Origin of the sequence: Pseudoalteromonas shioyasakiensis (genome assembly GCF_001550135.1) — a bacterium.
GTDB classification, from domain to species: domain Bacteria; phylum Pseudomonadota; class Gammaproteobacteria; order Enterobacterales; family Alteromonadaceae; genus Pseudoalteromonas; species Pseudoalteromonas shioyasakiensis.
Genome location: NZ_LRUE01000013.1, coordinates 207,025 through 264,695 on the forward strand (window position 1 = coordinate 207,025; position 57,671 = coordinate 264,695).

The window sequence follows — 57,671 nt, forward strand, 5'->3', positions numbered from 1 at the left end:
GATAGCTGATAGCTGATAGCTGATAGCTGATAGCTGATAGCTGATAGCTGATAGCTGATAGTTTGCAACTTATCTCCATTTTCCTACCATTCATCGTCCCCAAATGTCAGGCTGTGTAATGTTATGTAAAGTCAGTTGAGCAAAACTTAACGTGGTGCTTGAATTACACTCATAAATAGATGTTTTTCAGGTTTTTAGAATGAATTGGCAATATAAGCCGAGTTTATTGGCTTTAAGTGTAATTTTGCTAAGTGCATGTGCGAGCCAGCCGACTCACAATGAACGAGTTGCTGAGCTTGAGACTGTACCAAGTGCATGGCAGCAACTTCCTTCTGGCGACAAGGTGCTTGCTGTTGAAGACAACTGGTTGCAGCAATTACACGACCCTCAAGTTTTTAATTTAGTGGAGCAAGCATTAGCCCATAACCAAGCAATTTTACAAGCAGGTTATGATGTGGCAATTAAAGAGCAACAGCTTATTGCTGCTGGGGCCGATTTATGGCCAAGCCTTGATTTATCAACACGAGCGAGCCGTAGCAAAGATAATCGCCCTGTTAGTTATAACAACGCTAGTTCTGCATCATTAGAATTAAGCTACGAAGTTGATTTATGGGGCAAATTGTCGGCCTCAGAACGACAAGCAAATCTTGAATACCTAGCTGAAAAAGCCACATTTGCGCAAAGTAAACAACAATTAGTTGCTGATGTAGTAGCGGGTTGGTTTGATGTTATTACGAACCACAAGTTACTTGAGCTATATAAGCAGCGTGAGCAAAACGCTGAGAAAAATTTAGATATTATTGAGTCAGGTTATCGCCAAGGTTTAAATGAAGCGCTTGATGTTTATCTTGCTCGTAATGAGCTAAATACTGAGCGCTCGAATATTGCTGCACAGCAAGCTACCTTAACTAAGTCAATTCGCGATTTAGAGCGTTTAACAGGCCAATATCCTGCTGGGGCATTATTGGTTAGTGCCGATTTGCCACTACTTGAGAACACAATTCCTTTGGGTTTACCTTCAGAGCTTATCACCCGCAAGCCAGCGTTAATGGCAAGCTGGTATCAGTTGTTAAGTACTGATGCGGGACTTGCTTACGCGCACAAACAACGTTTTCCGAGCTTAAATCTTTCAGCATCTATCAGTGATAGCACAGATAGAGTGAGTGATTTATTTTCGCCTTCAAGCTTAGCTTGGTCACTGATTGGTAGTATTTCAATGCCGCTTTTTGAAGGTGGTCGCTTAAAAGCCAATGAAGAGCAGGCAAGGCTTAGCGTTAAACGTCAGGAGCAAGCTTACCTTGCCACACTCTATGATGCATTTAATGAAGTTGAAACTGCAATAAGTCAAGAGCAAGCCTTGAAAGTGCGTTATGAGAAAACCTTAGAAGCACAAGAAAATGCAATTGCCGCAGAGCGTTTGTCTTTTGAGCAATATCAAAGTGGTTTAGTAACATACACGACAGTGCTTGATGCGCAAGATCGCTCTTTTAACGCGCAAAGCTCTGTTATCGAACTCAAAAACCAACTTATTAAAAATAGAATCAACTTACACATTGCCCTTGGCGGTGACTTTAGTGAAGCAAATAGTGAAGTAGCAGAGCAATAATCATGAATACTAAGACACGTAAAATATTAATTCCATTGGTAGTGATCGTTGTGACGGTACTGCTTGTCATGTTTATTAAAGGTAACCCGCCGCAAGCAAATCGTTTTTCTTCACCACCGAAAGCGAAAGTAAATGTGGCTGTTAAAACTCTAACACCAGAAACTTATCAAGTAATGATTGATAGTTTTGGCACCGTAAAGCCACGTACGCAAAGTATGCTAGTCGCGCAGGCTTCAGGGCAAATTATCGAAATTAGTGAGCAATTTCGTGAAGGTGGCTTTTTCGAAAAAGGCGATGTGTTGTTGCAACTAGATGATAGAGATCACCGCGCCGAAGTAAAATCAGCACAAGCGACGCTATTAACCGCTGAGCAAAGCTTACTTGAAGAGCAAGCTCGTGGTCGTCAAGCAATTACTGATTGGGAGCGCTTAGGCAAGGGTGAACAAGCAAGTAGCTTGGTACTTCGTAAACCACAATTAGCAGCAGCCGAAGCCAGTGTGTTGTCTGCGCAAGCGACACTTGAAAAAGCGAAGCTTGATTTAGAGCGTACAAAGATCACAGCTCCATACGCGGGGCGAGTTTTAAGTCGCAGCGTAGACTTAGGGCAAGTGGTGAGTAATAACATGGAACTTGCTAGCATTTATGCGATTGATCGCGTTGAAATTCGCTTACCAATCAAAAATAAAGATTTGCCGTTCATTAACTTACCAGAGCAGTTTCGTGATGGCGCTAAAAATAGCGCGGGTTCACTCGTTAAATTCAGCTCAGATCTCGTTGGCAAACAGTATTGGCAAGGTCAAGTTATACGCACCGAAGGGGCTATAGATGAAAGTGCGCAGCAGCTTTATGTGGTTGCGCAAATTAACGACCCTTATAAAGCCACGACTGTGAATCAGTATCCAATTAAAATTGGTCAGTACATCAAAGCACAAATTACTGGTAAGGCGATAGAGAATGCCATTGTGATCCCAAATAGCGCAATTTACCAAGGCACCTATGTTTACGTAGAAGAGCAGGGTGTACTGCGTCGTAAAAATATTGCACTTGCTTGGCAAAACGCTAACCAAGCCGTTGTCGCTGATGGTTTGTCTGCAGGCGATAACTTGGTGATTACACCGCTTGGTCAAGTGAGTTCTGGTACGCAAGTTACCGTTATGGGTAGCGAAGAGTATCAGGCAACCAGAGCAAAAGCTAAGCGTTCAAGCAATCAACAGCCGCTTAAAGAGCAAGGAGCGCAATAATGATTGCTTGGTTTACAAAGAATCATGTTGCAGCAAACTTATTGCTGATCAGCATATTATTAGCGGGTTTATTTAGCGTTTCGACGCAAATACCACTTGAAGTATTTCCATCGTTTGAGTCTGACCGAATTAGTGTCAGTGTATCATTGCGCGGCTCTACGCCTGAAGATGTTGAAAAAGGGGTATCAATTCGCATAGAAGAAGCGGTGCAAGATCTTGAGGGAGTTAAGCGTATCACTAGCCGCTCTTCTGAAGGCTCTTCTTCGGTAAGTATTGAAGTTGAGACTGGGTATGATCCAAGAGAGCTGTTAGCTGATATTAAAAGTCGGGTTGATGCAATTAACACCTTTCCGGTCGATGCTGAAAAACCGATTGTTTCGCTTGCTGAGTGGAAGCGCGAAGTAATCGCCGTGACTGTTTCAAGTATCTATGGTGAAAAAGAAACGCTTGAATACGCCGAGACTGTACGCGATGAGCTTCTACGTTTGCCAAGTGTAACTCAAGTTGAGTTAAGCGGAGTGCGTGATTACGAAATTGCCATTGAAGTAAGCCAAGACACTTTACGCCAATACGATTTACGCTTATCGGACATTTCTTCAGCAATTAGCAATTCAAGTACTGATGTTTCAGCTGGTAACTTAAAAACACAAGGGGGTGATGTCCTCATTCGTTCAAAAGGTCAAGCTTATCGCAAAGATGAATTTGCTAATATAGTGGTAAAAAACCAAGCTGATGGCACAATTATTCGTTTAGGTGACATTGCTCGTATTAGCGATGATTTTGAAGAAACCCCTGTTCGCACTCGTTTTAATGGTAAGCAAGCTGCATTTATTGATGTGTATCGTATTGGCCCGCAAAGTGCGATTGAAGTTGCTGATGCGGTAAAAAATTACATAACTGAGCATCAGAGCCAGCTTCCAGAAGGGTTTGAGTTAAGTTATTGGGATGATGACTCAGAAGTTGTAAAAAGCCGAATAGCAACGCTTACCAGTAACGCAATTCAGGGCGGAATTTTAGTCCTGGCACTACTCACCTTATTCTTGCGTCCAGCCATTGCATTTTGGGTATTTATTGGTATCCCAGTGTCGTTCATGGGGGCGTTTTTAATGATGCCAATATTTGGTATCACTCTTAATGTAATCAGCTTATTTGGTTTTATTTTGGTGTTAGGTATTGTTGTTGACGATGCCATAGTTACCGGAGAAAACGTCTATACCCATTTAAAAACTGCAGAAAGTGGTGAGCAAGCCGCTATTCGTGGAACGCAAGAGGTGGCAACTCCAGTCACCTTTGGTGTACTTACAACCGTTGCGGCATTTTTACCTCTCGCTTTTATTGAAGGTGCTCGAGGCGCCATTTTTGCACAAATTCCTGTCGTGGTTATTCCTGTTTTACTGTTCTCTTTGATTGAGTCTAAGTTTGTATTACCAGCACACTTAAAATACTTAAAGCTACGTCATGAAAAGGGCGAGCCATCGAGACTAGAGCGCCTTCAACAGCGTTTTGCCGATGGCTTTGAACACGCAATAATGAAGTATTACCAACCATTATTGAATCTAGCTTTAAAGAATAAAATGGCTACGGTTAGCTTATTTGTTGGGATTTTTGTAATTATTGTTACCTTGATCACAAGTGGTTGGACTAAATTTACCTTTTTCCCGCGTATTCCAAGTGAAACGGTACGTGCATCCGTAACTTTCCCTGCCGGAACACCGTTTGAAGTGACCAATAAATACGTCATTAAAATGTCAGACAAGGCAAAAGAATTACAAGATAAATACCGCGATGAAGAAGGTCAAAGTGTAATTCTAAATATTTTGGCAACCACAGGTGGCCGTGGTGGTTCGTCAAATACTGGTAGTGTTAGATTTGAGATTATGCCAGCAGAAAAGCGTGAATCAGATATAGGCTCACGAGAGCTTGCCAGCGAATGGCGTGATCTTATCGGTATTATACCAGGCGCAGAGAGTGTCACTTTCCGTGCTGAGTTTGGCCGAACATCTAGCCCGATTGATGTACAGCTAAGCGGTAGTTCAATCGACACCCTCGAAGCTGTTGCTGAAAAAGTTAAAGTGCGTTTATCGACCTATCCAACAGTGTACGAAATAGCCGATAGCATGTCAGATGGTAAAGAAGAGTTGCAAATTGAGCTGACAGAGCAGGGGTTAGCGCTTGGATTAAATCGTGTTGATGTATCGCAGCAAGTGCGTAACTCGTTCTTTGGTGCGCAGGTACAGCGCATTCAACGTGGGCGCGACGATGTGCGCGTAATGGTACGCTTACCGATTGAAGAGCGTCGCTCGGTTGCAGACTTAAAAGATATACTTATTAAAACACCAGCTGGTGGTACTGTGCCGCTTTCGCATGTGGCGACTTTAGTACCGGGGCAAAGCCCATCGTCTATTTATCGTATTGACCGCTATCGCACATTGAATGTCACAGCTGATGTTGAAAAATCAAATACCAATATGACGGTACTGCAAGCAGATTTAAAAACCTACTTAGATGAGCTCATGGTGCAATACCCAGGTGTTGATTACACACTCGAAGGTGAAGCCAAAGAGCAGCGAGAGTCATTTGGTTCACTGGCTTGGGGCCTGGTGTTTGTATTCTTTATTATTTATGCATTATTAGCGATACCGTTTAAATCATATTTGCAGCCATTAATTGTGATGAGTGTTATTCCGTTTGGCATGATAGGTGCGGTAATGGGTCACTGGGTAATGGGCATGGAGTTAACCATTATGAGCCTGCTTGGCATGTTAGCCTTGATAGGTGTGGTAGTGAATGACTCATTGGTACTGGTTGATTTTATTAATAAGAAGCGTGAAGAGGGCGGTGATTTACTGGAAACCGTTAAGCTTGCCGGTGCGGCACGTTTTCGCCCAGTAATGCTAACCAGTTTAACCACCTTTATTGGTTTAATGCCGCTGTTATTTGAAAAAGCAACGCAAGCACAATTCCTTATTCCAATGGCTGTAAGCCTTGGCTTTGGGATTATCTTCGCAACGCTTATCACCTTGCTATTAGTGCCAGTTAATTATCTATTAATGGAGCGCTTTCAAGGGTGGTTTAAGTAGGGGCGATAGGTTGAAAACATGTGTGTTGGGTAGAGTGAAATGAAACCCAACACACAGGAGCTATCAGCTTTCAGCCGTCAGCTATCAGAAAAATAAACAAGTTAGCGAGTTAGCAAGGGGAAAGGTGCGAGTTTCGAGGGACGAGATACGAGTTGTAGGAGGCGTTTTAACGTCGAAAAAATGGAGATATTAGATATCAGTCGTCAGAAGTCAGAAAAACATACAAGTTAGCGAGTTAGCGAGGGGAAAGAGTAAAGTTAGATTGTGCCCGCACATTGCTATGGCTAAACCCGATACCGTAGGCGTGAAATTTATTTCGCGCGATATTTCTTAAATAACGGGTTAGTCGAGGTCGAGCTTTAGCCCGTAGGTTGGGTAGAGCGAAGCGAAACCCAACACATAGGAAATATTAGATATTAGTCGTCAGAAGTCATATAAAAATAAGTTAGCGAGTTAGCGAGTTAGCGAGGGGAAAGAGTAAAGTTAACGAGTTTCGAGATGTAGGAGGCGTTTCAACGCCGAAAACTAAAATTACTTGTAAAAGTGAAATATAGGGAAAGTATTGATAACTTGAAACTTGAAACTTGAAACTTGAAACTTGAAACTAAATAGTACCGTAGGCTTGAAATTTATTTTGCGCGAATAAGAATAATAAGTTTTGTATAAGAGAAAAAATAAGGGAAGGTATTGATAGCTTGTAGCTTGTAGCTTGTAGCTTGTAGCTTGTAGCTTGTAGCTTGTAGCTTGTAGCTTGTAGCTTGTAGCTTGTAACTAAATAGAAATGGTGTTCCCCAAGTATGCGGTGCCCGGTGTCAGTCCTGAAACCTTGAGGTTTCAGGGCGGGGATCTGCGGTTTACCGTAGGCTTCTCGGTACATGCCGAGCTTGCACAATAGTAGACGAACAGAAACCCTAACATAAAATTTATCGGCTCAGGGACTTAACCAAGCTCCTGCACCCTAGGGAACACCTTCAGTATATAAGACAAGTTTCAATCCTTAAACCATAGAAGCAAAAAAAGCGGATCGTTCGGGTAGTTTTTCCCCACCTTTAACTGCTTATTTACTTTTCAGATTGCTTTTTGACCTCAATCATACAATTAATTGGAGTTGCGATTTATCGAGTGGTAGCATGGCGTTACTTAGCCGAACAAAGAAAAAGTTATGAGCACGTTACCTGATTACCAACAAGCCCAATTGTTATTAGAAAAGAATGAAATTTTTGTCGCACCAGCAGAAGCCCATGGTGTGATCAGTGGTTTATTAGCCTGTGGCATCAATATCGAAGCCGACGAATACTTAGGTTTATTAAGCGATGTATTCAATGATGGCTTAGCCTTCAATAAAGATTTAAAAGCATTTTTTGCTGATGTGTATTCTCAGGTTGTTGCCAGCTTTAGCGATGAAGAATTTCAATTTGACCTATTCTTACCAAGCGACGACGAAACACTGATCGATTTAGCCAATGGCTTAGTATCTTGGGTATCGGGTTTTATGCTTGGTTTTGGTTTAAAACAAAAAGATTACGGCAAGTTATCTGCTGATGTGAAAGAAGTGATCAGCGATTTTAGTGAAATTACCCGCCTAGACACCATGTTTGAAGAGACCGAAGAAGACAGCCAAGCACTGCACGAAGTGATTGAGTATGTACGTGTTTCTGCGCTGTTATGTTTTGCTGAGCTAGGTAAAGAACCAGCTGATAAAAACCCTAAGAAGACCCTTCACTAATCAAATTACAGAGGTTTAGCATGTCGTCTATTGCTATCGATAAAGCTGAATTTAAAGCCCGCCGCGAGCGCTTGCTTGCGATGATGGATAAAAATAGCGTGGCTATTATTCCTGCGGCAGGAGAAGTAACACGTAGCCGTGATACTGAATATGCATTTCGTCAAGACAGTGACTTTTTCTACCTAACAGGCTTTAACGAACCAGATGCAGTTTTAGTGCTTTGCCCGTCGAGCGATACACCAAGTACGCTTATTTGCCGTAACAAAGACAAACTAGCTGAAATTTGGCATGGCCGTAGAATTGGCTTCGAAAAAGCTAAATCTGAGTACTTATTCGACGCAACTTGCCCACTTAGTGAACTAGATGAACAATTATTAGATTTGGTGAACGGCCAGCAGATTTTATTTTATGCACAAGGCACTTACGCAAATTTCGATGCAAAGGTTTGGGACTTATTAAACACACTTCGCGGCGCACCTAAAAAAGGCTATAAAGCCCCACATACCATAAAAGATATTCGTGGTTTAGTGCATGAAATGCGTTTGTTTAAATCTCACGCAGAATTAAACATTATGCGCACAGCGTGCGAAATTAGTGCACAAGGCCATATTCGCGCTATGCAGTTTGCCAAACCAGGCGCAACTGAATACCAATTAGAAGCAGAGCTTCATCATCATTATGCAATGAATGGTGCTCGTCACCCTGCTTATGGCACGATTGTCGGCAGTGGCGACAACGCCAACATTTTGCACTACACACAAAATGATGCTGAGCTAAAAGATGGCGATTTAGTATTAATTGATTCTGGCTGTGAACTTGAAGGTTATGCGGCAGATATTACACGCACCTTCCCAATTAATGGCAAATTTAGCGAACCACAAGCGGCGCTTTACAACATTGTATTAGCAGCCCAAGAAGCAGCATTTAGCCAAGTTAAGCCGGGCGGTAGTTTATCTAAAGCAAATGAACTGGCTTCAACGGTATTAACGCAAGGGCTTATTGATTTAGGCATTTTAACCGGCGAGCTTGATGAGTTAATGGCAAACCAAGCATGCAAAGCGTTTTACATGCATGGCCTTGGCCATTGGTTAGGGTTAGACGTGCACGATGTTGGCGAATACAAGCTTGATGAAAAAGAGCGCTTATTTGAGTCGGGCATGGTGCTCACTATCGAGCCGGGTTTATATATTAGCGAAGATGCAAAAGCACCAGAGCAATATAAAGGCATCGGTATTCGTATTGAAGATAACTTACTTGTCACTGAAGATGGCCATGAAAATCTGACCATTTCGGTTCCAAAAACCATTAGTGACATTGAAGCAGTGATGCAAGCAAATAAAGGCTAGGAGCAAGCGTGGCAAAGCAGTTTGATGTTGTCATTATCGGCGGTGGAATGGCGGGAGCAAGTTGTGCTCTGGGTCTAAAACAGAGCAATAATCAGTTATCAATCGCTGTAATTGAAGCAAATGAAGTAAGCGCAGACTATCACCCAAGCTTTGATGATAGAAGCATTGCGCTGGCTCAGCAGTCTGTTCAGTACTTAAAATCAATCAATGCGTTTGATTGCCAAGCGCCATTTGCGGCAGCGATTGAAAAAGTAACTGTGTCTGACCGTGGTCATTTTGGTAAAACACATATTGATTGCCAAGAATATGGCCATGATGCCCTTGGTTATGTGGTCGTAGTGAACCCATTTGGGCGCAGCCTTCATCAGCAACTTACTCGTACTGATGTTAGTTTGTTTTGCCCTGATACGGTTGCCAAGCTTGAATACCAAAGCGATTTTGCCAACATCACGCTAAGCTCGGGTGAGCAGTTAAGCGCAAAGCTTGTGGTGATTGCCGATGGTGCTCATTCGCAAAGCCGTAAACTAGCTAATATAGAGTTTAATACTCGCGCTTATCAGCAAGCGGCGATTATTGCTAACATCGAAGTGGCTGGTGGTCATCATCATCATGCTTTTGAGCGTTTTACTGAGCACGGCCCAATGGCCCTATTGCCAATGAGTAATAATCGATACTCACTGGTGTGGTGCATGGAGCCTGAGCAAATTGAGCACACTATGGCGCTTGAAGACGATGCCTTTTTAGCTGAGTTGCAAAAAGCATTTGGTTACTGCGGCGGTTCATTTAGTAAAGTGGGTATGCGTGCAAGTTATCCGCTTGTGTATGGTAAAGCAGAATCACTGAGCAGCCACCGTACGGTATTAATTGGTAATGCAGGGCACGCTATTCACCCTATCGCAGGGCAGGGCTTTAATTTAGGCCTGCGTGATGTGCAACTACTGTGTGATATGGCAAATAGAGACGACCTTGGTGATTACACCTTTACCCGTTATTACAGCCAAACTCGCAGTAAAGATATTACTACCGTGATGACACTCACAGACAGCCTAGTGCGTTTGTTCTCTAACTCATCACGATTGCTTGCGCTTGGTCGCAGCATTGGTCTTTTCTCAATGGATTTATTCTCCTCGTTAAAAACCCCGCTGGCAAAACAGCTTATGGGTCAGGTTAAGCAAGGTAAACGGATATGAAACAAGCACAAGTTTGTATTGTCGGTGGTGGCTGTGTTGGCCTTACGCTAGCACTAGGTTTAGCAAAAGCAGATATCAGCGTTGTGGTGATTGATGCGAGTAAAAATCAAACCTTACCGGGTGATGATTACGCACTTCGCGTGAGCGCATTAAGCTTAGCTAGTCAGAGCTTATTTGAGTCTTTAAATGTATGGCCAGAGATCATTAAACAACGTGCTACACCGTATACCTCGATGGATGTACGTGATCAAGACAGCTTTGGCAAAATCCATTTTGATCATAACGATCTCGATTTGCCGCAGTTAGGTCATATCGTTGAAAACGACATTATTCGCTACGCTTTAATTAGCGAACTTGAAAAGCAAAGTAATGCCACTTTATTATTCGAAACCCGCTACCAGCAAATTCATCAAACTGATTCTGATGTGTTTATTACTCTTGAAAGCGGCGAGCCTGTAATTGCTAAGTTATTAGTGGCGGCTGATGGGGCTAACTCGGCTATTCGTAAGCAGTTCAACATGCCAATTACTTTTAAAGATTATGACCATCACGCCATTGTTGCCACAGTTAGAACCGCTGATGAGCATAACAACACGGCACGCCAAGTGTTTTTGCCCACTGGGCCGCTGGCGTTTTTACCCTTGCCAGATAAACATACGCACTCAATTGTTTGGTCAACAAGCCCAGAGCATTGTGAAACACTTCTAGCGCTTGATGATAGCAACTTTAATAAAGCGGTTATGGCAGCTCTCGATGGCCAATGTGGTTTATGTGAAGTGCAAAGTGAGCGCATGGCGTTTCCACTTAAGATGCGTTATGCCCAGCAGTGGGTGTCGGGTAAAGTGGTATTAATGGGCGATGCAGCGCATACCATTCATCCATTAGCTGGTTTAGGTATGAACCTTGGCCTAAAAGACGCCGCTTATTTAATTGAGCTATTAAGTAATGAGCAAGGCGAGTTTGCAAGTGCACGCACGCTGCGTGATTATGAACGTACTCGTAAGCTTGATGCACAAAAGCACATTGCTATGATGCAAGGCTTAAAAGAGCTATTTGCAGGCGCTAACCCACTGAAAAAACTTGTACGTGGCGTTGGTTTAAGCCTTGTAGACAACCTTGGCCCAATTAAACATTTGTTCGCAAAAGAAGCAATTGGTAAATAACACCTAACTAGTTGTTACTACTTAGTTTAAGCCGCAGTTAAGCAATTAGCTGCGGCTTTTTTGCACTTATATGAACGCAAAATGATAGCGCTGTCATTTTTGTTAGTGTATGATTAAATTTTTGTGATTGGTATGGAAATTAAACAACTCTGTTGAGTTGTATACTAGATTCCAACCAAATAAAAATAATTAAACTAAGAGAACAATTATGGAAGCAACGGTTGAGTGTGACAACAACACAAAACAAAGCATCTGGCTGCCAATGGTATTGGCCGGCTCAATGTTTTTTATCTTAGGGTGTATAACGTGGCTTAATGGTGCAATCACACCGTTTTTGCAGCAAATGCTTGAGCTTTCGCCGTTACAAGCTTCGTTTATCATCTCTTCTTTTTATATTGCGGTAACAGTTGCCGGTATCCCATCGGCTATGCTGATCAAGCGCGTTGGTTATAAGAATGGTATGGCGATTGGCTGTGCGATTATGGCTTTATCGGCGCTGATGTATATTCCGGCTGCGAAACTGCAAATGATCGAAATTTTCTTGTTCGCACAGTTAATGATAGGTGTTGGACAAACCGTGCTACAAACCGCTGTTAACCCATATGTGGTGAAAATGGGCTCTGAAAAATCAGCCGCTGTGCGCGTGTGTATCATGGGCTTATTAAACAAATTTGCGGGTGTTATCGTGCCTGTGATTTTTGCAGCTGTAGTAGTAAGCGGTGTGGTTGATGGCGCAGGTAAATTATCGCAAGAACAAAAAGATATTATGGCAAATAGCCTTATCATGCCTTATGTATTGATTGCTGCGTTAATCATGTTATTTGCTGCCTTTGCGAAATTTGCACCATTACCTGATTTAGTGTTTGATGAAGACGAAACATCAAACGGTAAAGGTGAAATTAAAGAAACCCTAGCACATCCTCACTTAGTTTTAGGTGTCGTGGGTATTGCTTTATACGTTGCTGTTGAAGTTATTGCAGCAGATACCATTGGCTCGTACGCTTTACAAATTGGCGTTGCCGACTACTCAGTTATGACCTCTTACACTATGGCGTGTATGTTGATTGGTTACGCGATTGGTATTTTGACTATTCCACGCTTTATGAGCCAACAAACGGCGTTATTAATGTCGGGTATTGCTGGTATTATCACCGTGTTGTTAGTGGTACTTGGTAGTAATGACTCGTTTATTATTTCAAACCTATTATTAGTGCCATTTGGTGGCCCACAATTACCAGACCCATTGTTATGCATTGCGTTATTAGGCTTTGCTAATGCCATGGTTTGGCCTGCAATTTGGCCACTGGCTTTAGCTGGCTTAGGTCGCTTAACAGGCACTGCATCAGGCTTATTGATCATGGGCATTGCTGGTGGTGCACTAGGCCCATTATTAATCGGTTTAGGAAACGTAGCAGGCCTAGGCGCACAAGGCGCTTACATTGTTATGATCCCAAGTTATGTATTCATTTTATTCTATGCCCTAAAAGGCCATAAGATGAGAAGCTGGAAGTAATCCAGTAGATTATTTTCAAGTTAGGCAAAGCCGCGGTACGCCCATCACCGCGGCTTTTTTGAGATTCTTTGATAACACACATCTCTATGTTTTTACGCAGGGTGAGAGTATTAAAAACACTTTTAAGTCAAAGTTTTACCAAGAAACCCCCTACTGCGCATCGCTTTCTTTTGCTTTTCAAGCATACTTTTTAATACTTGTCTTTGCTTTTAAATGATTGAAGTCGATATGCCTAAGTCCGGCGAATACCAATGCTACTCCCTCACGCCTAAAATGGCAATCATCTTCTCTAAACCCCATATCTAAGCGCCAACATAATCCATTTTCAATTTGCCTGTGTTGACAAGCTGACACCACTAGTTTTTCTGCTGTTAAATGTGCTGAACTTATGTAATAGCGATAGCATAACTCATTATTTATTTTTATCTTTTTCTTTCCTGTAAGAGACTATTACATCAATCGTTTTTGCGTCTCTCCAATGAACCGTTTCAAGTAATTTTTCTAAACCATGTTATTGCACAATTCCTGAATTCTTCTCTATTTCTTTGATAGTCGGCTTCATTAAACAGCACACGATCTCTTACTTGTTCGGTTAGCTTTGGTAATAGCTCACTTTCAATCTGCTTAAGTAACGCTTTCTGATTTGCCTTAACTACAAATAGATAATCAACTTCTTTACCATAGTGCATCTCGTCTATCTGCTTGAGTAAATGAGCCTTTTAATCGTTTCCTATCTAAGGCGATTACTTCGCCATAAGTAAGCTTACTACAAGCCTTCATGCAAGATGAAAATGAATCTTGAAATTGTGTTATGTCTATACAACTGATGACTCGCGCAATAGTATCGTGGCGAGGAATGTTATTTTTAAATGGGACAAACTTTCTAAGCCAATCAAGTCTATCGTGTCCAAAATCTTTTATATCTTGCCAACCTTGACATCCTGAAATAACAGTACTGACAGTTAAGAATATGATATCAAAGAGCTTGCTAACGACGATTAACCAAAGATAAGCTCAGTCCTGAATTCATCGTCAAAGCTGGTCCGAAAGCACTTACCACGAATCGAATCTTTACGGCCTCTGTGCTATTTTACCAGATTGCGAACAACCTGTTTGAATAGCGCGATATTTTCCGCCGAAATCGGTTCATCTATCTGGCAAGTGTCTTCCTTAAACACGACATCTAGCGCCCAATGCTGCTGGTTTTCTATGTGCCAGTGATGGCGGATCGCTTTTGTAACATATTTGCATCTGGTTCGACAGAAGTAATAACAGTAACAGTGTGTGTCTATTTTTGTTGTCGAGCCGGACTTGTTGTATCTTTCAACTGCGACCAGTGAAATCAGCCTTTCTTAAAATCAGTGTTGAGAGTGTCGCTTTCTGACAATGTAGCGTATCTAATGTGACGATAGAATCTGAAATATCGAGCACATCTAATAAGGCCCTAACTGCTGGGATCTCGTTGGACCTACTTTCTACCGTACGCTGATACAAAGTTAAACCATACGCACAATCATAAGCTGACATCAAATGTAAGTTTTCCTCACGCTTTCTACTGGCACTGCGTAGGGTTTTGCCATTAAACGCAATTATTGGCTTACCAGACTCAGACCGCTGCTCGTTGACCTAACTGAACAAGGCCAAAACCAACGGATCAGTCTCCACTGTTTTAAGAATACGTGCAATGCTATGTCGCGTTGGAATACTGTGTTTAAATGCTCTGACTGCCTGAGACCGGGGAGTTTACTTCAATATTTTTCCAGCCTTCATACCGGATAAAACCGCCGAGATGATAAGAAACAAAACATCAGTAAGATCATGATGTTGATAGATAAAAGAACGCATATCTTCAATAAGTTCAAGGTGGCTAAATAACGATATAATTAACAAGTAGATAGTGATTATGTAGGCGTTATTAGATCAGAAAAGAGCTGGGTGTTAAAGCCTTTTTACAAAGTGCGGTCTCACCGTGTGTTGACGAGGGTCATCAATTGATTAGAAGTATTTTAGAAATAAGGGATCAGACATAAGAGCGCTAACTTAAAAAAGAAGTATAAGATCATATTTTTAAGTCAAGGTAAAGTTCGTGATCTTGCTCTGTGTTTTTACGTTCCTTCATATTATTAGTTATGTGCTCTGCCAAATACTCTTCAATCAATAATTTTCTAAAAATAGAATTTATCTTCTTCGTTTGGATATAATTCGTGAGAGCATTGAAATAATTCCTTTTCATGAACCGTAAAATGATTTTATGGACTTAATGAGTTATATGCTAATTTTTTGTTTTTTAGATTTTAATTTTGTTTTTTTTGTAGGGTTGAATTTTTAATATGGATTATGAATTTATTATTTTTTAAATTCACTAAACATGAATGTGGGTTTTAAAGTTGCTTTTTAAGTGGTTATTTTTATTGTTTTTGTGGTTTCTGTTTAATGAGTTATTATTGTTTTTTTGTTTTTATTCAGCTTTTTTTCTATGTTTTTTATTTCTGTGTTTTATTTTTATAATTTATTGAAAATAAATAGTTATTTTGATTCAGTTACTTGTGGGTCTTGATGTTGAATTGAGTATCTGCTCGAGGTTGATATTAATTCTTTTTTTTCATTGTGTTGCTTTGGGTTGTTTTGTTTTTTCTATCTTTTTTACCTGTGTCTTTTTGAGGTGAAAATGTTTGACATTCTTGAATGTTGATATAATAGTTAAAGTGGGAGTGAAATTATATTGTTATAATTTTTTAAAATGGAGTTTATCATGAGGCTTTTTTTAGTTTTCTTTCTGTTTTTATTTCAGTGTCTTTTGAGTTTGTCTATAAGGGCCGGGGAGGTGGAAGAAGTATCTGATTTAAATGGTGTTTCAGATGGAATACAAAAACTATACTCTTTAAATGACGTTTTAAGTTTAAAAGAGTATGGGAAATTACTACATAATAAAAAGACTAATTCAGAAGGAGAGTTACTTTTTATTCAGTATTATATCGCTCTCATCAACTATAGGCTTGGGTTACTCGACTACGAAAATGGCGAAGCCTATTTTCAAAACTGTCTTGACATTAACGCTAATATACTCGCCAGGTCAGTAGAGTATACTGAAGCATATATTCTCAATGCAGCATGTTCTAATGCCATGATTCGTTACCAACCAGAACAAACTATGGCATTGTCACTTAAAAGTCGTGATGCCCTTGAAGCTGCGACGAAAATAGACAGTCAAAATCCTCGCTTGTTATTCATCAAAGGGACGAGTGCTGTGTATACCCCCCCACAATTTGGTGGAGGCGTAGAGAGAGCAAGTCAATTGTTTAGCAGCGCTATAGCGCATTTTAAAACTCAAAACTCAAATGGAGGTCACCCCTTACCTAAATGGGGTCTTGACGAAGCTTATCTTTGGTTAGGTATGCTCAAATCCGTATCTGGCGAGCAAGAAGAGGCAATATCTGCACTTACTCAATCGTTAGAGATTTCTGACAATGTTTGGATTAGGAACACATTGATACCAACTCTAGAGAAGGGGGAGTCAATCGGGCAGTACTTTGGCTTGAATAAATACTAAATAACAAACATCAAAAAGTAAATTCGCTTGGGACTATTACTATGTCAGCTAACATTGAATCGACTGCAATTAATCAACAGTACCTGTCTTTGCCTTACATTACAGGAATCAAGGAAAGTAAAGGGTATGAAGAAATAAACTCTTATTATTACCCAAGGGGACCAATCAAAAGGATACTTAGTTATTTTAGAGGCTCAGGGGGGCTTACTATGTACACTGGGAACTGTGAATTCTATGAGTTTGATCATATTGCTCGAGATATTCTTGGCAAGAATTCTTTCGAAAGTAGTATACAACGGACCATTTTTGGTGGCGGTAAAGGCTTTGACTTACCTGCCATGATGGCCTCTTCCTTGGGCGAAGTTATCGAGAGGGCAATGGGAAGCTTCATCTCATTTGCATACGATGACCGGCTGATACATGGTACCTACAGAACTATGCAGGAAAAAGGATTCAACTGCTTGCATCCCAGTGAATTACCCTTGTTTGCAGATGAACAATACGAAAGAGAAGGATTTGAATACGAGAGATTTACTGAAGATACCTTTGTGGGATGGATTCAAGGTGAACGATTATTGGATAGTTCTGAGAAAATTTGGGTGCCTGCTCAAATTGTTATGCCATTTAGCTTACTGCATCCAAAAGAAAATATGTTTTGCTATGCCACAAGTGGTGGATTAGCGACTCACATTACAAAAGAACTCGCCGTTTATCATGGTATTTCTGAAGTGTTAGAGCGCGATGCTGTGAATGTACACTGGAATACAGGACATGCACCGAAGATCATTGAATTGGACTGCTTGCCTGACGATTTTAAAGTGCAACGCATTTTAGAACACGCCAAAACCCTAGTTGACGATATTACTCTTTACTTACATATGACAGATGTAGAGGATTTTTATACTGTCACTGCTGTTGGTTTCGTTAAAGGCTTTAACAAATACAACTATATTTCCGGAGGCGGCGGTGGTCTAACAATTGAAGATGCCATCCTCTCAGCCTTAGGTGAATTTGCACAGGCAGAGGGAAGTAGCCGAATCATTCTAAACTGTCCTCAATGGGCATACTCAGAAAGAGTGAAAGAACTGTTTTTTGTTGAAGAGGATGTACCTGTAGAAAAGTTCGATATTTTCTACAAAGTAATTGGTCACTATGGTTACCCATCCCACGCCAAAAAGCTCCAATGGTATTTAGAAGGTTCTGGAAAAATAAAATTATCAGAGCTTATAAAAAAGCCTAAGAGTAATGAAAGTAAATACGAGCAAATGTTGGAAATTTCCAGAAAAAATGGTTTAAACCCAATATTTTTTAATTTTACGCTACCTAATTTAAAAACAGTCCATTTGACGAAAGTTTTCTGTACCAAACTTACACCTCCATACTTACATTCAATGCCTTCATATGGAGTTGATCGTTATTTCGAATTACCACAAGAATTAAATTGGAAAGACAGAAAGTTAACTTTTGAAGACTTGACTAAATCACCACAACCATATCCATAGAAACTGGGTTACATGTAATTTAAAACCGGGTTAGCGGTAATGGGTGCTTGTTGCATTGCAACTTGCAGCTTTAGTAGGAAAACACACGGAATAACCGTGGGGTTGGTTTTTAAATTTAAATATAAGGAAGACAAATGAAACTCTCAAAATCTTCAGTTTTTGATCACAGATACGAGTCAGGATTAGCGTTTGCTCCTGGCGGTTGTAACTGCTGGTGCTGTTGCTGTTGTTGCTGTAATGGCGGTGATCAAACCAAAGCTAAGTAAATTAATGCCGGCCCTTTAACTAGGGTTGGCATTTTAAAAGAATCTATGTTGCCCAAAAATATAAGGTAATTATAAATGGAACTTGGAAACGAAAAATATCAGGTTAATCCACATCTTCGAGTGATAAAAGTCACCGAAAATGAAATATTGGTTAAACACAGTGCTCGCTCTTTCTTTTCCAAAAATTGGACGGATAAAGGGCGTACTGGTTTATTAGGTCGTGTTATTAACCATATGAACAGTCAAACTAATCTTCAGGAACTCAGAGAAAAGGGAATCGTTAAACACGAAGAACAAGAAGATGCCCGCCAACTCATTGAGCAATTAATTGAAGAAAAAATTCTGGTTGAGGCTGACCACGATTTAGTGGACGTTTACTACCGGGTTATTCAAGACGCCGAAACGCCATTGGCGAATAAACGCATAGGGGTAATAGGCTGTGGTCAAGCGGGAAGTCGCATAGCCAAACAATTGGTGCAAAGCGGCATTCAGCACTTGATCTTGGCAGATGACGCCAAAATCAACAATACCAATACCGTTCATCGCTTCCTCGGTATTGAGCCCAGATATATTCAAGAGCAGGCTCCTATCGCTGACTGTTTAGCTGAATCTTTACAGCAGTACGACTTAAAGCGTATTTCCACCTTTACCGAGGACAGTTTTTCTAAAGAAAATATCGCCAGAGTATTTGAAGAGTGTGACTTTGTAGTGGCTGCACTGGATGAATATATGCAATCCATATTGCACACTATCAATGAACAAGCTCTTGAAGCGGAAAAGCCTTGGGCTATTAGTATATTTGATGGTTCTGAAGGCGTTGCAGGACCTATTTTTATTCCTGGGGAAACCGGTTGTTTTAACGAGTTCGACGTTCAGGGCATTGCCGCCGCCGGTACCTTAAAGCGCGATGTAATCACCTATTATGATGCAGTGAGTGCAATGGGGCAGCCAGATTTAGGAATAGCCCCCCCTCCCTATGTTGATGTGGTATCAGGACAGTTTACCGCAGGGCTGCTGACCTATCTTACAACTGGCAGAAGTTATTTGGTGAGTCGCGCCATACGGACTGACTTCGAGCGCATGTCGGTCGATTACGAAGATATTAAACGCATTCCACGCTGCCCGGCTTGTGCTCCATTCCGTCCATTTAGAAACGTGTTCTTGTAGGAGTCCGGTTATGCCATTTATCGATCCTGCTGATTATTTTCTAGATCAGAAAACTACAGCCGAAGGCACCTTTATGCCGCCGATTAACAGTATCGACTTACTACCGGAGGTATACAGGGAATTTCAATGCCGCTTCGGTGAGCTTTCCATTAACCCGGCGGAATTCTTTCACGAAAATTCGAAAGTATCTCGCCACACCACTAGGCGAATCGCTGAAAATCAAGAGAGCATAGATCAGATTATTCAGCATTATATGGACACTCCATACAACTACAGCCCAGACACTGTCAGTGATATGAATGTCAGTCCAATACTGCCGGCGTTTGAGTGGCATAAGGAAGTACCTCAGTGCTTGCATTCACTGGGACAATTTGCTCCCAGAAGATTTTACGCCATAGACGCTTATGTACTCACTGGCGACAAGCTGCGCAAGATCCTGCCCAACAAACAAATTCTAGTTAAAGACAGAAATTACGACGCCGCAAAGCTGGAAAAGCTAAATCAATCATTTTATGGACCCAGTGCAGGTTCAGTATCTACTCAAGATTCACTGGTGTTTCTAGTCGGCTGTCCTTGGAGATACATGATGATGTTCGGGACAAAAGGTTACCGCAAAATGCTATTAGACCTGGGCTATATCCTCGGTTACTACGAGGAAGAAATGCAAAGTGGGAAAATGACTCAACTAGATTACTTCTACGATAACGAAGTGGATCGTTTCTTAGATCTCGACGGAATCGAACAGTCTATTCAATGCGTTCTCGGTGTCACAAACGATAAGAATGGAGCAAACAGTCATGAATAATAGCGAACAAACCATAGATCAGGAAATGCCTGCTTCCGCACCTGCGGCTGAACAATCTAATCAAAGTTGTCCTTTTCCGAATGGAGATACGGTTACTCCTCTGTTGGAGCAACTGGATGCGGCAAACAAGGCGGCTATTGAAGTGTATATTAAGCGTGCTTTGGCTCGTCAGGAAGAAGGTTTACCTATTAGCCCTCTGGCCTTGGCTCACGATGGATTAAAGCTGGATGTTGATGTGGGTAAGCAGGTAATGAACAACATTTTGTTCTCTGACCGGCCCGCGATTAACCAAGGTGATGATAACAATACTTTGATCACGCTCCCTGAGCCAAGCGAGCAACCCTCGGAAAAGTTTGAACAACTGATGCGCAGAAGAACATCAGTGAGAGATTACACTGATGAAGCCGTTTCTCTTGCTGAAATATCAAGTTTATGTGCATCCACAGTGAGTGCAAGAGATAGATTTAAAACTACTTCATCTCAGGTTATTCCCCATGCACCTCTAGCTCCTACCGGGGGAGGTTTGCTCTCTATCCAGCTTTACTATATTTCGCTGAATACGGAATCACTGTCCCGTGGAATATATAAGTACAGAGCCGACAAACACGCATTGGAGTTGGTCAGTGAAGGCGAAATAAGAGGGCGCATATTTGAAATCACTTCATTTCAGGACTGGATTGCACGCTGCGCAGGCATCTTTGTATTGGTCAGTGACTTAGACAGAGTGCAATGGAAATATGAGGACAGGGCCTATCGCCTCACCCATATGGATGCCGGTGTATTGGGACAAAGCTTACACCTTGCCGCAACCTCAATTGATTTGGGATCCTGCATGGTATTTGGCTTTCTAGATGACGAGATGAATCAGCTCATGAGTATTGATGGAGACCGCCAATTTGTCTCTCTGATTATGCCAATTGGTAAACCGATACCGGACTACAGCTCCCTCTAATAGGTGATGGATATGGTACTTTATTGGATACTTGGTTTTGTTCTGATTTTGGCAGTGGTATTCGCTCTTTCAGCACAGCTACTTACTAAGTTGCGCATTGATAGTTATGACTTTTTCGGCCGAAACAGCTTGCTAATGTACGCTGGTACCCTGGCTCTTCTGTTTGTTGCTGTATATTGGGCCTCTTCCCACTCTGAAGTTAATCAACAGTTCAAACTGCCATTGAGTTCTGAGCACAGGCTGGTATCGACAGCAATTATCCTGCTGTCCGCTATTTCAGGGCTATTACTCTTCAAACTCGAAGCTTGGTTAATATCGCTAAAAATCAAACAACAAGCACACGCTCACGCATCTGTAGTGCCCTATTGGCAAAAGAAATGGTTTGTTCCTGTCGTGGTGTCCATTGTGTTGATGGAAGAGATTATTTGGCGAGCCTATTTGCCATTAGCCATATTTCAGGAGTGGTCACTCTCTTTAACATGGGCAGCTGTCATTAGCTCACTGGCATTTGGGTTGCACCACGTTTTCTTTGGCTGGATACATGTGGTTTTCAAATCAGTATACGGCTTTATATGGCTGTTAATGACTTTGAGTACTGAATCATTAATACCCGCCATTATCGCCCATTGCGCCTTTAATTTCGCAGTCTATTGGCACAGTGCAAATCAAACTAACACTTCAATCAAGGGGTACAAGGAGCAACAAGGCTGATATGTCAACAATACTCAATTTCAAAAATATTCATAAGTCCTATGACGCCAATCCAGCTGTCAAAGGTGTCAGTTTCTCTGTAGATGCTGGCAAGGTACTGGGAATTTTAGGCAGAAATGGAGCTGGAAAAACGACCATAGTCAATTTGTTGGTTGGGCTTCTTTCATCGGACGAAGGGCAGGTAGAGTTGTTCAATTCAATGCCTCCATATGATCAAACAACGCGCTCAAAAATAGGTTTGGCCCCCCAGAGAATCGCCTTGTACAGCAGTTTGTCCATAATGGAGAATCTGACTTTCTTCGCTACTCTGCAAGGCTTAAAGGGAAGTGAACTTGAAAAAAAAGTTAATTACGCCTCAGAAAAGATGGGTCTGGAGACCTTTATCCATCGCAAGGTAAAGGCTTGTTCAGAAGGAATGAAACGCAGAGCCAATATGGCGGTGGCACTGCTGAGTAACGCCGAATTGTTGTTGTTGGATGAACCTACCGCTGGAGTGGATATTCAAAGCCGGCAACACATTTTAGACGTGGTGTTAGACCTAAAAAACTCAGGTAAAACTGTGTTGTATACCACTCATTATATCGAGGAAGCGGATCAGGTCTGTGACGAGGTGCTGATACTACACGAAGGCCGGGCTCTGGCTTGCGCCTCCACACAGGATCTTATTGCTCAATACGGCGGTGATAGTCAAATTTCGTATCAGGAGACTGAGCAGGGGCAACCTTTTGTTCTGTCCAGCAGAGAGCCAGCCAAAGCGGTACATCAATTGTTTGATTCTCACTCCAGTATTTTTAATCTCAGGGTCATTCCGCCCAGCCTGCAAGACGTGCTGACAAATTTGTTGAACGGAGAAAAACTCAGTGCGTGAAATCATCCATTTAATTAAAAAAGATTGCATGTTAATTGTGCGTGATGCATCCAACCTGGTTATGATTTTGTTGTTGCCACTTTTGATCGCCACTATCTTCGGGGCCATTAACAGTGCCAGTGAGGAAACCAACAAATTGGCCGTAGCCCTGGTTGACAATGACAAGACACCAATCAGTGCTGCCTATATAGAACGATTGTCACAACGGGATGATCTGGAAATTATTCAGAGCACATTAGAAGAGGCCCAAAACGCCACGCGTTTGGGGGACGTTATTGCCTATATGATTTTAGAGCCGGATTTTGGTGCCAGATTACAGCAGTTTCCTTTCATCAGCTCTCCTCCTGAAATTCGCATAGTGTCCGATCCTAAGCGCAAAGTAATTTCCGGGATGATCACCGGCATCACTATCCCCACAGCGATGGAGTTAGTGCAGGAAAGACAAGACAGTGGCACATCGGGTATGGCCAGCCCAAGTCTGCAGCCGTTAAAGATCACCCATGAAGATTATGTTGTTGAAAGCGAGCTGCCCGTGAGTGCTTTTAGTATTACCGTACCGCAAGCTGCACTCTGGTCTATATTAGCCTGCGTGGCCATTATGAGTACTAGCCTGGCCACCGAAAGACTGCAACAAACCATATTGCGATTAAAAGTCTCCCCCACTCCTATGTGGGTGATTTTATCCTCCAAGATCCTGTCATGTATGTTCACTATTTTTATTTCCTGCGCCATTTTAATTGTGTACGGAAAGATTGCGTTTCAACTGAATATTCAATCTTTCGCTATGCTGAGTTTCGCCATTCTGTGTTCTGCGTTTTGTTTTGCCGGACTGATGCTAGCCATTGGCAGCCTTGGCTCTAACCCGGGTTCGGTGGCAGGTGCTGCCTGGTCAATTATGGTGATATTCGCCATGTTAGGCGGTGGCATGATGCCGCAGTTTTTAATGCCTGAATGGCTGTCTGCCCTTAGCAGTATCAGTCCCGGTAAATGGTCTATTTTGCTGATGGAAGGCGCAATTTGGCGTAATTATTCAATCGTAGAAGCACTATTTCCGGCAGCTATTTTAATAGGTTTGGGCGGGTTGGGTTGTGTCGCCGGCGTTAGAAACCTCAATCGAGAAAAATTCATATGAGCCGAATTCAAAGTAACCTAAGCAAAGACACCAATGAAGATATGTTGTCCATCTTGCACAAACTTGAATTTGGTGACACTGCACAGTTGCACAAACCAAGTAATCTTAAATTGATCTACTATCCAATTTTTGTGTTATTACTACTGGGAATCAGCTATATTGCAGTTCAAAACCTATCAACAGATAAACCAACCGAAGTCGGCGTAATTGTTATCCCACAGGATACTAGTTCTTCAGGAGTCGCTTTAGCTCCTTTGTTAGAGGTATCTGGCTTTGTTGTTGCGCCTGAGAGCACCACTGTATCAGCCAATGTAACGGGTAGAGTGACCGGTATTTCTGTAGAGCTAGGGGATTTGGTACAAGCAGGTCAAGCTGTTGCCACTTTGGATGACAGGCAAGCAAAGATAGAGCTCAATACCTTTGAAACCAAGTTGAAATCTCAGTTATCTCTCAGGGAGGTTAGATTAGAAGATTTGGCTTTAACACAAGCTTCCGGTGAAAGGGCGAAACGACTGTTTGAAAATCAGCTTATTAGTAACGAAGCCTACGAACAAGTACTCAGTCAGGTCATTAGCAAGAAAATAGCGATCATCCAGTTAGAGCAATCCATTGATGAATTAAAAAATGCCATTCTGCAAACTCAGCTGTATCTCGATGACCTAGTTATACGCTCGCCGTTCAGTGGTATAGTGACCGCTATGAGTGCTAACGTCGGCGAAATTATTTCCCCTGCATCTGCCGGAGGTACTTTTACCCGAAGCGGCATATGCACCATCACAGACTTGTCTTCTTTGGAGTTTCACTTTGACGTCAATGAACGCTTTCTTTCACAAGTGTTTAGCAGCGACAGCATACGTGTCAGTTTCACCTCTCAGCCCGATTTGCTAGTTGAAGCAAAAATTAAACAAATCGCGCCAATTACTGACAGTCAAACTGGCACAGTTATAGTTATAACAGAACCTGTAGAGCAAGTGAATACAATCAACCCTGGCGCGACGGTAACAGGGGTTTTTACTAAAAAGCCAGACCATCTAAAAGACGCCCCCAGAGCTATTGTGATTCCCAATTCAGCGGTGCATTTTATAGATGGAAAAACCTATGTATTTGTCGAGGAAAACGGCGTTGCAAGATTGCGACTAGTAGATGCAAGACAAAACGCAAATGACGATTATCTGCTAACTGATGTACCACAAAGATTAACAGTTATCGCATCGTCAACTTCCCCTTTAACAGATGGCCAGACTATTACTATTAAGCGATAATATTATGTTTTTACAAATAAAAAAATTATCAAAAGAATACCGAAAAGGTGACACTCGGATTATCGCCTTGGATCAAATCAACCTGAATGTCGAACAGGGAGAGTTTATTGCTTTAACTGGCCCTTCGGGCTCAGGAAAAACCACACTGCTGAATATTATCGGCGGGTTGGATAGTCAGGATGCTGGTCAAATACTCATTGAAGGTCAGGCACAAATCAAAGGCAGCGATGCAGAATCTGCGTTTTGGAGAGCGAGAAATATCGGTTTTGTTTTTCAGTTTAGCAACTTGCTGCCCTATTTAAGCGCCGCACAAAATGTGGAATTGCCACTACTCCTTACCAGTATGTCATCAAAAAAGAGACGAGAACGAGTGGGTGCAGCACTTGAACTGGTGGGACTAGCAGACAGAGCGTCACACTATCCTAACGAATTATCTGGTGGACAGGAACAAAGAGTCGCGATTGCTAGAGCTTTTGTCAGTTCACCAAAATTAATGTTATGCGATGAGCCTACCGGTGATCTGGACAGAAAATCCGCTAAATCAATTTTAAACTTACTCAATACATTAAAAACAGAGTTTAAGAAAACTATTATTATGGTGACTCACGATATGATAGCGGCTGAAGCAACCGATAGGCGCATAGAGCTGTATAAAGGAAGACTTACCCAAGCTAGTGTTTGTTCAGAGGTATTCCTATCTTCAGGTAAGGAGTACTAGTGTGAGCTTGCTGCAGATAATTGTGAAGAATATGCTGCGAAAGCCGGTACGACTTGTATTGACTGTAATACCTATGTGTTTGGCATTTTTTGTTTTCAGTCTGATTATTGGTATTGATAATGCCTATGACGTGGAATTTGAACTGGATGAAAAACGTCGCATAGTCACCATCAACCAACAGTCAATTATTCAGCCATTAATGCAACCTGCCATTGAGCGGGTGAGAAAAATGCCACAAGTGAGCAACGCTACTTTTGCCACTTGGTTTGGTGGTTACTTTCTTAAACCTGACCAGACCTTTTCTCAATACGCTATTGAAGAAGATACCTATTTTGCAGTGTATGACGGAATTCAAATTCCAAATACTAGTCTGCCCTTGTGGCTGGAAGATCCAACTGCTGTTTTAGTCACGCCGCTACTTGCAGAGCGTTTTGATTGGAAAGTAGGTGATAAAATTGTGCTTACTACCAGTATTTGGACCCAAAAGAATTTCAGCAACGATTGGCCCTTTACCATTGCTGGGATTTTTTATGCCGAGGACGGTACCGAAGAGCAGTCTATGTTAATCAAGCACACTTATTTGGAGCGGAATCGTTTGTTCGGCAGAGGTATGACTAGCTTTTTTGTATCTCGGGTTCGATCTGATTATGATATCAACAACACTATCAACCAGTTAGACAAGCTGTTTGAAAATAGCAAAAACGCAACTTTTACTTCAAAAGAAAGCGCTTTTGCTGAATCATTTCGTAGGCAGTTGGGTGATTTGGCTCTCATGACAAAACTCGTCTTAGCCATAGCCGTTTTGGTTGTGTTTTTACTCACGTCCAGTTCTATGGCTCAGTCATTGGTGGAGCGTAAGAGGGAGTTGGCACTTTTTAGTGCGCTGGGTTATTCAAAAAGAAAGATTAGTTCACTGTTAGTGGCAGAGAATATTTTGGTTGTGGTGTTGGCCATGTTGATTGCAACTTGTATTACTCTTGTCAGCTCCGTACTACTCGGACAGATACTTGTGGATGGTCCGTTCTCCGATATTGAGCTCAGATTTTGGGACATAGTTCAAATTTCCGCCATCGCTATTTCTCTTGGTGCAACAGGTGCCACTCTTCCTTTGTTAAAGTTGTTGCAAGAAGACATGGCAGCTAACTTAAAATCGGCAATTTAATATGAAGCTACTTTTAAATTGTTTACTACTAGACATTAAGAGTTTAGCCCAAAGGCGTTATGAGGTTGCCTCTATTCTAATTTGCTCTGCTAGTCTGACATTGATTATCTTAGTGTTTTCGTCACTTCGGGTGGGGTTATCAGGGGTGATTGAAACAGCTGGCTCAGATAAACAATTGATACTGTTGGGCAATGGTTCAGAAAGCGAAGTGATCAGTTCTTTTAGCCTTCAACAAGTAGAACAACTAAAAACACTGATCAATGCAAACTCTAGGAATTCGATTGTCGCTTCGGAGCTTTTTACTAATATTCGAGTTGCCGATGCAGCCAAACACGAAGTTCAGGTGGTTGCCGTTAGAGGTGTAAGTGATGATTCACTGAAACTGAGAAATCACTTCAGTATTCAAAGTGGTAGGATGTTTTCGTCAGGCAGGCGTGAACTCATCGTTGGCGATAAGCTAGTTTCACGATTTCCTTGGTTGGGGCTTAACCAGAAAATTACTTTGGGCTCATTGGAGTGGACAATTGTGGGGGTTTTCGCCACAACTGAGACTGTTGCAGAGTCGGAGGTATGGGGCGAAATCAGTTTATTACAGGATGCTTACAATCGTGGGGCTATTTTTCAATCTATTCGAGTAGGAGTTGAAGATGCTGCAAATGCTCAAGCGATAGTCAATATACTTAACCAAGAAAACAACCGAATCAACTTGGTTGCCAAAACGCAGCGACATTACTACGCAGGTCAAATCGATGAAATGATTCAGTTTGTAGATATTATTGCTATTCCCAGCATTATTATTTTAATTCTAGCCACAGGTTTTTCGACATTGCAGAGCATGCACACCATGATTGAAGCCCGTCAGAGAGAAACAGCAGTGCTCAGAGCGATAGGCTTTTCTTCGCTAAATCTAGCAACCAGTATTTATAGTGTCACCATTTTAATAAGTATAGCAGGCTCGGTAGTGGGAATATTGTTGACATTGGGTATATTTTTGCAGTCTAAAGCCGTGATTTTGAATCATCTCAGCCTAAGTGAAGTAGTTTTTCCATTTAGTATCACTTGGCAAAGTGCGCTTATAGCTGTTCTGACTGCTATCACTATTGCCTTTGTCGGTGGACTCCCTCCGACTTTTATTTCACTTAATCGCTCAATTGTGACTGCCATTAGAAAAGGTTAATTCGAGTAAGGAGATAGGAAATGTATCAACATACGCGTCACTTTCTAGATATTGAAACACAAATTTGGCGGCTAAAAATGCAATATGATATTAAAGGATTAAATCGGCTTTTTAATGATTTTGTGAAAGAACAGATGCCTGAACAATTAAAGCCTTGGCAGGTTTACTATAGTGTTTTTACATTATTGACACTGAGCCAGTTGGAGGTGGATAGTAAAGCTCATTCGCGACAGGCTATGAGCTTGTTAAAAGATGCTCATGGAGTGGAAAATAAAAGCGATGAGTTTTATGCTTTGGCAGCCTGTTGTAGTGGTCACTTGGCAGCTGTAATAAAAGATCCTATAGCGAAAGCAAGAGCTGGGATGACAGCGGATAGGTCTTTTAAGATTGCTTTTGAAATAAATCCTAACAACCCCCGGGCGTATCTATTACAAGGTTTATCGTTTATGAACAAACCGAAGCTAGTTGGAGGCAGTAAGAAAAAAGCACTTACGTTACTAGCTAAGTCTGTTGAGTTATTTGAAACAGCCCAGCCAATAACAGAGCAAATACCTTCATGGGGATACCTCGATGCCCTTTATTGGCTTTCCCACTGTCACTTGCACTTTAATCACTTCAAAGAAGCTAGTGATTACATAGAGGTGGCACTTAAAATAGATGCTAACTTTGAATGGGGGTTGTCACTAAAGCAAAAAATAGCGCTTAAAAGTATGAATTAAGGCAGGAGGGAGCTGAATGCTTAAATTAGCCTCAATGAACCTAGTTGCCTATTTTCTGATAGGCATTAGTCTAAATATTCATGCAGCTTTGATAACCAAATCAAAAGAGGTAGGGGCAAGAGTGAAAGCTGAGCCTTATTTAGGTGTAGGTGAACTTGACTCTTTGCAGCTTGCAGCAGATTTTTCACTTCGCAGGAAGATTGCTTGGCAAATTTCAGCTGAAGTTTTAGCTCCTGCCAAGCAACAAGCCGGTTTTGGTTTCGTTATGGAAAATAGTCCAGCTTCATTGTGGCAAACATGGTTTTCTCGTGATGACATTACGTATCTTTTAGACGCGATAGATTCCAATGTAGCGCTTACCGACTCTGGACTTACAGAAATTGCAGCAAAAAAATTATTGACTAAAATTCAAAGGCTTAAATCTCCTAATTTTGATCCAGCACCATTAACTGGAGGGTTTCAACCGTTTTCTCCTGCAGTTTACAACTCAGATTATGTGCTCCACATATTGCAGAACTTTCGAAGTATTGCTAAATGCTCACCAGTGAGTATAAAGTTGATGGACGCACCGCTAACGAACAAAGCATCTCATTCCAATTGTATGGCTGAGTTTCCGCCAACATCAATTATGATGAAATTGGCGTGGGGTGAAGCTAAATCTCAAAATGACATAGGTTTTTGTCACAAAAGTGATGTTAAAGATCTTAGCCCTATAGGAGTGCATGAAGTTATTGCTAATAGTAGTGAGTGGATTAAAAAAGGGGAATATTGTCTAGATAAAAAAAATTCTTTTATGATACGTGATGGTGAAAGAGTCTTCGTTCTAAAAGGCTTCCACATTGTCACTAAGGAGCTAAAAGATTGGATATGGATTTCATTTATTTGGCAACCTGAGGCAGATAAAGGGTTTGGTAGTGATAGACCGGATAATATCAACGATATCTACACTAACTATATTATGTTAGTGTCGGTTAATGAACTTGAAATGGATTCTTCACCGGGAGATGGCATGAATAACTTTCCACTATTTAGTGGTAGCAAAAAGTTATTTTTAAGCTATCGTAATAAGTCGAAGTTAATAACTTGGAATTCTAACCCTTTTATAGAGGGGCCTGACTCGACTAGTAATTGTATTAGTTGCCACCAAGGAATATTTGCAACGGGTAAATTTGGGCCACATACAGAGCGCAAGCACTTTCCGTATGACTATACCTTTGGTACGCAAAATCGTGAATCTATTCTGATGCCTAGAGTGTCATTTAGAGAAGCAATCGACCGAGCTGAAGCTAGGCTTGGATCTAGTTACAAAAGTGATAAATATCAATGATATGAATTTACAATAATTCTCAATCATTTTACTAACTAAACTTGGCGTTAGAGGTGGTCAAAATTCTCATATGTGATTCTCTAGATACAGTGATTGTCAGTTCAATTGAATCATGAAACTTCAGCTCTATCACTATTGAGGTCTCTTTTTTAAAAATTAACTAATTACATTATTTATTTAAAATCAAGGTTTTAAAATATTATGTGGTGTTCGAGTAGTAAACTAGAAGTATTAAGGTTTGAATGGTTAAGATATGAATAGTGAAAATGAGGATTTAAAACTATGCATAGCCTTGCAAAATGCTGAAATAATCCAAGGGCAAGCAATTTTAATCACACGATGATAACTTGTTTTTGCAATACGTTTAACCAGTCAAAAAGCCGTGGGATTTTCATCACACGGCTTTTGATATTTCGCTAAGTCGTTTTATTAGAACGAGTAGCTGTAACCTAGTTGTAGGGTACGTGGTTTACCCGGTTGAATACCGCCGTTTGCACGGTTTGCAACGTAGGTTTTGTCAAACAGGTTGTCTACTGTTAAGTATACTTTTTGTTTGTCGTCGATTAGATATTTAGCAGCTAAATCCCATACCACGCGGCTGTCGATTGCATTGCGACCTGAGCTAGTTAAGTCTGCGTGTGCATCAGACACATAACGCATTTGCGTATCGAATACAAAGCTTGAGAACTCAGCACCCACTGAAAGCGCTAATTGGTTTTCAGGCACGTATGGCATTGCATCGCCTTTTTCTACGCTACCCCAAAGATCTGATTCAAATGCATTGTCAAACTCAGAATCAGTGTAAGTGTAAGTTAAGCGAACAGGGAATGAAGCTGCGTTAGTAGCAAACACTTTACCTGCGCTTAGCTCAAAACCAGACACAGATACTTCACCGTAGTTGTATTGGTCGCCAATGTTGTCATCGCTACAACCAACAGCCGCAGTACAGTTACCGTGCATGTTTGTGTAGTCAGAGTTAAAGTAAATTACTTCACCTTGAATGCCCGCGTAATCGTAACGACCACCTAGCTCAATGTTAACACTCTCTTCTTCTTCTTGATCCGCATTACCAGGGGCTGCTGGTGCGTAACCTTTTTGAATACCAGCAAGAAGCGTTAGGTTATCGCTAACAGTGTAAGTAGCACCTAGTGATGGTACTAAGATCTCAGTGTCGTTGCTGATATCTTTTGTTAAGCCATTTTCACGGTTTGGATCAGACTTAGCCCATTCAACACGTTTGATTGTGATGTCTTCGTAGCGAAGGCCTGCGCTAATAACTAATGCATCAAGTGACCACTCATCTTGAATGAATAGGGTCGTCGCTTCTGCGCTATCTAAACGGTTGCTGTTTGAACCTGGAACGCCTTTTTCTGTAAGCGTCATTGATAGGTCTTGGTTAAGCGTGTACTTGTCTTCCCATTGGAAACGATCCATTTCATCTTCATGGTAACGTGCACCCACAGTGATGTAGTGGTTGCCCGCAGGGATATGGAATTCAGTTTGCAAGCCTTTCGCTTGGTAATCACGGTTATTCGCTTTTACGCCAACACCTTCAATACCTTCGCTCGTTGGGTTTGCTTCAAACTCGCTGTATTGCTCAAGGTAGCTGCTGCTTACTTTGCTTGCTTTATACCAGTTACGGTGGAAATCGTTCAGGTAAGCTGTCGCAAGTAGCTCGTAACCTTTACCAAAGCGGTATGCATAGTTGATTTGGTATGCATTGTGTTGTGTGTTCATTTCATCGTTTTGCGATGCAGCATAACGACGGTAAGGGTTTTCTTGGTAATCAGCGTCAGTTAAGCCCATGTACGTTTCGTCAGAGCGCTCGTCTGAGTACTTTAACTTCATTTCTAGGCTGTGTGCTTCGTTATCACCAAAGTCAAAGCCAAACTTTAATAAGAAATCGTTCTTTTCGAAGCCTGTGTTGTCGCTACCTACTGGTAAATCTTTAAAGCCATCTGCACCGTAAGTGAAAACTTCTACAAGGCCTGCAGCATTGTTTTTCTTTTTACCGAAGTAAGCATGACCTTTGTAGAAACCGTCGCTACCAAGCTCGGCGTTAAGTAAACCTTTAGACCCTTCAGTTGGTAAGCTACGAGAAACTAAGTTTAAAACACCGCCTGTTGTACGCGGGCCATACTTTACAGAAGCTGCACCTTTAAGTACTTCGATAGACTCCATACGACCCATAGTAGGGAAGTAGTAAGCAGAAGGCGCTGAGTAAGGTGCTGGTGCTACAAGTACACCATCTTCCATTACTGAGATTTTGTCGTTACGACCTGTACCCGTACCACGCATACCGATGTTAGGACGAAGGCCGTAGCCGTCTTCTTCTTGTACATATACACCCGGTACAGCACTTAAAACACGAGATATATCAGTATATTCAAACTTTTCTAGTTCTTGCTCATCAATAAAAGTAGCAGAGCCAGGAATATCGTTAATTGCAGATGCAGAGCCAATTACAGTGATTTGCTCGAAGTTCTTCTCTTCTTTAGTTACATCTTTTGCAAAAGCATTAGCGCTTAAAGATAAAGCGACCGCAGTCGAAAGCGTAGAAACAATAAACTTAGGTGTCATTGTGTGTCCTGTATATGTTTAGATTTTTTTAACCGGCGCAATTAAAACATGTAAAAAAATGCGAATCAATCCTATTTGTAATAAAACAGGTCTGAACTGTAAGTTTTTGAAATAAATAAGATATAAAAAATACAGTAGTATTGTATTACGATATTGGGTTTTGGGAGGTGTTAAGTAAAACTTAATAGGGTGGAGCCATCAGCTTTCAGCCGTCAGCTATCAGATTAAAAGTTAGCGAGTTAGAAAGAGTAAAGGGGAAAGTTTGCGAGATAAGAGGAACGAGATGCAAGTTGTAGGAGGCGTTTTAACGCCGAAAAAATGGAGATATTAGATAACAGTGGTTAGAAGTTAGATTAAAACAACAGAGCTGTAAGCTTTAAGCTATAAGTCAGATCAGCCTGCACGCAGTCTCAGTGAAATGCATACCCGTAGGCGTGAAATTTATTTCGCGCGATGCTTATCTAAGCCTAACGTTTGGAGCCATCAGCTTTCAACCGTTAGCTATCAGATTAAAAGTTAGCGAGTTAGAAAGAGTAAAGGGGAAAGTTTGCGAGATACGAGGAACGAGATGCGAGTTGTAGGAGGCGTTTTAACGCCGAAAAAAGTCTATGCTGTTAGCACCTAGCACCTAGCACCTAACACCTAGCACCTAGCACCTAGCACCTAGCACCTAACACCTAGCACCTAGCACCTAACACCTAGCACCTAGCACCTAACACCTAGCACCTAGCACCTAGCTAAATTCCTACGCGATATAAAATCGCTGCTACAATCTTGCTAACTTGCTAACTTGCTAACTCGCAACTCGCAACTCGCAACTCGCAACTCGCAACTCAATCCTAAGTCAAACGTAGGGCGATGAATTCGGCGAGTTTGTCTACGGCGGTGCCGGGGTCGTCGGTACGTTTAATTAAACTAATACCGATTTGACCAAGCTCGGGGAGGTCCTTGGTTTGTATTTGGTAATTAAGCTCATTCGGTACGGTGCTTTTTGCAAGCACCGTAATGCCTAAGCCTTCTTTTAATGCCGCAGTTAGGCCAGTTAAGTCGGCATTACTGTAAGCAATGCGGTATTTAATACCCGCACTTTGTAGTGCTTCGATTGCGCGGCGGCGATAAATACATCCCTCGGGGGCGGTTACAAGCGTTACCACATCGTTCTGTGCAAGGTTTAAATCACCCACCCATACTAGTTGGTCTTGCATAAAGATAGGGAACTTAGCTGATTCTAGCTCTTCGTTTAATGCCAGCACTAAATCGAATTGATCTTGGCGCGAGACCGACAACAAATGTTTACTCAATCGAGAGCGCACTTCGAGCGATACGTCAGGGTATAGGGCCACGAAGTCACCAATGATCGACGGTAAAATACGTGCAGCAAATTCACTGGGGATCCCCAAGCGCACTTTACCGGTCACGTTTTCGCTGGTGAACTGCTGCAAAATGGCATCGTTTTGTTGCAGCATTTGCTTAGCTAATGGCATAAGCAATTCGCCATATTGATTAAGCACTTGGCGCTGGCCTTGCTTTTTAAAAAGCTTATGGCCCAGCATGTCTTCTAGGCGCTTTATTTGTAAGCTCACAGCCGGTTGCGATAGCCCCAATAATTCACCAGCTTTGGCAAATCCGCCAACTTCAACAACAGTGACTAAAGTACGTAAACTATCGGTAGAAATGTTTTTCATTAAAAAATTCTATTTATAGGGCTATGTATATAAGCATTATTTATCAATTGATAAATAATTACAATTTGTTGTTGCCAGCACGGCGCAATATACTTCAAGCATTAACGATTGATAGGTGTCACATATGACTTTTACGCCAATAATGTTTGCTCGCCACAGCCAAGCTGAGACCCCAGCAGACAACGTGCTACAAGCAAATAGCGATACTGCCATTATGGATTTTAGTGGCACTGAAGCAATCCCATTTTTAACGGCTATTTTAGGTCTTGATATTAATAAGCTAACCGCCAGTGGTTTAGGCTTACGTAGTTCATTAGACGATGACCTAACAAGCAGCTACGCTTATGCCCTGTATTACTTTAACGAAACTGCATTTCGTTTTGTATTAGGTAAAGATGCCAGCGTGCAATTACAGTCGCTTATTAATGAGCAACAACTACGTTACGACATTGATTATGTAATGCGTGACGATTTAAGCGCACTAACCCTAAGTGGTGAGCAAGCGTTTGATGCCTTGGTCGACAGCTTTAAGCTAACGCCGGGGCTGCGTTTATCAGACATGCGCAGTTGTTATGGTGCACAAAGTGGTGAGGTATTTATTACCGCCATAGATAACCAAGCAACACAGCAATTTCAGCTGGTGGCGCGCCAAGCAGAGCTTGATAAATGGCAAACGCACTTACAGCAGCTCGGCTTTGATTTAGCCTTAGCCAACGTTGCTTAAAAGATAAAATTTTTAAAACAGCTACGCACTTGGGTGTTTAGCTGTTTTTTAGTTACAAAATCGCAATTTGGGTGTGACAACTGTGCAACTAATGTATAATCGCCGCCCATGTTATTCCCCCTCATTAAATTGAGGCCACGCCCCACAACTTGTGGGTTAATTTAAAAGTGAAGGAATATTATGACTTCTAAAACAGTTTTACATGCTAAGCACCTTGAAGCTGGCGCAAAAATGGTTGATTTCCACGGCTGGGAAATGCCAATCAACTACGGCTCACAAATCGAAGAGCATAATGCGGTTCGCACAGATGCAGGTATGTTTGACGTATCTCACATGACTATTGTCGATATTCAAGGCGAGCAAGCACAAGCGTTCTTACGTAAGCTAGTTGCAAACGACGTTGCTAAGTTAACTGTACCGGGTAAAGCACTTTACACAGGTATGCTTAACGAAGAAGGCGGCGTAATCGACGACCTAATCATCTACTTCTTCTCAGAAACGAACTACCGTTTAGTAGTTAACTCAGCAACACGTGAAAAAGATTTAGCGCATTTAGCTAAAGTTTCAGCTGATTTCGCCGTAACGGTTACTGAGCGTCCTGAGTTTGCAATGATTGCCGTTCAAGGCCCTAATGCACGTGCTAAAACAGCAACAGTACTTAACGCAGAGCAACAAGCTGCTGTTGAAGGTATGAAGCCTTTCTTTGGTGTGCAAGCAGGTGATTTATTTATTGCGACAACAGGCTATACTGGCGAAGATGGTTATGAAATCGTAGTGCCTAACGATCAAGCTGCTGATTTATGGCAACAACTTCTAGACGCAGGCGTAGCGCCAGCGGGTCTAGGTGCACGTGATACGTTACGTCTTGAAGCGGGTATGAACCTTTACGGCCTAGATATGGACGAAAGTGTTTCTCCACTTGCTGCAAACATGGCGTGGACAATCGCATGGGAGCCAGAAGATCGTAAGTTTATCGGTCGTGAAGTATTAGAACAGCAACGCGCTGATAAGTGCACAGACAAACTAGTTGGTTTAGTGCTTGAAGAAAAAGGCGTATTGCGTAGCGGTTTAAAAGTCATCGTTGAAGGTGGTGAAGGGGTGATTACCTCTGGTACATTCTCACCAACCCTTGGTCACAGTGTTGCGCTAGCACGCGTTCCGCGTTCAACTGGCGAAACAGCCCAAGTAGAGATGCGTAAAAAACTGGTTAACGTTAAGGTTGTTAAACCTTGCTTTGTACGTAACGGCAAATCAGTTATCTAAACTATAAAAAATTTGGTGTTATCACCCAATATAAACCAAAGGAACAAAAAGATGAGCAATATCCCAAGCGAATTAAAATATGCTACTTCACACGAGTGGGTTCGCGACGAAGGTGACGGTACGTTTACTGTAGGTATCACTGAGCACGCACAAGAACTTCTTGGCGACATGGTATTTGTTGAATTACCAGAAGTTGGTGATGAAGTTGACGCGGGTGAAGACTGCGCAGTAGCTGAGTCTGTAAAAGCAGCATCAGACATCTACGCACCAATCGGCGGTGAAATCGTTGCAATCAACGAAGAGCTTGAAGATTCGCCTGAAACAGTAAATAACGACCCGTACACTGACGGTTGGTTATTCCGTATCAAAGCATCTGACACATCAGAGCTTGATAACCTGTTAGACGCTGAAGGCTACGCTAACACAATCGACGAAGACTAATTAATTAGTCACGCCGACTAAAAAGCCCCAGAGATACCCAAACCACTTGAATATACAAAATTCAGTGGGAATTTAAATTGCTTTTGGCAAGGCGACTGATTGAAGATCTAGTGGGCTAAATCGAAATCAGTTAACGCAGAATAAAGCAATTTAAAACCCACCGTTCCGGGGCGTGTGAGCAATATCACTTCATCGTTATATTGATTTAAAAGGGAATGCCATTCCTGCATCAATATGCCTTGAATTGAAAATGCTCACATCGCCCTGAATAAAGTATTATCAAGCGGTTTGGGTATCCAGTTGGGGCTTTTATGATTTTATAGCTTACTTTTCCATACGCTGTAAGTTACTGAATCAACCTGTTTTTAAGTTATTGCCAGTTACCCATTGGCAGTAACCACTTTTTTTTGGATCATAGGAATCTGGACAAATGTCAAACGCCAAATCTCTTGAACAATTAGAGCAAAAGCAAGATTTTATTCGCCGTCACATTGGGCCAAGCCCAGCGCAAGTAAGCGACATGCTGAGCGCTCTTGGAGTATCGAGTGTTGAAGAGCTGATCGGTCAAACGGTACCTGCAAGCATTCGCTTAGAGCAAGGTTTATCAATTGGCGAAAGCCGCACTGAAGTTGAAACACTAAGCTACTTAAAATCAGTAGCAAGCAAAAATAAAGTGTTCAAATCATACATCGGTCAAGGCTACCACCCAACTCACGTACCACACGTAATTTTACGTAACGTACTTGAGAACCCAGGCTGGTACACTGCGTATACACCATACCAACCAGAGATTGCACAAGGTCGTTTAGAATCATTATTAAACTTCCAGACTATGACCCTAGACCTAACTGGTCTTGATTTAGCAAGCGCGTCATTACTTGACGAGTCAACGGCTGCTGCAGAAGCAATGGGCCTTGCAAAGCGTGTTGCTAAAGCTAAAAAAGCAAACATCTTCTTCATTGCCGATGACGTACACACACAAACTATCGACGTTGTTGCTACACGTGCAGACCAGTTTGGTTTTGAAGTAGTAGTTGGTCCTGCAAGCGAAGCGGCTAATCATGAGATTTTTGGTGCATTATTCCAATACCCATCAACAACCGGTGAAATCACTGACGTAACTGACCTAATCGCACAAGTACAAGACAAAAAAGCGATTGCCTGTGTTGCTGCAGACATCATGAGCTTATTAATGCTTAAAGCACCAGGTAAACTAGGTGCAGACGTAGTACTTGGTTCAGCACAGCGTTTTGGTGTACCTATGGGTTACGGTGGTCCACACGCTGCATTCTTCGCAACACGCGACAAGTACAAGCGTTCACTACCTGGTCGTATTATCGGTGTTTCTAAAGACCGTTTAGGTAACGACGCACTACGTATGGCAATGCAAACACGTGAACAACACATTCGTCGTGAAAAAGCCAACTCAAACATCTGTACAGCGCAAGTATTACTAGCGAACATGGCAGCGTTCTACGCGGTTTACCATGGTCCACAAGGCCTTAAAACTATCGCTGAGCGTATCCACCGTTTTGCAGACATCTTAGCAGCAGGCTTAAAAGAGAAAGGTGTAAACCTTAAGCACGACACATGGTTCGATACACTGACTGTTGTTGCAGATAACAAAGACGAAATCGTTGCACGTGCAGTAGAGCACGGTGTTAACTTTGCGTCTAACCGCGCAGGTGAATATTCAATTTCTGTATCAGAAACAACAACCCGTGCAGACGTAGCTGAGCTATTCGACATCATTTTAGGTGAAGATCACGGCCTAAGCGTTGATGCACTTGCAAACGAAATCGAAGTAAATGGCAGCAACTCAATTCCTGCAAGCCTAGTACGCGATGACGAAATTTTAACGCACCCTAACTTCAACTCGTACCACAGCGAGACTGAAATGTTGCGTTACATCAAGCGCCTAGAGAACAAAGACTTAGCGCTTAACCACTCAATGATCTCATTAGGTTCATGTACAATGAAACTTAATGCGACAGCTGAGATGATCCCAATCACTTGGCCTGAGTTTGCAAACTTACACCCATTCTGCCCACTTGATCAGGCTGCGGGTTACCAAATCATGATGACAGAGTTACATGATTGGTTAGTAAACATCACAGGTTACGATGCTGTTTCACTACAACCTAACTCAGGTGCACAAGGTGAATACGCAGGCTTAATCGCGATTCGTAAATACCACGAGTCACGCGGTGAAGGTCACCGTAACGTATGTTTGATCCCAAGTTCAGCGCACGGTACAAACCCAGCGTCTGCACAAATGGCAAGCATGAAAATCGTGGTTGTTGACTGTGATAAAAACGGTAACGTTGATATGGCAGACCTTAAAGCGAAAGCCGAAGAGGTATCTGAAAACCTATCTTGTATCATGATCACTTACCCATCTACACACGGTGTTTACGAAGAAACAATTCGTGAAATCTGTGACATCGTGCACCAGCACGGCGGTCAAGTGTACATGGATGGCGCAAACATGAACGCGCAAGTAGGTGTTACAAGCCCAGGTTCAATTGGTTCTGACGTATCGCACCTTAACCTACACAAAACATTCTGTATTCCACACGGTGGTGGTGGTCCAGGTGTTGGCCCAATCGGTGTTAAATCTCACCTAGCGCCATTTATGCCTAACCACAGCGTAATTAATGTTGCTGGCACAAACATCGGTAACGGTGCGGTTTCTGCTGCCCCTTACGGCTCAGCAGCTATTTTACCAATCTCGTGGGCATACATTGCCATGATGGGCTCTGAAGGCTTAAAACAAGCAACAGAAATGGCTATCGTGAACGCTAACTACTTATCTGAGAAGCTAAGCGAACACTACCCAATTTTATACCGTGGCCGTAACAACCGCGTTGCGCACGAGTGTATTGTTGACCTACGCCCAATCAAAGAGCAAACAGGCGTAACAGAAATGGACGTAGCTAAACGTCTACAAGACTACGGCTTCCATTCACCAACTATGTCATTCCCAGTAGCTGGCACGCTAATGATTGAGCCAACTGAGTCTGAGTCTAAAGTTGAGATCGACCGTTTCATCGAAGCAATGGTGTCAATCAAGTCAGAAATCGACCGTATCGCATCTGGCGAATGGTCAATTGAAAACAACCCGCTAGTGTTTGCACCGCACACACAAGCAGACGTACTAGGCAATGAATGGGATCGTGCATACGACCGTTTCTACGCAGCATTCCCAGTACCAAGCGTAGCAAAAGACAAATTCTGGCCTACAGTAACCCGTATCGATGACGTATACGGCGACCGTAACCTAGTTTGTTCATGCCCAGCGGTAGAGACATACCGTGACTAAGGTTTGATTAATGATCACGACAATACTAGTTGGAAACTGAACAAATGTACTTGGAAACCGCAAATGTACATGGAAACTAACTAGGTTGTTGAAGATGTATAAAAAGGTGAGCAAATTAGCTCACCTTTTTTGTATGTAATAAATATTAGATAAGGTAAGATTATTTACAATTGAATAAGAATAATAAGTGTGGATTGTGAAAACTTTATTTACTTGGTTAGGTAAAACCGATATCGAAAATATGGAACAGGATATGAATGCTGCAATTAGTTCTATTGCACTAAAAAGTAAATATCCTTTTGATAAAATCGTTATCGTTTCTAACACTTGGGATGAAAAGTGGCACCAGTATGAAAAATGGCTAAAGAAAAAGTTGGCATTTGCACATAGACCTTATGAAGACGTTTCAATAAATAGAGTTCGCATCGCTAGTCCAATAGACTACAACTCTATATCTAAAGAGTCACAAAAATGGATAAACAAGCTTTCTGGTGAAAGTGAAAGTCTATATATAAACCTTACTTCTGGTACGCCAGCAATGTCAGCGGTAAGTATTATTTTAGGGAAGGCCAAAAGTAATACTTACTTTTACCAGTCAAACCCGGAAGGAAAAGTATTCTTAGATGATATTCCTTTTGATTTTGTTGCAGAACATGATGCGTCTGTAGCTAGGGCTATATCCTCTAAGGCAACCAAATTACCTACCAATGACAAAGCTTTTGAAGACATCATTGCAGTCTCACCCCAAATGCTTGAGCTTGTTGATAAAGCAGCGAAATTAGCTCCTCTTGATTTACCCGTCTTGGTGTTGGGAGAAACGGGCACAGGTAAAGAAGTTATATCCAATGCGATTCATAGAGCTAGCAGTCGTGCTTCTCAACCGATAAAAACGGTGAACTGTGGCGCTTTACCCGAAAACCTAGTCGATTCAATTCTTTTTGGGCATGTAAAAGGGGCGTTCACTGGTGCATTAAAAGACCATAAAGGTTTATTTGAACAGGCTGACGGTGGAACATTATTTCTAGATGAAGTTGGCGAGTTGTCGCTAGATGTGCAAGTGAAGCTATTAAGAGCATTGCAACAGGGTGAGATCACCCGCGTTGGCGATGACAAGACAATAACCGTTGATGTCAGAGTAATTGCTGCTACACACAGAAACTTAGTTGCTATGGTAGAAGACGGTGAATTCCGGGAAGATCTATTTTATCGACTTGCTCTAGGTATTGTTGAAATCCCTCCGTTGAGAGATAGAACTGAAGATATTGAACCATTGGTTCACGCTTTAGCAAGTGAAATAAATGATAGTGCAAAAAGCTATTCTAATTACAAAAGTAAAAAAATTTCCCAAAAAGGAATGAAGTTTATTTTATCTCAGCCTTGGCGAGGTAATATCCGCGAACTTTGGAGTACTTTAAACAGAGCATTATTACTTTCTGACAAGGATGAAATATCTGATTTAGATATTCAAGGTGCCTTAATTAACAGAGAGAAAAAACAACAGGAACTTGACGTGCATCTTGCGTATGGTGATGTGGTAGACCTTAAGCAAATAACTGAAAATATTGAAAAAAAATACATCGAGGCAGCTTTGAAAGCAACTGGTGGTGCTAAAGGAAAAGCGACCGATATGTTAAGTTTAGGTTTGCATCAAAACTTGAGAAATATGATGAAGCGGTTGAAAATGATCTCTGAAAATGAGCCTGAAAAATAGAGTTGGCATTGCAATTGCGATTATAGGAAATAAGGAATAACTAGGAATGAAGCAATCAATGAATTTTGAGTTCTTAAGAAAAGACTGGCCTGAATTAGCCGACTTTGGTGCTTACGCTGAAGAATATGCTTTTAGCGACCCACAAAGTGCGCTAATTAAGCTACGTTCATTCGGTGAATTTATGGTTAACTTTATTTACCGTAAATTGAACTTACCTTGCTTGCCAAAAGCTACATTCCACGAAAAGTTAATCGGTGAAGACTTTATACAACTAGCTTCAGCACCTGTTTTAGATAAATTTCACGCCATTAAAACATTGGGTAACAAGGCTGCTCATGAAAACAAAGGCACTGACAAAGATGCGATGTTTGGCGTTAAACAGTCATACCAACTAGGGGCATGGTTTTATTGTAGTTATCACAATGTCAAAGCTGATACGGTTCCTGAATTTATTGAGTTTAATACCGATATTTCAGCGGCGAGCAAATTAAAGAAAAAATTAGAAAAGAGTGACGCTCTTTATCAGCAAGCAATGGCTGAGTTAGAAGAACAGCGCCTAGTAAACGAAAGAATATTAGCTGAATCGAAACAAGCAACGGCTACTCGTGATGAGCCTGTATTTGAAGCCTTTACAACAAACAGCCAATCTATCTCTAGAACACTGGATTTCAGCGAGGTGGAAACGCGCAAATACCTTATTGATATGGAATTGCGTGAAGTAGGCTGGGATGTTGCAGAAAATGAAGTATCAACTGACGAAGTTGGACAAGAAGTACCAGTTAAGTATCAACCCACAGAGTCAGGAAATGGTTCTGTAGATTATGTTCTGTGGGATGACGATGGGTTGCCTTTGGCTGTTGTTGAAGCCAAGAAAACGTCAAAAGATGCTCGCATAGGCAAGAAGCAAGCGAAAGATTATGCAGATGGTTTAGAAAAGGAACATGGGCAGCGACCAGTCATTTTTTACACCAATGGACATGACATCTATATATGGGATGATGTTCAAGGTTATCCGCCGAGAAAGATCTATGGATACTACTCAAAAGGCTCGTTACAACATTTAGTTAAATTCCAGCGAGTTGAAAAGAAAAAGCTTTCAGATGTCACTATCGATGCAGGCATTGCAGGTCGTCGCTATCAGTTAGAGACCATTTCTCGCGTACACGATACGTTTGAGAAAAAACGTAGAAAAGCATTGATCGTTCAAGCAACGGGTACGGGAAAAACTCGTGTCTCAATTGCACTGACTAAATCCTTGCAAGACGCTAAATGGGCAAAGCGTATTCTGTTCTTATGTGACAGAAAAGAATTGCGGAAACAGGCTGACCAAGCTTTTGTCGAGTTCTTAGGTGTTAAACCTTATGTTGTAGGAAAGAGCGATAAAAAATACGAAAGCACAGCGCGTATATTCATTGCCACCTATCCGGGCATGATGGGGATCTATGAAAAGTTTGACGTTGGTTACTTCGATTTAATTGTTGCCGATGAGTCGCATCGTTCAATCTACAACGTATTTGGCAATATTTTTAAATACTTTGATTGTTTACAAGTTGGTTTAACCGCAACGCCTGTAGAAATGGTCTCGCGCTCAACTTGTCAATTGTTTGATTGCGGGTATAAAGACCCAACTGCTAATTACCCGTTAGAAAAAGCTATAGCAGAAGATCATCTTGTGCCGTATGAAATTGTCTCGATGACAACTAAGTTCATGCGAGATGGTATTAACCAACACTCTTTAACCAATGAACAAATTGCAGAGTTAGAAGATCAAGGCGAAGACCCTAACGAGTTTGAGTTTGACTCAAAAGACATTGATAAGGCGATCTTAAACAAAGATACCAACCGTAAAGTACTCCGAAACTTAATGGAAAATGGTATCAAAGATAAAGACAATCAATTAATTGGTAAGTCGATTATCTTTGCCAGACGTATCGATCACGCTCGTTTGCTTAAAGAACTGTTCGATGAAATGTATCCAGAGCTAAGTAACGGCTTTTGTGAAGTTATTCACTCAGATGAGCCAAGAGCTGAAGCATTGATCGATCAGTTTAAAGTGACTGAGGAAGAAAAGGCTAAAGATCCATCGTTACCAGACCCAATAACGCTGGCGATATCATTTGATATGTTAGATACCGGGATTGATGTGCCAAGTGTGGTAAATCTTGTTTTTGCCAAACCTGTAAAATCGAAGGTTAAATTCTGGCAAATGATAGGCCGTGGTACACGTCTATGTGAAAACTTGTTTGGTAAAGGAAAACATAAAACGCGCTTCTTAATCTTTGATCACTGGAATAATTTTGATTATTTCGAATTTGATTACGAAGAAGTTGAGCCAACTAATAGCAAGTCACTAGCGCAAAAGCGTTTCGAGTTGAGAATGTTATTAGCGGCAACTGCGCTAAATAAACTAGAAATCCCTGCGTTTGAAACAGTAATTAAGTTAATTCAACTAGACATAACAGCCTTAGATACTAAGAACATTAATGTACGTGACAATTGGCAAATCGTTGAACAAATGTCAGACGCTAAGCTGTTAAAGCAGTTTGCCAAGCCAACAGTCGCATTACTTGAAAGCGAAATTGCGCCATTGATGAACTGGCTTGATATTCGTGGGCAAAGTAAAGCGCTACGTTGGGATTGTTTAATTGCCCAAACACAAACAGAACTATTACTCAATCCTCAAGCAATTGGTGACCTTAAATTTGAAATTAAAGGTGTGTTAGAACGTTTACCTAAAAATACAGCTCAAGTGCAAACCAAAGCCTCTGAAATCAAGTTTTTGATGGATGACAATAATTGGCACAGCATCACATTTAATGAGTTAGAGCTGCATCGTATTGCGTTAAGAGAAATTATGTACTTGCTTGAGGGGGAAATCCTTCCGCCTAATCCCGGCCCTAAATATACGGATGTAATCGAGGATGACGCTGAAACTGAATACAAAGCGAGAGCAACTAATATTCATACAGTTGATTACAAAATTTATCAGCAAAAAGTGCAGGAAGCGTTAGAGCCGATTTTTGAAAGTGATCCAGTTATTCAAAAAATCAGAAATGGGCAACCAGTTACTGAAAATGAAATTGTGCAACTCAATGGTGTTATTCATGCCAAATATGCTGATTTGGATATTGAGACGCTTAAAACGTTTTACCCGGACACCACTGAACCATTAGACAAGTTGCTGCGCAGTATTGTTGGCATGGATGCTAAATATATTGAACAGAGTTTCACGGCTTTATTGCAAAACCATCGAATGCCACCTCAGGCGATGCGTATCATCGATATGTTGATAGGTCACATTGCCAGAAGCGGCGGTATTAAAATGGCGGACTTAGACAAAGCGCCATACAACAGAATATATGAAGGTGTGCTTGGTAGCGGCGAAGATGACGTTTTTTCATTATTAAAGTCATTAGAGCTACCAACACCGTTAAACAAATTAGATACGTCTTTTAAAGACTAATTAGAATTGAAAAGAGAACATTATGATCACTGGTAAATTAAAAAGCGATATTGATAAGTTATGGGAAGAGTTCTGGACGGGCGGTATCGCTAACCCTCTGACCGTTATCGAACAAATCACTTTTTTAATGTATGCCCGTTTGCTCGACTTACATGAGCAGCGCGATGAAAAACGCCAAAAGCTAAGAGGCGGAGAGTTCAAGCGCCGCTTTAGTGACGACCAACAACATATTCGTTGGCACCGTTTTATACATCAAGATAAAGACAGCATGTTAAAAGTGGTGCGTGATGAGGTTTTTCCTCATTTCAAAAGCACTTCGGGTGAAGGTTCATTGTTTGCTGAGTTTATGAAAGATGCACAATGCATGATCCAAAAACCAACGTTAATGGAATCCGCGGTTGAGATGATCAACAAATTGCCATTGGAAGACAGCGATACCAAAGGTGATTTATATGAATATCTTCTAAGCAAGCTAACAACAGCAGGCATTAATGGTCAGTTTAGAACACCGCGCCATATCATTCGCGCCATGATCGAAATGCTAGACCCAACTCATGAAGATCGCATTATCGACCCTAGCTGTGGTACTGCCGGGTTCTTAACGGTGGCATATGAGTACTTAATGGAGAAATATACCTCTCCTGAAGGTATTCATACTGAAACAGTAGTGAATGAAAAAGGCGAAGAGCAAAAGGTAAATATCTTTAGTGGTGATTTACTGGTTGAACATCGTGATCATGTCAATACCGATATGTTTCATGGCTTCGATTTTGATACCACCATGTTACGTATCGCCGCCATGAACTTAGTAATGCATGGTGTGACAGAGCCAGATATTCATTACCAAGACACATTAAGTGGCAGCTTTACAGAGCGTTTCCCAACGCAAAGTAAAGACTCTTATACCATATGCGCAGCCAACCCACCGTTCAAAGGCTCATTAGATGAAGAAGACGTAGACCCTGCAATATTGCGTATGGTGAAAACCAAAAAGACAGAGCTATTGTTTGTTGCCCAAATTCTTCGGTTACTGAAAAATGGTGGTAAAGCCGCGATTATCGTGCCTGATGGTGTGCTATTTGGGTCATCAAATGCGCATCAACAATTACGTAAACACATAGTTGAAAATAATGAACTTCAAGGTGTTGTTTCATTACCATCTGGCGTATTTAAACCATACGCTGGGGTATCTACCGCTGTTCTTTTTATTACCAAAGGCTCTCAAACAGACCATGTTTGGTTTTACGACTTACAAGCAGATGGATTCTCATTAGATGATAAGCGCACTCCGATTAAAGATAACGACCTGCCTGATTTAGTAGCCAAGTTTAAAGCCCGTGATAAGTCGGAAGCTGACTCAGAATTAAATGATCGTGTTGTAAGAGATAACAAGAAATATTTCTGGGTCAGTAAAAAGGAAATCGCAGAACAAAAATATGATTTAACAGTAAATCGTTACAAAAAAGATGATTATAAAGAAGAAATTTTTGAAGACCCTAAGGTCATTTTAAATTCATTAGTGAAACTTGAAAAAGAAATTTTAGCGGACTTGCAAGATTTGGAGGCAATGTTGTGAGTTGGCCTTTAGTTGAGATTGGTAAACTTGTTAGTAAAGTTCAAACTTGGAACCCAACAAAATCTGAAAATACCGATTCATTTAATTATGTTGATTTAAGTTCGGTTGATAAAGCTAACAAGGTTATAGATAGCGCATTAGTACCAAAGGTTTTGCCAAGTGAAGCTCCTAGTAGGGCTAGACAATTAATTTGCCATAATGACGTAATAGTGGCTACCGTAAGACCGAACCTCAATGGGGTTGCACTAGTGCCTAAACAATTACATGGCTCAACTGCATCAACAGGTTATTGTGTTTTGAGACCAATACCTGAAAAGTTATGCGCCAAGTATTTGTTTTATTGGGTACAAACTAGCTCTTTTGTTTCAGATATGATGTCTAAGGCAACAGGGGCGAATTACCCGGCAGTTTCGGATAAGACTGTTAAAGGTAATAAAATTCCACTACCACCACTTGATGAGCAAAAACGAATCGCTGCGATTTTAGATAAAGCCGACAGCGTGCGCCGCAAACGCCAACAAGCCATAGAACTCGCCGACGACTTCCTCCGCAGCGTATTCCTAAATATGTTTGGTGACCCTGTTGCTAACCCCAAATGTTGGGAGTTGAGATCAATGAAAGATCTAATTCACATCCAAGGTGGTTATGCGTTTAAAAGTGGTGACTTTGAGGAAACTGGAGTTCCAGTAGTCAAGATTGGCAATGCTAACAAGGTTGGTTTTACGACAAAAGGTATAGCGTTTATAAATCCTAAGAATCCTGAAAAGTTAAAGCAGTATGAACTGCAAGCTGGCGACTTACTTATGAGCTTAACTGGGACGGTAGGTAAGGATGATTATGCAAATGTTACAGAAGTGACTGACGAATACGAAAAATACTACCTTAATCAGCGCGTGGCAAAAATCAAGGTTGTTGAGAACTCTTTAACAAAAAACTATCTGAAGTACTTTCTTGGCGAACCAAGAATTAAAGCAGAGATAACTAAAAATAATAGAGGTGTGAGACAAGCCAATATTAGTAACGCAGATATTTATGACTTAAACATGCCTTTGCCACCAAGAGAATTGTTAGAAAAATTTGATTTAATCTTGAGCCAGATTCAAAAGATGCAGCGAAAAACAAGCATAGTACCTAGAATCAACGAAGAGTTTTTTAGTTCATTGAGTCAAAAAGCATTTTCTGGTGAATTATGAATTTAACAAGGATGTGAGTTTTTAGCTCTACAACATAAAAATATGAAAATCACAAAATTATCATTAACCAATTTTAAGTCATTTAAACAAGAGCAAACTATAGATTTCGCGCCTGTAACTTTATTATTTGGTCCTAATAGTGTCGGCAAAAGCTCGGTATTGATGGCACTATTCTATCTTCAGCAAATTTTGGACAAAGGGCAATGTGACCCTCAACGAATAGAAGCATTAGGCAGTAAGTTAGTTGGTGGTTTTAAAAACCTTGTTCATCGCAGGAACTTAAAAGAATCCATAACAATACGAATAGAGTATGACAAAGGAAATCGAGTCGGAAATAGCTATGATTTCTTAGCAGATCTACTTGAAGAAGATGAGCTTGATGTTCGTATTAGCAGCCCAGTCATTGATGTTGAAAAGGTAACATTAGAGTTTGTTATCTCATGGGCAGAACAACATCAAACGGCCTATGTCTCAAATTATAAAGTGTGGTTTGATGGTGTTGAGATTGCCGAAGTTTCTTCTGATGCGGGATTAAAGCAACCACAAATAACCAGCTTAAATTATTTGCACCCTCTGCTCTTGCCAGAAGATCATGATGATTGGTTGATTGATTGTTTTGATAGTGACTTGCCAATTCATAATGGGCTTTATGACAAAATTTTAGACTTAAAGGGTATTTACAATCCTACTCATAGAGAAATTGCTCAAGGTGCAGATGTTCCGTTTGATGGAGATGACGAACCTAAAGTATTCACTGACGATTGTTTTGTTTCTGACTTTCATGAAGCGATTAATGATGAACGTGATATTCGGAACAAATATGAGAGTGCTGACAACTTAATAGTAGTTGAAGGCGAAACTTTAATTCACGTACCTATTGGCATAGAAGGTATATCAGGTGCATTACCACCATTAGGAAGAAAGCTTAAATCATCACTAAGCTTGGATAACGAAAAACAAAATGAAGTGTTTGTTGAGCTACTTAGCGACATTCTTGTAGCTCCATTAGATAACCTTAAAAAGCTGTTAAATGACAGCCTGTGTATTGGTCCATTAAGAGGAATACCTGATTCCTTACATCAACCGAACCCATATGTAGAACAAAAAGATTGGCATGACGGTTTGGCAGCGTGGGACGTATTAGCTAGAGGTGATAGCGAGCTAATTACCTCAGTAGATCAGTGGATCTCTCAAGATAACAAATTAGCTTTGGGTTACGGCTTAGCTCATAAAGTTGAGCAACACTTTGAAGAATTAGCCAGAGAACATCCTACAGGTGCATTGCATCATGCAGAAATGAAGCTCGAAGAATTAATATCTGAATATGCTAATTTTTCCGCGGCAGTACCACCTGATTATTTTCCTGAATCGAAATACTCATATACGTTATACGATTTAAATAATGATATGCCCGTCACTCCTAGTGATATAGGTGTAGGTATTTCTCAATTAATGCCGTTGGTAGTCGCAGCCCTAAGCAGAAATAAAGGGGTTATTGCTTGTGAGCAACCTGAATTACATGTTCATCCTCGAATACAAGTCGCCATTGGTGATTTACTAACACAAACCGGGCGAGCAACTAACTTCTTAATAGAAACACACAGTGAACATTTAATACTTCGCTTGAGAAAACGTGTAAGGCAAACAACTGATGAAGAGTTACCTGAAGGATTTAAGCCAGTTGATAAAGATGATATTTCAATTGTTTACTTTGAACCATCTGACGAAGGTGTTATCGCCCGACGAATCAAACTAGATGAAGACGGTGAATTTACATCTAAATGGCCTCAAGGCTTCTTCTCTGAACGTAGAGAGGAGTATTTATAATGTTGGTGGAACACTTAGTTGAGCCGGAATTTTTAACTGAGGTTGTTACGTCCCGTCGGAATTTCAACGACTTCCTTAGAGAGTTTTCAAGACAATCACCTAGAGTTGTTGGTAAGTTACAAAAGTTTAGTAAGTTCAGAAGAAAAACGCTTCAGGTGCAGGGCGAAGAAGTAAATGAAGATCAGCAAACTATGTTGATTGAATTACTTCAGTTTATTGAAGAGACTTGTTTAGTTAATAGGAACTCTGGAATAGATGGAAATCTTAGCTTTCTCGAAAATTGCATAAACGCGCATCAGCAATCACCCTCGCATGTTTTTTGTTTAAATGAACCAGCAGGTCAAGCTGTGAGGGGCATTGATTTTATTTATTCTGCTGATTTGAACGATGGTATTCGATCTCTTCCTAATCAAAGATTAGTGCAAAAAAGCTTGGATGAAATGGTGCAAGCAACGGCCGATTTTCTAAGGCTATCCTCTCGAATTACCTTTGTAGATCCATATTTTAGTCATCGCCCCGCTATGTTAAACCCGATGGTTAAATTTATAGAGCTTTGCGGTGCTAACTCACCCGTCGAAAGTAAAGAAATTACTATATTGCTAAAAGACCGTGCAGATGTACCTTCGATTCAGTTTTTGATGAATGCAATAACCACACATATCGACTTTAATTCAACAGGTATTGCTTCATTAACGTTAACTTCATTGATAGAAAGAGATAACGGTGAAGCTTTGCACAACAGGTACATCATTAGTGAGCTTGGTGCATTACATTGGGGAATAGGGTTGGATGAGCGTAATTCAGAAGTAAATGATGATGTGGTTATGCTTAACGATGAAATATTTAGCAAACGCTCAGAACAATACTGTGAGCTTAAGGCTTTTGATGTTAAAGAGTCAGTGACACTAAAGTTTTAAAATATGGATTTAATACATGGATTTTTTCATTAAAGAACATTTTGATTTACTTAATAAGTGGCAAGGTAAAAAAAGTAATCCTCAAAAGATAGAACAAAAACAAGATTACCCGCAATTAAAAGATGCATACGCTATAACTGAGCGGTGGGCTAAAGCATTACAGAAAAAAATGTTCCCATCTGGAACGGTAAAAATTAGAAAAAGCCCAATTAATCAAGGTGGTAACTTTTTCTCTTACAACTGGGCCAAAATATACCCATTTAAAGACTCCCCAGAATACTTGGCATATACGGTAGGCATAGATACGGATTGTTTTACTGTCAAAATTGATACGGTTAACGCTAAAAAAGGTCTTAGAGAAAAATATCTAGCTATTCGTGGAGAAGACTACGCAGGTTCTGGGATCGTGAGTACTCTTCCTTCAAACGAAGGTTTACAAAAATTTAGCTCGATATCTGAATTAGTGGATTGGAGTGAAGCTGAAATATATAAGTTTTCATTGGGCTATGATGAGGTGGCGCAAATTCTTGAACAGTCAAAACAGGTAAAAGAGCCTAAGGCAGAGTATTCAATGGATGATGCCCCGACTTCCCTTAACACCATATTATATGGCCCACCGGGTACGGGAAAAACATACCACACTGTTGAGGCTGCTGTTAAAGCTGCGGAGCCTAGTTTCCAAGCAAGTTCAAGAAAAGAGCTGAAGGCAAAGTATGACTCATTGGTAGAAGAAAAACGAGTTCGATTTGTTACGTTTCATCAAAGTTATGGTTACGAAGAATTTGTTGAGGGCTTGAAAGCAAATTCAAATAACGGAGAAATTTCTTATGATGTTGAACCCGGTATATTTAAGCAAATTTGTGAAGATGCTCGCCAAGGGGTTGAGCCAGATAATGATCCTCTAGAACAAGCAATAGAGCTGTTTAAAGCCGAATTAGAAGAAACCTCTACTATTACGCTAAAGACACTTCGTGGAAATGATTTTGATGTGCAATATCATGGCAACACTACGTTTAGAGTGTTCCCAGAAGCAACTTCACACGAAGATTTAGGAAGGGGATACCCTGTTTCAATTGATAACATACGAAAGTTATATCGCGGGTTAAGTGTTAAGAAAATTTATAATTCATCGTATGTTAAATCGATCCTTAACCATATTAAAAAAACATATAACGTAAATGATTTTGAAGCGCCGAAACAAGGTGAAGCTAAAAACTTTGTACTTGTAATTGATGAAATAAATAGGGGTAACATTTCAAAAATATTTGGTGAATTGATTACCCTAATAGAGGAATCGAAAAGGTCTGGAGAGAAGCAAGACGAAGCATTAGAAGTTGTTTTGCCAAATTCAGGTGAAGCGTTTAGTGTTCCAGAAAACTTGTATCTAATCGGAACTATGAATACGGCGGATCGCTCATTAGCAATGATGGACACTGCGCTTCGTCGCCGCTTTGATTTTGTCGAAATGATGCCTAGACCTGAGTTGTTTAATGAGGTGTCAATTAACGGTATAGATTTGGAAGCACTACTTAGCAAGATGAATCAGCGCATTGAAGTACTTTACGACAGAGAGCATACACTTGGTCATGCTTTTTTCATCCCTGTTAAAGATTTAGTAGGCAAACAGGACTTAGCATTTGGAACTCTAAAGTCAGTATTTAAAAACAAAATAATTCCATTGCTAGAAGAGTACTTTTTTGAGGACTGGAATAAAATACGATTAGTACTTGGTGATAACCAAAAAGTCGAAGAGCTGCAATTTGTAAGAGAAGAAAAACAATCGTTTGATAGCTTGTTTGGCAATAACCACGGTTTGAATAATTATCAACAAGAAGAAAAAAGCTATACGCTTTTGCCTTTTGATAATGATGTGTGGAATAAGCCGGAAGCATACATAGGCATTTATAAAGCACAAAAAGAAGATTAAGCAGTGAAAAGGATTCAAGCTGCAATAACAGTATTTGAATTTGGCTATTTAGGTGTTGGCGAAAAAGCAAAGCATTCGAAACGCATAAGTAGAATCAGTCAATCATCATTCGCTTACTTGAAGCAACTTTGCCTATGTGACGAATCTGAAAGCCGATTTCTGACTTTAAAGAGTATAGATAATACCGAGGTACTCCAACTCCAGAACTATGCCGGGGTGCTGTTTACGCCAGATGGCACTCAAATTGAAGTTTTGCCTAAGATCGGTCGAAAGCTGGGTGGCGAAGACGGTCAAGCTAGAGCACGTAATTCATTGCTGAATATGTTGGCAACACTAGGCTCCTTCCGTCATATTAGTACCAATAGTGCCAATTTATCTAAGTCTAGAATGCCACTACTTGAAGTATTTATTAGTCAATTCCTTGATTCAGTGAACGTACTGATTAAAAAGGGGCTACGAAGTGATTATATTGGATGTGAAAACAACCTCTCTTTTTTGAAGGGAAAATTGCTAGTAAGTAAGCAGTTGAAAAAGAACTCAATTAATAAACATAAATTTTATGTTGAACATGATGAGTTTGTACTTGATAGACCAGTTAATAGGTTAATTCACTTAGCATTAACTAAAGTCTCAACTTATTCTTCTAGTGCTGCAAACCAAAAATTAGCTAAAGAACTTTTATTTGCTTTTACAGGTATCCCTTTAAGCACAAATGTTAAAAATGATTTGTCTGCCGTTAAGTTAGATCGGGGGATGAATTATTATAAAGAACCCTTTGACTGGGCTAAGTTAATTCTCGAAGGATTTTCTCCCTTGACGATGACGGGCAGCAGTTATGCGTCATCGTTATTATTTCCACTAGAAACTGTTTTCGAAAGCTATGTAGCTTCAATTTTAGCAACGCAGATACCTAAAAATATGACTCTTGAGACTCAAGCAAAAGCTGAATCGCTAGTGTCATTCAATAAACGAAAATTTTTTCGTTTACAACCAGACCTCCTCATTACAGAAAGTAGAAAGAGAATTGTAGTATTAGATACAAAATGGAAATTAATCGACAGTAGAAAAGACAATGGCACTGATAAATTTGGGTTGTCACAGAGCGATTTGTATCAAATGTTTGCTTACGGGCACAAATACTTATCTGGTTATGGAGAACTGTTCTTGATCTATCCCAGTCATGATGACTTCATTGAACCCATTGAATTCCCATTCGCATACAGTAATGAATTAAAACTATGGATAATTCCTTTTGATGTTTCAGATAATGTTGATGATAACAAAAGGCTTATATTTCCCTCCAATAGCACTTTTCAAACATCAACAAGGGTAAATAAATTCACCAAAATGTAATCATTATTACATTTGTTTTTGTTTTTTTTAGATAAAATCCATATAAAACAATAAGATAAATTTTGGCATCAAGATTGTAATAGTTGGCATGTGTTTAACTATTGTGAGATTTTGCCATGAACTCAAAAATCATTCTTAACGCCGAAGACCAAATTGCTTGTCCGCACTGTAACAGTGAATTCCCAATCAAGGAGGCTGTTGCGAAACACCTGATTGAAAAACACGAAGATGAATATCAGCAACTGCTCAGTAAAGAGCTGGTTAGTCTTCAAGAGCAAGCCGCAAAAGATGCTGAAAAGTCTATTGCGAAAACGTTCAAGAAGCAGATTGAAACGCTTCAAGAGCAGCTTGCTGAAAGCCAAGACAGCGCGAAATCATTGCAAGCAAGAATTGCTGAAGAGAAGAAAAAGGCGGAGGACAAGATCCGGGAGTCGGTCAAACTTGAGCATGATGCTTTGGAAGAGTCTTTGAAATCCAAAGAAGAGCAATTGGCAAAATTCCGTGAGCAAGAACTTGCATTGCGCAAAGCTAAAACTGAGCTTGAAGATAAGCAAAAGGATATGGAGCTTGAGTTGGCTCGTCGTATTGAAAGTGAAAAGGAGTCGCTGCGTGCGTCCATTGGTGATGAGTTCAGGCTTAAAGAAGCTGAACTTCGAAAGAAAATCGATGATGCGTCAAAGGCTAATGAAGATCTAAAGCGCAAGTTGGAACAGGGATCACAGCAACTTCAGGGAGAAGTGTTAGAGCTTGAACTAGAGCATGAACTTGCTCAGGCGTATCCGTTAGACGATATCGACCCTGTTGGAAAAGGCACTCGTGGTGCGGACGTCATTCAAACGGTTCGATTAAGAACTGGTACGGTTTGCGGAAAGATTGTTTGGGAGACTAAACGTGCTGAGAATTGGTCAAACAACTGGATCACTAAGCTTAAGGCCGACATGCAAGAAGTCGGTGGTGATATCGCGGTATTGGTCTCTACGGCGTTCCCAGCGGGAGTTGAAGAGCCAATGGTAATGAAAGATGGCGTTTGGTTAGTTAAACCTGCGTTAGCCAAGGGGCTATCAGAAGCCCTAAGAACGGTATTAACCGAAGCTCAGCGCCAAAAAGCGGTGAGCGTAGGCAAAAATGAGCAAATGGAAGCGCTCTATGACTACATCTGTAGTACGCAGTTTGTGCAGCGTATTAAGGCAGTAGTCGATCACCAAGAGCAAATGCGCTTGGAGCTGGATAAGGAAAAATCAGCGATGCAGCGGATCTGGAAGAAACGCGAAGGGCAAATTGGCGGCATTACTAATCAAATGATGGCGATTTGCGGGGAATTGCAAGGACTGTCGCACGGAAGCATGCCTTTATTAGATGACATCGCCCTGTTAGGCGACTGATTAAGGAAATTGGGAAGACCTCCAATGTAGCTGGAGGTCTCATTTTGTAGCTCAAAACACAGTTAATAATGAAATTTTTGCAAAAAAATTGAAATTTCTTAACTTGATGAAAATTAAGAAAGTGTCAATTTTTGACGTGTTTGTTGGAAATCGTTAGTTAGTTATACATATTTGTATAATAAGTATTTTTAATTGACTGATATCTAATGAATTGTCTTTCAATCAACTCCTTTATAAGGAGGTGGAATAATTAATAAACAATAAAATAACGTATTGAATTGTAAGAAGTATTACAATTTGCTGTATGAAAAATGAGCTGCTATGAATTTATAGTTTAAGAAATTTATAGGAGTTAATCATGAAAACTGTAAAACAGCCTGAAATCACTCAAAAAGAGTTGAATAAAATCATTGCATATCACAATGACGTCGAAAAGTATGGGTATAAGCCTTGGAACACAATTCGACAGTCTCACACTTATGGTCAGGGTCAGGAGATCTTAAATCGTTTTAATGACCGAACCATCCACTTATACAGCCGTGGTGAAAGGCAGTTATTTGTTCTACTTGAGGCTATGCCAAATGTTATCGATATCAAAGAGCAGTTTCCATTGCCGCTCAATGAAACACTAGATTTGGCATCAGAGCTTAATATTAAGCATCCCGGTGCTTACAAAGAGCGTTTTGAACATGACGGGGTTATCCCTGCTAAAACAATGACATCTGATTTGGTGGTAACGTTCCGCTTACCAAACAATGAAGAAAAAGTCGTTGTTTACTCTTTTAAGTACCAACAATCTCTAGATTATTTAGCGAACCCCAGAACCGCAAATCGGACTTGGGAAAAGTTAAAACTTGAACGAGAGTACTGGCAAAGAGAAGAGATTGAGTGGGTGTTAATGACTGAACAGTGTTATTCACCAATTTATATCTACAACTTAGAGTATCTCCGAGAGTGTTTTGAGTCCCCAGAATTACTCGATGTTAGCGACAAATTTTATAAATTATTCATTAAATCGTTTCGTCAATATGAGGACAAGTACTCGGTTTATACGTTACGACATATTCTGGAAAAGGTATCTGATGAGCTAAATTTGGAGCTGTTTCACGCTCAAGCTTTATTCCAAAAAGCAGCGTATTTTAAAGATATTAAAATTGACTTGTTTCAGGAAATTGAATTATTTCGACCTCTAATCGCTAATCCTGTGGAGGTGGAATATGCAGCTTAATCAGAAGTTGGTTAGTACGAATAAAAATCCAGTAGAGTTATTGATTGTTGACGTAAACCCAGAACGAGAGCAAGTCGCTGTTGTAGATATGTTATGTGATCCACCCAAGCGTCCTAAAGCGCAATCATTTTCTTGGGTTCAGGAAAAGTTAGCATCTAAAGAATTAGAATTGGAAGAACATGATCACTCAGATCTTCTGATGGTTGAAGATTCCGAGCTTAAGCCGAGTTGGATCAGAAGGCGCAATGAAGCTTATGCTGCAATTTCAAGTTTAGTGGAAGACCCTATTCAGTTGGACCAATACTTTTTTGGTGATTCAAGTGGCATATTAGCTCGCTTAATCAAGGAGTCTAAACGCAGTCGAAAGTGGGTTCAAGCGTCGATTAATCGATACTTTCGATACGGTAGTGTGCCGAATGCCCTGTTACCTCACTATGAAGAGTTAGGTAAAAAATACGTTGGTCCTAAAAAGCCAATTTATAACAAAGATGGCAGCACCTGCCTAAAATCTAAACCCGGGCCTGAAACCAAATCAGGAAACGCATATCGATACATAACAGTTGAAGACAAAGACAAGATTTTTGAGTTTTCAAAAAAATTGAAAGATTTGAAAGAAGTTAACTTGCAAGACTTGTATGAGAGTTACTGTAAAGAGTATTGCGTGGTCGCGATCAGACCGGAAGGCACTACAGAAGATGATGTTGCTGAAGAGTTTTATGCTGTTTTACCGCGAGTCCGTTTAATTAGTCCGAGAGCTTTTAAACGCTATCTAAAAAAATGTATTGGAACATTGGAGTTTATCCGTAGGCGCACAGGCAGTATTGTGTATGAAAAAGACCACGCTGGAAAACCGGGTATAGCCGCTCATGGCTTACGAGGTCCACGAAGCCGCTATG

General features: G+C 40.9%; 40 protein-coding genes, 1 other RNA gene and 1 pseudogene (1 of these 42 running past the window's edge). 37 read left to right on the forward strand and 5 right to left on the reverse strand.

All coding sequences use genetic code 11. From position 1 onward, the window contains the following. Nucleotides 1-199 precede the first annotated feature (199 nt). The 3 genes from PASHI_RS06265 to PASHI_RS06275 are packed head-to-tail and all read left to right on the forward strand — an operon-like array spanning nt 200 to nt 5,927. Entirely contained in the window at nt 200-1,606 is a 1,407-nt protein-coding gene (locus PASHI_RS06265) for an efflux transporter outer membrane subunit (RefSeq protein ID WP_062564938.1), read from the forward strand. A 2-nt stretch (nt 1,607-1,608) separates the two neighbouring features. Next, nucleotides 1,609-2,847: an efflux RND transporter periplasmic adaptor subunit gene (locus PASHI_RS06270; protein WP_062564939.1), complete on the forward strand. Its 1,239-nt coding sequence runs from the start codon at nt 1,609-1,611 to the stop codon at nt 2,845-2,847. Further along, a complete protein-coding gene (locus PASHI_RS06275; RefSeq protein ID WP_062564940.1) occupies nt 2,847-5,927 on the forward strand; it encodes an efflux RND transporter permease subunit in 3,081 nt (1,026 codons plus the stop codon). The genes PASHI_RS06270 and PASHI_RS06275 overlap by 1 nt, the downstream gene beginning before the upstream one ends. A gap of 784 nt (nt 5,928-6,711) precedes the next feature. Here the strand turns inward: PASHI_RS06275 and ssrS are convergent. After that, a non-coding RNA gene (gene ssrS, locus PASHI_RS06280) (6S RNA) lies at nt 6,712-6,895 on the reverse strand. A 194-nt stretch (nt 6,896-7,089) separates the two neighbouring features. Here ssrS and PASHI_RS06285 point away from each other — a divergent pair. The 5 genes from PASHI_RS06285 to nagP all read left to right on the forward strand — a co-directional run bounded on the left by PASHI_RS06285 (nt 7,090) and on the right by nagP (nt 12,865). Next, nucleotides 7,090-7,653, forward strand: coding sequence for a UPF0149 family protein (locus PASHI_RS06285; protein ID WP_054551315.1), 564 nt, complete (start codon nt 7,090-7,092; stop codon nt 7,651-7,653). Between the two features lie 20 nt (nt 7,654-7,673). Beyond that, complete coding sequence (pepP, locus tag PASHI_RS06290; protein WP_062564941.1) at nt 7,674-8,999, forward strand: Xaa-Pro aminopeptidase; 1,326 nt, start codon at nt 7,674-7,676, stop codon at nt 8,997-8,999. Nucleotides 9,000-9,007: 8 nt separating this feature from the next. Beyond that, nucleotides 9,008-10,189 (forward strand): 2-octaprenyl-6-methoxyphenyl hydroxylase, encoded by a 1,182-nt coding sequence (gene ubiH, locus PASHI_RS06295; RefSeq protein ID WP_062564942.1) that lies wholly within the window; start codon nt 9,008-9,010, stop codon nt 10,187-10,189. Further along, nucleotides 10,186-11,352 carry an FAD-dependent monooxygenase gene (locus tag PASHI_RS06300; RefSeq protein WP_062564943.1) on the forward strand — a complete coding sequence of 389 codons (1,167 nt, stop codon included), beginning with the start codon at nt 10,186-10,188 and terminating at the stop codon, nt 11,350-11,352. Before ubiH ends, PASHI_RS06300 begins: the two co-directional genes overlap by 4 nt. Nucleotides 11,353-11,560: 208 nt before the next feature. Next, nucleotides 11,561-12,865 (forward strand): N-acetylglucosamine MFS transporter NagP, encoded by a 1,305-nt coding sequence (gene nagP, locus PASHI_RS06305; RefSeq protein ID WP_055198117.1) that lies wholly within the window; start codon nt 11,561-11,563, stop codon nt 12,863-12,865. Between the two features lie 675 nt (nt 12,866-13,540). On the opposite strand, the gene PASHI_RS22410 is transcribed toward nagP, so the two are convergent. Both PASHI_RS22410 and PASHI_RS21795 read right to left on the reverse strand, forming a co-directional pair. Then, the gene (locus PASHI_RS22410) at nt 13,541-13,864 is read right to left on the reverse strand and encodes an ISAs1 family transposase (RefSeq protein WP_082710886.1); all 324 of its coding nucleotides are present in this window, start codon (nt 13,862-13,864) and stop codon (nt 13,541-13,543) included. Then, a pseudogene (locus tag PASHI_RS21795) lies at nt 13,864-14,746 on the reverse strand (ISAs1 family transposase). The gene PASHI_RS22410 and the pseudogene PASHI_RS21795 overlap by 1 nt, the downstream one beginning before the upstream one ends. Nucleotides 14,747-15,689: 943 nt before the next feature. On the opposite strand from PASHI_RS21795, the gene PASHI_RS06315 reads away from it, so the two are divergent. The 14 genes from PASHI_RS06315 (at nt 15,690) to PASHI_RS06380 (ending at nt 30,183) form a co-directional block, all read left to right on the forward strand. After that, a complete protein-coding gene (locus PASHI_RS06315; RefSeq protein ID WP_130166877.1) occupies nt 15,690-16,415 on the forward strand; it encodes a hypothetical protein in 726 nt (241 codons plus the stop codon). 41 nt (nt 16,416-16,456) lie between these two features. Further along, nucleotides 16,457-17,917, forward strand: a complete 1,461-nt coding sequence (locus PASHI_RS06320) for a YcaO-like family protein (RefSeq protein WP_062564946.1) — start codon at nt 16,457-16,459, stop codon at nt 17,915-17,917. 341 nt (nt 17,918-18,258) lie between these two features. Continuing rightward, a complete protein-coding gene (locus tag PASHI_RS06325) occupies nt 18,259-19,350 on the forward strand; it encodes a ThiF family adenylyltransferase (RefSeq protein ID WP_062564947.1) in 1,092 nt (363 codons plus the stop codon). Nucleotides 19,351-19,360: 10 nt separating this feature from the next. Next, complete coding sequence (locus PASHI_RS06330; protein WP_062564948.1) at nt 19,361-20,155, forward strand: nitroreductase family protein; 795 nt, start codon at nt 19,361-19,363, stop codon at nt 20,153-20,155. Next, entirely contained in the window at nt 20,148-21,107 is a 960-nt protein-coding gene (locus tag PASHI_RS06335; protein WP_062564949.1) for a SagB/ThcOx family dehydrogenase, read from the forward strand. The genes PASHI_RS06330 and PASHI_RS06335 overlap by 8 nt, the downstream gene beginning before the upstream one ends. 12 nt (nt 21,108-21,119) lie before the next feature. Next, nucleotides 21,120-21,818, forward strand: coding sequence for a CPBP family intramembrane glutamic endopeptidase (locus PASHI_RS06340; RefSeq protein ID WP_062564950.1), 699 nt, complete (start codon nt 21,120-21,122; stop codon nt 21,816-21,818). 1 nt (nt 21,819) lies between these two features. Next, nucleotides 21,820-22,686, forward strand: a complete 867-nt coding sequence (locus PASHI_RS06345) for an ABC transporter ATP-binding protein (protein WP_062564951.1) — start codon at nt 21,820-21,822, stop codon at nt 22,684-22,686. Next, a complete protein-coding gene (locus PASHI_RS06350; protein WP_062564952.1) occupies nt 22,679-23,818 on the forward strand; it encodes an ABC transporter permease in 1,140 nt (379 codons plus the stop codon). Before PASHI_RS06345 ends, PASHI_RS06350 begins: the two co-directional genes overlap by 8 nt. Then, nucleotides 23,815-25,080, forward strand: a complete 1,266-nt coding sequence (locus tag PASHI_RS06355; protein WP_062564953.1) for an efflux RND transporter periplasmic adaptor subunit — start codon at nt 23,815-23,817, stop codon at nt 25,078-25,080. Before PASHI_RS06350 ends, PASHI_RS06355 begins: the two co-directional genes overlap by 4 nt. A 4-nt stretch (nt 25,081-25,084) precedes the next feature. Further along, complete coding sequence (locus PASHI_RS06360; protein WP_062564954.1) at nt 25,085-25,798, forward strand: ABC transporter ATP-binding protein; 714 nt, start codon at nt 25,085-25,087, stop codon at nt 25,796-25,798. Nucleotide 25,799: 1 nt separating this feature from the next. Further along, entirely contained in the window at nt 25,800-26,960 is a 1,161-nt protein-coding gene (locus PASHI_RS06365; RefSeq protein ID WP_062564955.1) for an ABC transporter permease, read from the forward strand. 1 nt (nt 26,961) lies between these two features. Next, nucleotides 26,962-28,137: an ABC transporter permease gene (locus PASHI_RS06370; RefSeq protein ID WP_062564956.1), complete on the forward strand. Its 1,176-nt coding sequence runs from the start codon at nt 26,962-26,964 to the stop codon at nt 28,135-28,137. Between the two features lie 20 nt (nt 28,138-28,157). Further along, nucleotides 28,158-28,856 carry a hypothetical protein gene (locus PASHI_RS06375; protein WP_062564957.1) on the forward strand — a complete coding sequence of 233 codons (699 nt, stop codon included), beginning with the start codon at nt 28,158-28,160 and terminating at the stop codon, nt 28,854-28,856. Nucleotides 28,857-28,872: 16 nt separating this feature from the next. Beyond that, entirely contained in the window at nt 28,873-30,183 is a 1,311-nt protein-coding gene (locus PASHI_RS06380) for a hypothetical protein (protein WP_062564958.1), read from the forward strand. 429 nt (nt 30,184-30,612) lie between these two features. On the opposite strand, the gene PASHI_RS06385 is transcribed toward PASHI_RS06380, so the two are convergent. After that, on the reverse strand, nt 30,613-32,763 hold the full coding sequence (locus PASHI_RS06385) for a TonB-dependent receptor family protein (RefSeq protein WP_062564959.1): 2,151 nt from the start codon (nt 32,761-32,763) through the stop codon (nt 30,613-30,615). 839 nt (nt 32,764-33,602) lie between these two features. Next, complete coding sequence (locus PASHI_RS06390) at nt 33,603-34,448, reverse strand: LysR family transcriptional regulator (protein ID WP_054551321.1); 846 nt, start codon at nt 34,446-34,448, stop codon at nt 33,603-33,605. A 124-nt stretch (nt 34,449-34,572) separates the two neighbouring features. Between PASHI_RS06390 and PASHI_RS06395 the strand changes: the two genes are divergently transcribed. From PASHI_RS06395 to PASHI_RS06465, 15 genes are all read left to right on the forward strand, one after another. Continuing rightward, nucleotides 34,573-35,172, forward strand: a complete 600-nt coding sequence (locus PASHI_RS06395; protein WP_054560756.1) for a hypothetical protein — start codon at nt 34,573-34,575, stop codon at nt 35,170-35,172. Nucleotides 35,173-35,352: 180 nt separating this feature from the next. Then, entirely contained in the window at nt 35,353-36,435 is a 1,083-nt protein-coding gene (gene gcvT, locus PASHI_RS06400; RefSeq protein ID WP_062564960.1) for a glycine cleavage system aminomethyltransferase GcvT, read from the forward strand. Between the two features lie 51 nt (nt 36,436-36,486). Further along, entirely contained in the window at nt 36,487-36,876 is a 390-nt protein-coding gene (gene gcvH, locus PASHI_RS06405) for a glycine cleavage system protein GcvH (RefSeq protein ID WP_054551324.1), read from the forward strand. 430 nt (nt 36,877-37,306) lie between these two features. Beyond that, entirely contained in the window at nt 37,307-40,198 is a 2,892-nt protein-coding gene (gene gcvP / locus PASHI_RS06410; protein WP_062564961.1) for an aminomethyl-transferring glycine dehydrogenase, read from the forward strand. 196 nt (nt 40,199-40,394) lie between these two features. Next, entirely contained in the window at nt 40,395-41,909 is a 1,515-nt protein-coding gene (locus PASHI_RS06415) for a sigma-54 interaction domain-containing protein (RefSeq protein WP_062565103.1), read from the forward strand. Nucleotides 41,910-41,955: 46 nt separating this feature from the next. After that, the gene (locus PASHI_RS06420) at nt 41,956-45,372 is read left to right on the forward strand and encodes a DEAD/DEAH box helicase family protein (protein WP_062564962.1); all 3,417 of its coding nucleotides are present in this window, start codon (nt 41,956-41,958) and stop codon (nt 45,370-45,372) included. A gap of 22 nt (nt 45,373-45,394) precedes the next feature. After that, nucleotides 45,395-46,948, forward strand: coding sequence for a class I SAM-dependent DNA methyltransferase (locus PASHI_RS06425; protein WP_062564963.1), 1,554 nt, complete (start codon nt 45,395-45,397; stop codon nt 46,946-46,948). Then, on the forward strand, nt 46,945-48,141 hold the full coding sequence (locus PASHI_RS06430) for a restriction endonuclease subunit S (RefSeq protein ID WP_062564964.1): 1,197 nt from the start codon (nt 46,945-46,947) through the stop codon (nt 48,139-48,141). The genes PASHI_RS06425 and PASHI_RS06430 overlap by 4 nt, the downstream gene beginning before the upstream one ends. Nucleotides 48,142-48,183: 42 nt before the next feature. Further along, the gene (locus PASHI_RS06435) at nt 48,184-49,968 is read left to right on the forward strand and encodes an AAA family ATPase (RefSeq protein ID WP_062564965.1); all 1,785 of its coding nucleotides are present in this window, start codon (nt 48,184-48,186) and stop codon (nt 49,966-49,968) included. After that, nucleotides 49,968-50,885 carry a hypothetical protein gene (locus PASHI_RS06440; RefSeq protein ID WP_062564966.1) on the forward strand — a complete coding sequence of 306 codons (918 nt, stop codon included), beginning with the start codon at nt 49,968-49,970 and terminating at the stop codon, nt 50,883-50,885. Before PASHI_RS06435 ends, PASHI_RS06440 begins: the two co-directional genes overlap by 1 nt. Before the next feature lie 16 nt (nt 50,886-50,901). After that, the gene (locus tag PASHI_RS22205; protein ID WP_062564967.1) at nt 50,902-52,812 is read left to right on the forward strand and encodes an McrB family protein; all 1,911 of its coding nucleotides are present in this window, start codon (nt 50,902-50,904) and stop codon (nt 52,810-52,812) included. A gap of 3 nt (nt 52,813-52,815) precedes the next feature. Then, nucleotides 52,816-54,165 (forward strand): McrC family protein, encoded by a 1,350-nt coding sequence (locus tag PASHI_RS06450; protein ID WP_082710876.1) that lies wholly within the window; start codon nt 52,816-52,818, stop codon nt 54,163-54,165. Between the two features lie 116 nt (nt 54,166-54,281). Then, on the forward strand, nt 54,282-55,547 hold the full coding sequence (locus PASHI_RS06455; protein WP_062564968.1) for a DUF2130 domain-containing protein: 1,266 nt from the start codon (nt 54,282-54,284) through the stop codon (nt 55,545-55,547). 358 nt (nt 55,548-55,905) lie between these two features. Continuing rightward, the gene (locus tag PASHI_RS06460; RefSeq protein ID WP_062564969.1) at nt 55,906-56,775 is read left to right on the forward strand and encodes a TnsA endonuclease N-terminal domain-containing protein; all 870 of its coding nucleotides are present in this window, start codon (nt 55,906-55,908) and stop codon (nt 56,773-56,775) included. Next, nucleotides 56,765-57,671 carry the start of a Mu transposase C-terminal domain-containing protein gene (locus tag PASHI_RS06465; RefSeq protein ID WP_062564970.1) on the forward strand. 1,280 nt of this gene lie beyond the right edge of the window, so 907 of the gene's 2,187 nt are visible here — the first part of the coding sequence; it begins with the start codon at nt 56,765-56,767; the stop codon falls past the right edge of the window. The genes PASHI_RS06460 and PASHI_RS06465 overlap by 11 nt, the downstream gene beginning before the upstream one ends.

What these genes read in the sequence shown, in the direction of transcription:
- PASHI_RS22205 (WP_062564967.1), top strand. Translation starts at nt 50,902, where the DNA reads ATGGATTTTTTCATTAAAGAACATTTTGATTTACTTAATAAGTGGCAA.
- PASHI_RS06330 (WP_062564948.1), top strand. Translation starts at nt 19,361, where the DNA reads ATGCCATTTATCGATCCTGCTGATTATTTTCTAGATCAGAAAACTACA.
- PASHI_RS06435 (WP_062564965.1), top strand. Translation starts at nt 48,184, where the DNA reads ATGAAAATCACAAAATTATCATTAACCAATTTTAAGTCATTTAAACAA.
- PASHI_RS06345 (WP_062564951.1), top strand. Translation starts at nt 21,820, where the DNA reads ATGTCAACAATACTCAATTTCAAAAATATTCATAAGTCCTATGACGCC.
- PASHI_RS06395 (WP_054560756.1), top strand. Translation starts at nt 34,573, where the DNA reads ATGACTTTTACGCCAATAATGTTTGCTCGCCACAGCCAAGCTGAGACC.
- PASHI_RS06320 (WP_062564946.1), top strand. Translation starts at nt 16,457, where the DNA reads ATGTCAGCTAACATTGAATCGACTGCAATTAATCAACAGTACCTGTCT.
- PASHI_RS06300 (WP_062564943.1), top strand. Translation starts at nt 10,186, where the DNA reads ATGAAACAAGCACAAGTTTGTATTGTCGGTGGTGGCTGTGTTGGCCTT.
- PASHI_RS06265 (WP_062564938.1), top strand. Translation starts at nt 200, where the DNA reads ATGAATTGGCAATATAAGCCGAGTTTATTGGCTTTAAGTGTAATTTTG.
- PASHI_RS06285 (WP_054551315.1), top strand. Translation starts at nt 7,090, where the DNA reads ATGAGCACGTTACCTGATTACCAACAAGCCCAATTGTTATTAGAAAAG.
- PASHI_RS06460 (WP_062564969.1), top strand. Translation starts at nt 55,906, where the DNA reads ATGAAAACTGTAAAACAGCCTGAAATCACTCAAAAAGAGTTGAATAAA.
- PASHI_RS06425 (WP_062564963.1), top strand. Translation starts at nt 45,395, where the DNA reads ATGATCACTGGTAAATTAAAAAGCGATATTGATAAGTTATGGGAAGAG.
- PASHI_RS06360 (WP_062564954.1), top strand. Translation starts at nt 25,085, where the DNA reads ATGTTTTTACAAATAAAAAAATTATCAAAAGAATACCGAAAAGGTGAC.
- PASHI_RS06325 (WP_062564947.1), top strand. Translation starts at nt 18,259, where the DNA reads ATGGAACTTGGAAACGAAAAATATCAGGTTAATCCACATCTTCGAGTG.
- PASHI_RS06380 (WP_062564958.1), top strand. Translation starts at nt 28,873, where the DNA reads ATGCTTAAATTAGCCTCAATGAACCTAGTTGCCTATTTTCTGATAGGC.
- PASHI_RS06390 (WP_054551321.1), bottom strand. Translation starts at nt 34,448, where the DNA reads ATGAAAAACATTTCTACCGATAGTTTACGTACTTTAGTCACTGTTGTT.
- PASHI_RS06375 (WP_062564957.1), top strand. Translation starts at nt 28,158, where the DNA reads ATGTATCAACATACGCGTCACTTTCTAGATATTGAAACACAAATTTGG.
- PASHI_RS06370 (WP_062564956.1), top strand. Translation starts at nt 26,962, where the DNA reads ATGAAGCTACTTTTAAATTGTTTACTACTAGACATTAAGAGTTTAGCC.
- PASHI_RS06335 (WP_062564949.1), top strand. Translation starts at nt 20,148, where the DNA reads ATGAATAATAGCGAACAAACCATAGATCAGGAAATGCCTGCTTCCGCA.
- gcvH (WP_054551324.1), top strand. Translation starts at nt 36,487, where the DNA reads ATGAGCAATATCCCAAGCGAATTAAAATATGCTACTTCACACGAGTGG.
- PASHI_RS06455 (WP_062564968.1), top strand. Translation starts at nt 54,282, where the DNA reads ATGAACTCAAAAATCATTCTTAACGCCGAAGACCAAATTGCTTGTCCG.
- PASHI_RS06275 (WP_062564940.1), top strand. Translation starts at nt 2,847, where the DNA reads ATGATTGCTTGGTTTACAAAGAATCATGTTGCAGCAAACTTATTGCTG.
- PASHI_RS06420 (WP_062564962.1), top strand. Translation starts at nt 41,956, where the DNA reads ATGAAGCAATCAATGAATTTTGAGTTCTTAAGAAAAGACTGGCCTGAA.
- gcvT (WP_062564960.1), top strand. Translation starts at nt 35,353, where the DNA reads ATGACTTCTAAAACAGTTTTACATGCTAAGCACCTTGAAGCTGGCGCA.
- PASHI_RS06270 (WP_062564939.1), top strand. Translation starts at nt 1,609, where the DNA reads ATGAATACTAAGACACGTAAAATATTAATTCCATTGGTAGTGATCGTT.
- PASHI_RS06340 (WP_062564950.1), top strand. Translation starts at nt 21,120, where the DNA reads ATGGTACTTTATTGGATACTTGGTTTTGTTCTGATTTTGGCAGTGGTA.
- gcvP (WP_062564961.1), top strand. Translation starts at nt 37,307, where the DNA reads ATGTCAAACGCCAAATCTCTTGAACAATTAGAGCAAAAGCAAGATTTT.
- PASHI_RS06355 (WP_062564953.1), top strand. Translation starts at nt 23,815, where the DNA reads ATGAGCCGAATTCAAAGTAACCTAAGCAAAGACACCAATGAAGATATG.
- pepP (WP_062564941.1), top strand. Translation starts at nt 7,674, where the DNA reads ATGTCGTCTATTGCTATCGATAAAGCTGAATTTAAAGCCCGCCGCGAG.
- nagP (WP_055198117.1), top strand. Translation starts at nt 11,561, where the DNA reads ATGGAAGCAACGGTTGAGTGTGACAACAACACAAAACAAAGCATCTGG.
- PASHI_RS06385 (WP_062564959.1), bottom strand. Translation starts at nt 32,763, where the DNA reads ATGACACCTAAGTTTATTGTTTCTACGCTTTCGACTGCGGTCGCTTTA.
- PASHI_RS06440 (WP_062564966.1), top strand. Translation starts at nt 49,968, where the DNA reads ATGTTGGTGGAACACTTAGTTGAGCCGGAATTTTTAACTGAGGTTGTT.